This is a genomic window from Streptomyces sp. URMC 127, from assembly GCF_051386535.1.
In the GTDB taxonomy this organism is placed as follows: domain Bacteria; phylum Actinomycetota; class Actinomycetes; order Streptomycetales; family Streptomycetaceae; genus Streptomyces.
Genome location: NZ_JBPQTW010000013.1, coordinates 1 through 57,404, shown reverse-complemented (window position 1 = coordinate 57,404; position 57,404 = coordinate 1). Strand labels below are relative to the sequence as shown.

At 73.6% G+C, this 57,404-nt stretch carries 47 protein-coding genes (1 of these 47 running past the window's edge); 33 read left to right on the top strand and 14 right to left on the bottom strand.

The window, feature by feature from the left end; genetic code table 11:
• A protein-coding gene (locus ACSNOH_RS05600) for an SDR family NAD(P)-dependent oxidoreductase (RefSeq protein WP_436720066.1) crosses the window boundary here: on the bottom strand, positions 1-4,725 show its 5' portion. 2,868 nt of this gene lie to the left of the window's left edge; only the first 4,725 of its 7,593 coding nucleotides appear in the window; it begins with the start codon at positions 4,723-4,725; its stop codon lies off the left edge, out of view.
• 321 nt (positions 4,726-5,046) lie between these two features.
• On the opposite strand from ACSNOH_RS05600, the gene panD reads away from it, so the two are divergent.
• The 4 genes from panD (at position 5,047) to ACSNOH_RS05580 (ending at position 8,944) form a co-directional block, all read left to right on the top strand.
• Positions 5,047-5,418 carry an aspartate 1-decarboxylase gene (panD, locus tag ACSNOH_RS05595; RefSeq protein ID WP_436720065.1) on the top strand — a complete coding sequence of 124 codons (372 nt, stop codon included), beginning with the start codon at positions 5,047-5,049 and terminating at the stop codon, positions 5,416-5,418.
• Between the two features lie 182 nt (positions 5,419-5,600).
• On the top strand, positions 5,601-6,785 hold the full coding sequence (locus ACSNOH_RS05590) for an Ig-like domain-containing protein (RefSeq protein ID WP_436720064.1): 1,185 nt from the start codon (positions 5,601-5,603) through the stop codon (positions 6,783-6,785).
• Positions 6,786-7,207: 422 nt separating this feature from the next.
• Complete coding sequence (locus ACSNOH_RS05585; protein WP_436720063.1) at positions 7,208-8,230, top strand: terpene synthase family protein; 1,023 nt, start codon at positions 7,208-7,210, stop codon at positions 8,228-8,230.
• Positions 8,231-8,329: 99 nt separating this feature from the next.
• Positions 8,330-8,944: a trimeric intracellular cation channel family protein gene (locus ACSNOH_RS05580; RefSeq protein ID WP_436720062.1), complete on the top strand. Its 615-nt coding sequence runs from the start codon at positions 8,330-8,332 to the stop codon at positions 8,942-8,944.
• 26 nt (positions 8,945-8,970) lie between these two features.
• Here the strand turns inward: ACSNOH_RS05580 and mtnB are convergent, their stop codons facing one another.
• The 4 genes from mtnB to ACSNOH_RS05560 all read right to left on the bottom strand — a co-directional run bounded on the left by mtnB (position 8,971) and on the right by ACSNOH_RS05560 (position 12,225).
• Positions 8,971-9,597 (bottom strand): methylthioribulose 1-phosphate dehydratase, encoded by a 627-nt coding sequence (gene mtnB / locus ACSNOH_RS05575; protein WP_436720061.1) that lies wholly within the window; start codon positions 9,595-9,597, stop codon positions 8,971-8,973.
• Positions 9,594-10,319, bottom strand: a complete 726-nt coding sequence (gene mtnC / locus ACSNOH_RS05570; RefSeq protein WP_436720060.1) for an acireductone synthase — start codon at positions 10,317-10,319, stop codon at positions 9,594-9,596. The genes mtnB and mtnC overlap by 4 nt, the downstream gene beginning before the upstream one ends.
• A gap of 61 nt (positions 10,320-10,380) precedes the next feature.
• Positions 10,381-11,082, bottom strand: coding sequence for a 2OG-Fe dioxygenase family protein (locus tag ACSNOH_RS05565; protein WP_436720059.1), 702 nt, complete (start codon positions 11,080-11,082; stop codon positions 10,381-10,383).
• A gap of 144 nt (positions 11,083-11,226) precedes the next feature.
• The gene (locus ACSNOH_RS05560; protein ID WP_436720058.1) at positions 11,227-12,225 is read right to left on the bottom strand and encodes a beta-ketoacyl-ACP synthase 3; all 999 of its coding nucleotides are present in this window, start codon (positions 12,223-12,225) and stop codon (positions 11,227-11,229) included.
• Between the two features lie 306 nt (positions 12,226-12,531).
• Here ACSNOH_RS05560 and ACSNOH_RS05555 point away from each other — a divergent pair, with 306 nt between their 5' ends.
• The 14 genes from ACSNOH_RS05555 (at position 12,532) to ACSNOH_RS05490 (ending at position 28,747) form a co-directional block, all read left to right on the top strand.
• Entirely contained in the window at positions 12,532-13,341 is an 810-nt protein-coding gene (locus ACSNOH_RS05555; RefSeq protein ID WP_436720057.1) for a thioesterase family protein, read from the top strand.
• A 191-nt stretch (positions 13,342-13,532) separates the two neighbouring features.
• The gene (locus tag ACSNOH_RS05550) at positions 13,533-15,224 is read left to right on the top strand and encodes a fatty acyl-AMP ligase (RefSeq protein ID WP_436720056.1); all 1,692 of its coding nucleotides are present in this window, start codon (positions 13,533-13,535) and stop codon (positions 15,222-15,224) included.
• 13 nt (positions 15,225-15,237) lie between these two features.
• Positions 15,238-16,236 carry an acyl-CoA desaturase gene (locus ACSNOH_RS05545; RefSeq protein WP_436720055.1) on the top strand — a complete coding sequence of 333 codons (999 nt, stop codon included), beginning with the start codon at positions 15,238-15,240 and terminating at the stop codon, positions 16,234-16,236.
• A gap of 8 nt (positions 16,237-16,244) precedes the next feature.
• Positions 16,245-17,192, top strand: coding sequence for an acyl-CoA desaturase (locus ACSNOH_RS05540; RefSeq protein WP_436720054.1), 948 nt, complete (start codon positions 16,245-16,247; stop codon positions 17,190-17,192).
• 70 nt (positions 17,193-17,262) lie between these two features.
• Positions 17,263-17,562, top strand: coding sequence for an acyl carrier protein (locus tag ACSNOH_RS05535; protein WP_436720053.1), 300 nt, complete (start codon positions 17,263-17,265; stop codon positions 17,560-17,562).
• Positions 17,563-17,589: 27 nt separating this feature from the next.
• A complete protein-coding gene (locus ACSNOH_RS05530) occupies positions 17,590-18,693 on the top strand; it encodes a fatty acid desaturase (RefSeq protein ID WP_436720052.1) in 1,104 nt (367 codons plus the stop codon).
• Positions 18,690-19,553 carry an alpha/beta fold hydrolase gene (locus ACSNOH_RS05525; protein WP_436720051.1) on the top strand — a complete coding sequence of 288 codons (864 nt, stop codon included), beginning with the start codon at positions 18,690-18,692 and terminating at the stop codon, positions 19,551-19,553. The genes ACSNOH_RS05530 and ACSNOH_RS05525 overlap by 4 nt, the downstream gene beginning before the upstream one ends.
• Positions 19,550-19,732 carry a rubredoxin gene (locus tag ACSNOH_RS05520; protein WP_373300557.1) on the top strand — a complete coding sequence of 61 codons (183 nt, stop codon included), beginning with the start codon at positions 19,550-19,552 and terminating at the stop codon, positions 19,730-19,732. Before ACSNOH_RS05525 ends, ACSNOH_RS05520 begins: the two co-directional genes overlap by 4 nt.
• Positions 19,733-19,758: 26 nt before the next feature.
• Complete coding sequence (locus ACSNOH_RS05515; RefSeq protein ID WP_436720050.1) at positions 19,759-20,985, top strand: cytochrome P450; 1,227 nt, start codon at positions 19,759-19,761, stop codon at positions 20,983-20,985.
• Positions 20,986-21,524: 539 nt separating this feature from the next.
• A complete protein-coding gene (locus ACSNOH_RS05510; protein ID WP_436720049.1) occupies positions 21,525-22,124 on the top strand; it encodes a hypothetical protein in 600 nt (199 codons plus the stop codon).
• 140 nt (positions 22,125-22,264) lie between these two features.
• Positions 22,265-23,671, top strand: coding sequence for an MFS transporter (locus tag ACSNOH_RS05505; protein WP_436720048.1), 1,407 nt, complete (start codon positions 22,265-22,267; stop codon positions 23,669-23,671).
• Positions 23,672-24,225: 554 nt separating this feature from the next.
• Positions 24,226-25,296, top strand: a complete 1,071-nt coding sequence (locus ACSNOH_RS05500) for a hypothetical protein (RefSeq protein ID WP_436720047.1) — start codon at positions 24,226-24,228, stop codon at positions 25,294-25,296.
• A 448-nt stretch (positions 25,297-25,744) separates the two neighbouring features.
• Positions 25,745-26,815: a hypothetical protein gene (locus ACSNOH_RS05495; RefSeq protein WP_436720046.1), complete on the top strand. Its 1,071-nt coding sequence runs from the start codon at positions 25,745-25,747 to the stop codon at positions 26,813-26,815.
• 135 nt (positions 26,816-26,950) lie between these two features.
• Positions 26,951-28,747 (top strand): prolyl oligopeptidase family serine peptidase, encoded by a 1,797-nt coding sequence (locus tag ACSNOH_RS05490; protein WP_436720045.1) that lies wholly within the window; start codon positions 26,951-26,953, stop codon positions 28,745-28,747.
• Positions 28,748-29,027: 280 nt separating this feature from the next.
• Here the strand turns inward: ACSNOH_RS05490 and ACSNOH_RS05485 are convergent, their stop codons facing one another.
• The 3 genes from ACSNOH_RS05485 to ACSNOH_RS05475 all read right to left on the bottom strand — a co-directional run bounded on the left by ACSNOH_RS05485 (position 29,028) and on the right by ACSNOH_RS05475 (position 30,726).
• Positions 29,028-29,726 (bottom strand): RraA family protein, encoded by a 699-nt coding sequence (locus ACSNOH_RS05485; RefSeq protein WP_436720044.1) that lies wholly within the window; start codon positions 29,724-29,726, stop codon positions 29,028-29,030.
• Positions 29,727-29,803: 77 nt separating this feature from the next.
• Positions 29,804-30,115 (bottom strand): AzlD domain-containing protein, encoded by a 312-nt coding sequence (locus ACSNOH_RS05480; protein ID WP_436720043.1) that lies wholly within the window; start codon positions 30,113-30,115, stop codon positions 29,804-29,806.
• Positions 30,112-30,726, bottom strand: a complete 615-nt coding sequence (locus tag ACSNOH_RS05475) for an AzlC family ABC transporter permease (RefSeq protein ID WP_436720041.1) — start codon at positions 30,724-30,726, stop codon at positions 30,112-30,114. The genes ACSNOH_RS05480 and ACSNOH_RS05475 overlap by 4 nt, the downstream gene beginning before the upstream one ends.
• A 229-nt stretch (positions 30,727-30,955) precedes the next feature.
• Between ACSNOH_RS05475 and ACSNOH_RS05470 the strand changes: the two genes are divergently transcribed.
• The 5 genes from ACSNOH_RS05470 to ACSNOH_RS05450 all read left to right on the top strand — a co-directional run bounded on the left by ACSNOH_RS05470 (position 30,956) and on the right by ACSNOH_RS05450 (position 35,269).
• Positions 30,956-31,486 carry a CGNR zinc finger domain-containing protein gene (locus ACSNOH_RS05470; RefSeq protein ID WP_436720040.1) on the top strand — a complete coding sequence of 177 codons (531 nt, stop codon included), beginning with the start codon at positions 30,956-30,958 and terminating at the stop codon, positions 31,484-31,486.
• A gap of 115 nt (positions 31,487-31,601) precedes the next feature.
• On the top strand, positions 31,602-32,555 hold the full coding sequence (locus ACSNOH_RS05465; protein WP_436720039.1) for an ABC transporter ATP-binding protein: 954 nt from the start codon (positions 31,602-31,604) through the stop codon (positions 32,553-32,555).
• Complete coding sequence (locus ACSNOH_RS05460) at positions 32,552-33,532, top strand: ABC transporter permease (protein WP_436720038.1); 981 nt, start codon at positions 32,552-32,554, stop codon at positions 33,530-33,532. Before ACSNOH_RS05465 ends, ACSNOH_RS05460 begins: the two co-directional genes overlap by 4 nt.
• A gap of 51 nt (positions 33,533-33,583) precedes the next feature.
• Positions 33,584-33,970, top strand: a complete 387-nt coding sequence (locus ACSNOH_RS05455; protein WP_223267433.1) for a GntR family transcriptional regulator — start codon at positions 33,584-33,586, stop codon at positions 33,968-33,970.
• 90 nt (positions 33,971-34,060) lie between these two features.
• Positions 34,061-35,269 (top strand): hypothetical protein, encoded by a 1,209-nt coding sequence (locus ACSNOH_RS05450; RefSeq protein ID WP_436720037.1) that lies wholly within the window; start codon positions 34,061-34,063, stop codon positions 35,267-35,269.
• A 34-nt stretch (positions 35,270-35,303) separates the two neighbouring features.
• Here the strand turns inward: ACSNOH_RS05450 and ACSNOH_RS05445 are convergent, their stop codons facing one another.
• Positions 35,304-36,155, bottom strand: a complete 852-nt coding sequence (locus ACSNOH_RS05445; RefSeq protein ID WP_436720036.1) for an SAM-dependent methyltransferase — start codon at positions 36,153-36,155, stop codon at positions 35,304-35,306.
• Positions 36,156-36,323: 168 nt separating this feature from the next.
• Here ACSNOH_RS05445 and ACSNOH_RS05440 point away from each other — a divergent pair, with 168 nt between their 5' ends.
• From ACSNOH_RS05440 to ACSNOH_RS05430, 3 genes are all read left to right on the top strand, one after another.
• On the top strand, positions 36,324-36,908 hold the full coding sequence (locus ACSNOH_RS05440) for a sigma-70 family RNA polymerase sigma factor (RefSeq protein WP_436720035.1): 585 nt from the start codon (positions 36,324-36,326) through the stop codon (positions 36,906-36,908).
• Complete coding sequence (locus ACSNOH_RS05435) at positions 36,908-37,585, top strand: hypothetical protein (protein WP_436720034.1); 678 nt, start codon at positions 36,908-36,910, stop codon at positions 37,583-37,585. Before ACSNOH_RS05440 ends, ACSNOH_RS05435 begins: the two co-directional genes overlap by 1 nt.
• Positions 37,586-37,695: 110 nt before the next feature.
• The gene (locus ACSNOH_RS05430; protein ID WP_436720033.1) at positions 37,696-38,244 is read left to right on the top strand and encodes a cupin domain-containing protein; all 549 of its coding nucleotides are present in this window, start codon (positions 37,696-37,698) and stop codon (positions 38,242-38,244) included.
• A 22-nt stretch (positions 38,245-38,266) separates the two neighbouring features.
• Here the strand turns inward: ACSNOH_RS05430 and ACSNOH_RS05425 are convergent, their stop codons facing one another.
• The gene (locus ACSNOH_RS05425) at positions 38,267-39,064 is read right to left on the bottom strand and encodes an ABC transporter ATP-binding protein (protein ID WP_436720032.1); all 798 of its coding nucleotides are present in this window, start codon (positions 39,062-39,064) and stop codon (positions 38,267-38,269) included.
• 190 nt (positions 39,065-39,254) lie between these two features.
• On the opposite strand from ACSNOH_RS05425, the gene ACSNOH_RS05420 reads away from it, so the two are divergent.
• The gene (locus ACSNOH_RS05420; protein WP_436720031.1) at positions 39,255-40,247 is read left to right on the top strand and encodes an ABC transporter substrate-binding protein; all 993 of its coding nucleotides are present in this window, start codon (positions 39,255-39,257) and stop codon (positions 40,245-40,247) included.
• Between the two features lie 49 nt (positions 40,248-40,296).
• On the opposite strand, the gene ACSNOH_RS05415 is transcribed toward ACSNOH_RS05420, so the two are convergent.
• Positions 40,297-41,427, bottom strand: coding sequence for a M20 family metallopeptidase (locus ACSNOH_RS05415; RefSeq protein WP_436720030.1), 1,131 nt, complete (start codon positions 41,425-41,427; stop codon positions 40,297-40,299).
• A 142-nt stretch (positions 41,428-41,569) separates the two neighbouring features.
• Here ACSNOH_RS05415 and ACSNOH_RS05410 point away from each other — a divergent pair, with 142 nt between their 5' ends.
• From ACSNOH_RS05410 to ACSNOH_RS05400, 3 genes are read left to right on the top strand one after another with little or no spacing between them, the layout of a single operon-like run.
• Entirely contained in the window at positions 41,570-48,790 is a 7,221-nt protein-coding gene (locus tag ACSNOH_RS05410; RefSeq protein WP_436720029.1) for an amino acid adenylation domain-containing protein, read from the top strand.
• Between the two features lie 4 nt (positions 48,791-48,794).
• Positions 48,795-48,998: an MbtH family protein gene (locus tag ACSNOH_RS05405; RefSeq protein ID WP_030364989.1), complete on the top strand. Its 204-nt coding sequence runs from the start codon at positions 48,795-48,797 to the stop codon at positions 48,996-48,998.
• 5 nt (positions 48,999-49,003) lie between these two features.
• The gene (locus ACSNOH_RS05400; protein ID WP_436720028.1) at positions 49,004-50,368 is read left to right on the top strand and encodes a DHA2 family efflux MFS transporter permease subunit; all 1,365 of its coding nucleotides are present in this window, start codon (positions 49,004-49,006) and stop codon (positions 50,366-50,368) included.
• Here the strand turns inward: ACSNOH_RS05400 and fes are convergent.
• The 3 genes from fes to ACSNOH_RS05385 form a co-directional block, all read right to left on the bottom strand.
• Positions 50,292-51,521, bottom strand: a complete 1,230-nt coding sequence (gene fes, locus ACSNOH_RS05395) for an enterochelin esterase (RefSeq protein ID WP_436720027.1) — start codon at positions 51,519-51,521, stop codon at positions 50,292-50,294. The two genes, ACSNOH_RS05400 and fes, sit on opposite strands and share 77 nt — an antisense overlap.
• A gap of 152 nt (positions 51,522-51,673) precedes the next feature.
• Positions 51,674-53,857, bottom strand: coding sequence for a Fe(3+)-hydroxamate ABC transporter permease FhuB (fhuB, locus tag ACSNOH_RS05390; protein WP_436720025.1), 2,184 nt, complete (start codon positions 53,855-53,857; stop codon positions 51,674-51,676).
• 14 nt (positions 53,858-53,871) lie between these two features.
• Entirely contained in the window at positions 53,872-54,516 is a 645-nt protein-coding gene (locus ACSNOH_RS05385; RefSeq protein WP_436720024.1) for a histidine phosphatase family protein, read from the bottom strand.
• Positions 54,517-54,816: 300 nt separating this feature from the next.
• On the opposite strand from ACSNOH_RS05385, the gene ACSNOH_RS05380 reads away from it, so the two are divergent.
• The 3 genes from ACSNOH_RS05380 to ACSNOH_RS05370 all read left to right on the top strand — a co-directional run bounded on the left by ACSNOH_RS05380 (position 54,817) and on the right by ACSNOH_RS05370 (position 56,985).
• A complete protein-coding gene (locus ACSNOH_RS05380; protein WP_436720023.1) occupies positions 54,817-55,044 on the top strand; it encodes a CbtB domain-containing protein in 228 nt (75 codons plus the stop codon).
• A gap of 20 nt (positions 55,045-55,064) precedes the next feature.
• A complete protein-coding gene (locus tag ACSNOH_RS05375; RefSeq protein WP_436720021.1) occupies positions 55,065-55,829 on the top strand; it encodes a CbtA family protein in 765 nt (254 codons plus the stop codon).
• A 217-nt stretch (positions 55,830-56,046) separates the two neighbouring features.
• A complete protein-coding gene (locus ACSNOH_RS05370) occupies positions 56,047-56,985 on the top strand; it encodes a D-alanyl-D-alanine carboxypeptidase family protein (protein ID WP_436720020.1) in 939 nt (312 codons plus the stop codon).
• The last annotated feature ends 419 nt before the right edge of the window (positions 56,986-57,404 follow it).

The window sequence follows — 57,404 nt, the reverse complement described above, 5'->3', positions numbered from 1 at the left end:
CAGGACGACCGAGAAGTGCTCGCTCAGGGGCGCCTGCGCGGCGCCCAGCTGGATCACGTCCTCGTAGCCGCTCCCGGTCAGCACGCCCGGCCACTGCTCGCGGGGCAGCAGGATGTTGTCCGGGCGCAGAGCGGGGTCACGGACCTCCCAGAACTCCTCCAGCGTGGCGAACGTCAGCGCCGCGGCCTCCGGGTCGTGCCACTCCAGCGCCAGCAGGTGGCCGCCCGGAGCGGTGACCCTCGCCAGCCTCCGCAGTGCCGCCCGCAGATCGGCGGCCGTGTGCAGGACGAACCCGGCGACGACGACGTCGAACGAGCCCCCGGCGAAGCCCTGGTCCTCCGGCTCGGCGTCCATGTCGAAGACGCGGTACGTCACGCAGGGGTGGTCACCGAACCGCGCCTGGGCCGGGGGGAAGAACGCGGCGGAGACGTCGCTGAACACGTACCGGCAGCGGTCGTCCAGCAGCGGGATCAGGTGCGCGGCCAGCCCACCGGTGCCCGCGCCGACCTCCAGGATCCGCAGCGGCCTGCCGGCGGGCCAGGTGCGGATCAGCTCGCCCAGCAGCTCGGCAGCCATGCGGTTGTGGAACGCGACCGGGGGGTTCACGTCGTAGTACTGCTGGATCAGCTCCGGGCCGCTGTCCTGGAACAGCAGCTCCAGAGGGGCGCGCCGACCGCGCAAGAGGTCCGGCAGGTGCATGGCGAAGCGCATGTTGAGGGCCTGGGTCGGGAGATAGTCGGAGAACCCGGCCACCTCGCGCCCGCTGGGCACCTCGCCGGTCCCCAGCAACCGCCAGCCCTCCCCGGCGGGCTCCAGCAGCCCCTCCTTCACCGCCGTGCTCGCCAGCATCCGCACCAGCTTCTCGTGCCGCGGCAGGACTCCCGCCGCGCAGAGATCGCCGAAGGCGAAGGACTCCTGTCCCGGCAGCAGTTCCATGAACGTCCTGACCGCGGCGGCCCCCGTGAGCAGCCGCAGGAAGGTGCGCGCCTCCCCGTACCGCTCGATCGACGGCCACTTCCGCAGCCTTTCCAGCCCTTCCTCCGCCGCCGCGGCCAGCTCCCCCGGCGACGGCGGCACCCACGCCGGCACCGGCTGCCCAGGCAGCGGCGCGGCGCGCAGCACCGTGACGTACTCCTCGCCGCGGTCCCCGGCCGGCAGGGCCAGCCGCTGCAGCCGGCAGCCGGTCAGCTCCACCGCCACCGCGCCGTCCTCCCCGGCGACCGTGATGTCCCACACGACCTCGCGCGAGCTGCGCGAGCGCTGCCGCACGTGCACCAGCCCCTCCGCGGGCGGCCGCTCCCACACGCGGACGCCGTCGACCGCCGACGGCAGGAAGCCGCTCTCCGCGTCCGCCAGCAGCGGCGCTCCCGCCTGCAACGCTCCGTCGAGCAGCGCCGGATGCGCCACGTACCCGCCGTAGCCGTCGTCCGGCGGGTCGCAGCGGTACGCGGCGAGGACCTCTCCCGGGCCGGTGTGCAGCTCGTGCAGCACCCGGAACGCCGGGCCGTACTCCAGGCCCGCCGCAGCGACGGCGGCGTAGTGCTCCTCGCCGGTGACCCGGCCGGTCATCCGCCCGCGCACGTCCGCCAGGTCCACCGGGCCGGGCCGGGCGGCCGCCAGGCGCCGGACCCGGCCGCGGGCGTGCAGCCGCCAGCCGCCCGTGTCGCCCGTGCGGCTGGCCACGCGCACGATGCCGTCCTCGTCGGACAGCGACGTCTGCAGGCGCACGTCCATCGCCGCGTCCCAGGTCAGCGGCAGCGCGCGGGTGATCTCCAGATCACCGGCCTCGGCCGGGCCGCCGAACGCCTCCCGCCCGGCGGCCAGCGCCAGCTCCACGAAGCCCGTCGCCGGCATCACCACGGCCCCGGCGACGCGGTGGTCGGCCAGCCACGGCGTGCGGGTGCGCTCGACCGGGGCGTGCCACGACGGCTCCAGGACGGGGGCGCGCTCGCCCAGCAGCGGGTGCACCAGGACGCCGTCGCCGCTGGTGCGGATCCAGTGCTCCGGCGTGCCGTGCCAGTACGGCTCGCGCTGCCACGGATAGGCCGGCAGGCCGGTGACCTCACCGGGCTGCGGGAACCAGCGGTCCGTGCCGCTCGCGTCCCCCGCGGCCAGCAGCCGCAGGGCGGCCCCGCGCACGGCCGCGCCGTCGCACCGGTCCCGGGTCACGGGGGAGACGACGGGGAACGGGCCGCCCGGCGCGTCGGCGGCGATACGGTTCAGCGCGCCGGCCAGGGCCGGGTGCGGGGCGATCTCGACCACCGCCGCGGCCCCCGCCGCGGCCGCCTGCCCCACCGCGTCCGCGAACCGCACCGGCCGGCGGGCGTTGTGCCACCAGTAGGCGGCGTCCAGCTGCCCCGCGCTCACCGGGCCGCCCGTCACCGTCGAATACATCGGAAGCCGGGGCTCGCGCGAGACGAGACCGGCCAGGCCCTCGCGCAGCGGCTCCTCCACCGGGTCCATCGCGGCGCTGTGGAAGCCGTGGTCCACGGCGAGCTCGCGGAACGGCACCTCCCGCGCGGCCAGTTCCCGGCCGAGGGCCCGCAGCGCCTGCGGCTCGCCGGACACCGTCACGTCCCGGGCGCTGTTCACCGCCGCGATCTCCAGCCGCCCGTCGTACCCGGCGACCGCCTCCGCCGCCTCCTGCTCGCTCAGGCCGACCGCGGCCATCCGCCCCGTCCCGGCCGTCGCGGCCTGCGCACGGCTGCGCTCGGCGATCACGCGCGCCGCGTCCGGCAGGTCCAGCGCCCCGCAGGCGTAGGCCGCCGCGACCTCGCCGACGCTGTGCCCCAGCACGGCGGCCGGCACGGCCCCGCACTCAGCGAGCAGCGCCACGAGCCCCACCTGGAAGGCGAACAGCGCGGGTTGCGCGTACGCGGTGCCGGCCATGCGCGCGGCGGGGCCGGCCTCGTGGCGGGAGTCCGAGCCGGGGGCGTCCCCCTCCCGCGGGCCCTCCGCCAGCAGTTCCGCCACCGACCAGCCCAGCAGCGGCTCCAGATGGCGGTCCGCCTCCTCCACCGCCGCGCGGAACACCGGCTCCTGCGCCATCAGGGCCGCGCCCATGCCCGCCCACTGCGTGCCGTTGCCGCAGAAGACGAACACCGCACCGCCCCCCGCCGGGCGCTCGGCGTGCACCGAGGCGGCCGCCAGCGCGTCCTCGTCCGCCGCGAGGGCCGTCAGCCGGGCCGCCGCGTCGGCCGGGCCGCTCGCCAGGACGGCCGCGCGGTGCGGGTGCCGCGTGCGCCTGCGGGAGGCCGTCCAGCACACGTCGTAGAACTCCGCGTCCCCGCCGCGCTCCAGGCGCTCCGCGACCGCGCGGGCCGTCTCCGCCAGCGCCGTGCGCGTACGGGCGGACACCACCAGCGGCAGGGGCCCCTCCGGAACCGGCCGCGCGGTGCGCTGCCGCGGCGGTGCGCCGCCGAGCACCACGTGTGCGTTGGCGCCGCCGAAGCCGAAGCTGTTCACCCCCACCACGCCGCCGTCGACGCCGGCCGCCACGGGCCGCATGCTGCTGACCGGGCAGAGGTTCAGCCCGTCGAAGTCGATCTGCGGGTTGCGGGGTTCGCCGTGCAGGGAGGCCGGGATCCGGCCGTGCCGCAGCACCAGCATCCCCTTGAACAGGCCGGCCATCCCCGAAGCCGGCTCCGCGTGCCCCACGTTGGTCTTCACCGAGCCGATGGGCAGCGGCCCGTTCGCCCGCCGCAGGCCCAGCGCCTCGCCGACGGCCCGGCACTCCAGGGGGTCGCCCACGGGCGTGCCCGTGCCGTGCGCCTCGAAGTAGAGCAGCCGGTCGGGCGCGGCCCCGGCCTCCTCGTACACCTGGCACAGCAGCCGCCGCTGCATCTCCGTGCTCGGCACGGTCATCCCCGAGGTGTTGCCGTCGCAGTTGGCGCCGCTGGCCTCGATCACCGCGTGCACCCGGTCGCCATCGGCCAGGGCGTCGGAGAGCCGTTTCAGCACCACCATGCCGCCGCCCTCGGCCCGCACGTAGCCGTCGGCTCCGGCGGAGAACGTCGCGCAGCGCCCGCGCGGCGAGAGCATCAGGGCGCGGGAGAAGCCGACGAAGTGGTACGGGCTCAGGAGCAGGTTCGCGCCGCCCGCGAGGGCCACCCGGCTGCGGCCCGAGCGCAGCGTCTCGCAGGCCTGGTGGACGGCGACGAGCGAGGAGGAACAGGCGGTGTCCACCGCGATGCTGGGGCCGCGCAGGTCGAAGACGTAACTGAGCCGGTTGGCCGCGATGGACAGGGCGGAACCGCTCATCGAGTACGCGGTGATCTCCTCGACGCGGGCCATCTGCAGGCCGCCGTAGGACATGTCGCTGATCCCGACGAACACGGCCGTGTCCGACCCCGCCAGGGCCGCCGCGTCGACGGCCGCGTCGTCCAGGGCCTCCGCCGTCAGCTCCAGCAGCATCCGCTGCTGCGGGTCCATGTGGGCGGCCTCGCGCGGCGAGATGCCGAAGTACTCCGGGTCGAAGCCGGAGACGTCCCCGAGGTAGCCGCCCGCCATCGTGTACGCCTTGCCGGGGCGCTCCGGGTCCGGGTCCGTGAAGCGGCCCGGGTCCACCCGGCCGGCCGGCGGGGCCGCGGTGATCAGGTCTCTCTCCTCGGCGAGGGCCGCCCACAGGCCGGCGAGGTCGGTGATGCCGCCGGGCAGGCGGCAGGCGGCGCCCACGACGGCGACGGGTTCGTGCCGGACGGCGGGCGACGGGGCGAAAGGCTCCATGATCACTCCTGCACGGTGCCGGGAGGACGTCTCCGGCCCTCGGTGACCCGGGCCGGACCGGGACATGAGGCATTTCCGGCCCCCGGGCGGATAGTGAACTCCCCGTGTTTTTCACCCTTTTGATACGTGGCGCGGCGCCCCAAGCCGGGGCAGGGGAGCACCCGCCGCCCGGCCGTCGCGCCCCCGCGCGCCCGCGCCCGGAACCGGGGGTTTCCCCGGGGACGCCGGGGGACGCCGCCCCGCGCCCGCCCCGTTGTACAGTGCGGAGACAGCCCTTGACCTGCAGGAGCAGGCAGGGAGCCGACGAATCAGGAGTTCACCGTGTACCGCACCATGCTCAAGTCCAAGATCCACCGCGCGACCGTCACCGGGGCCGACCTCAACTACATAGGCTCGCTGACCCTCGACCCGGTCCTCATGGAGCAGGCCGACCTGCTGCCCGGCGAGCAGGTCCACATCGTCGACGTGAACAACGGATCCCGGCTGGAGACCTACGTCATCGAGGGCGAGCGCGGCTCCGGCGTGGTCTGCATCAACGGCGCCGCGGCCCGTCTCGTGGCCCCCGGCGACATCGTGATCATCATCGCCTACGCGTCGGTCACGGACGAGGAGGCCCGCGCCCTCAAGCCGCGCGTCGTCTTCGTCGACGGCGAGAACAAGGCGGTCAGCATCGGCGACGACCCGTCCGTCTGATCCACGGCCCCTCCGAGCCCGACCTGCCGCGCCCGGGGCCCGCGTTGTCCGTGAGGGCAATGGGGGCGCCCGGGCGTTCCGATGCACAAACGTTTCTTTTCTCCCTGCAACCGTACAAGCGTGTGGATCATCTGTACGGGCGTAGGAAGAAACGTACAGAAACCCAGAAAGGTCGTCTCACCGTGCACCTCGGACCGGGTCGTCGCTCCGCCCTGTGGGCATCCGCCGCTCTCGTGGGCTCGCTGGTGCTCAGCGCCTGTTCGGGCGGATCGGGCGGGGCCAGTACCGATGCGGGTCCCGAGCCGAAGATCACCGTCACGCCCGGGGACGGCAAGGACGTGAAGTTCGGCTCTCCGATATCCGTCCGGGCCGAGGGCGGCCGGCTGACGGAGGTGGAGGTCAAGGACGGCAAGGGCAACAAGGTGCCGGGCCGGCTCGCCGAGGACGGGGCCACCTGGACCTCCGACGGCAAGGCCGGGCCGCAGACGACCTACACCGTGCGCTCCAAGGCCAAGGGCGGCAAGGAGGGCAAGGGCAAGGAGGCCGCCGCGAGCGCGACCTTCACCACGCAGGCGGCGGCGAGCGTCAACAAGCTCGCCAACACCCCCTCCAACGGCCAGACCGTGGGCACGGGCATGCCCGTCTCGATCCTCTTCGACCACCCCGTGGACAAGAGCAAGCGCGCCGAGATCGAGAAGTCCCTGACCGTCACCTCGGAGCCGAAGGTCGAGGGCGCGTGGGGCTGGGTGAAGGACTGGTCCGGCCAGGACCGCATCGACTGGCGGCCGAAGACCTTCTGGCCGAGCGGCACCAAGGTCTCCGTCAAGGGCCTGCTGGCCGGCGTCGACTCCGGCGAGGGCCGCGTGTTCGCCCGCAACTACGACTTCGGCTTCACCATAGGCGCCGACCACAGGGCCGTCATCGACGTGCCCTCGCACACGCTCACCATGTACGAGGACGGCAAGGCCGTCGGCACCATCAAGGGCTCCGCCGGCTCCCCGGTGGACCCGACCCGCGGCGGCATCCACACCGTCCGCAGCAAGAACGCCGACGAGGTCATGGACTCCTCCACCATCGGCCACGGCAACGAGTGGATGCTGGACGCGAAGTGGGTCACGCACCTCACCGCCTCCGGCACCTTCCTGCACTCCGCGCCCTGGAACAACTCCATCGGCGTGGAGAACAACAGCCACGGCTGCTTCGGCATGACCACCGCCGACGCCAAGCGGGCCTACGACTTCCTGCCCATCGGCTCCACCGTCGAGGTCAAGAACACCACCAGCACCAAGGTCACCGACCCCGGCAACGGCCTGGAGGTCTGGCAGGAGAGCTGGGAGCAGTGGCAGAAGCGCAGCGCCCTCAAGTGAGACGGCTCCGCAGCGCCCTCACGTGACGGCCCCGCAGTGCCCTCAAGTGACGCCCCCGCAGCGGCGTCCCGCAGTACCATCCCCGGGATGACGGCGCCGCTTTCCGGCCACCCGTAAAGCCGTCCGGCCCGCTTTCCCCGCCCGTTCACGTCGCGCCCCGCGAAGCCCTGCCCCGGGCTCGCGGGGCGCTTGGCGTGCAGAATTAGTCCCGTGGCCTATGCAGTGGGCGGTGAATGCGCCCGGCGGCCCCAACGCAACCACGGACGATATGGTTGTCGTTTTAATGGCTGTGTGAGGAGGGCAGCACTCTGCCGTGCCCGGGCCGGGAACGCAGGGACGCAACAGCCGTTCCGTGCAGGCCGGGGCAGGACCGAGGAAGGATCGAGATCGGCTCAGCACGGCCCTGAAGGAGGCTGGCCTCGATGCCACAGGACATCGCCCTGGACATTCCTTTTCCCAAGCGGCTGAACCCCTACGTGGAGGTGGCGCGGGCACGCAACGAACACTGGCTGGTGTCCACCGGTCTGCTCAGCAGTGAGCACAATGTCGAGCGGTACCGGACCTGGCGGATCGAGCGGCTCGCCGCCGGCTTCCTGCCCGGCGTGAGCGTCAACGACCTGACGTTCGGGCTCGCCGTGCAGAGCTTCTTCTTCTTTTTCGACGATCTCTTCGACAGCGGACTGGGCGAGGACCCCGCCGCCGCCTACGAGATCTGCCACGAGATGGCCGCCCTCGCCCGCCAGGAGCCCGGCGCCGCGGAGGTCACCCCGTCCTTCCCGCTCGCCCGCGTCTGGACCGAGCTCTGGGAGCAGTCGCAGCTGGGCATGTCCGCCGCCTGGCGCGCCCGCTCCGTACGGCACTGGGAGGAGTACTTCCTCACCTACGTCTCGGAGGCCGTCAACCGCCGCAGCGGCACCGTCCTCAGCATGGACTCGTACATGAAGCTGCGGCGCCTCGGCATCGGCAGCGAAGTCGTCGTGGACGTCTCCGAGCGCTGCGGCCACTTCGAGGCGCCCCCCGAGATCCACCAGAGCATGGCCGTCCTGGAGGCCCGCGCCATCACGGCCGAGGTCGTCACCCTCACCAACGACCTGCACTCCCTGGAGAAGGACCTGGCCAACGGCGAGCTGAACAACGCCGTGCTGCTCCTCGGCATGGAGCACGGGTGCTCGCGTGCGGAGGCCATCAGCCACGTCCAGCAGATGATCCGCCGCCGCACCGACCGCTTCCTGCAGCTGGAGGCCGAGGCAGACCGGCTCTGCGACGTCTTCGGCCTGACCCCCGAACAGCGCGAGAACACCCGGCTCTTCCTCGACACCAACCGCGCCTGCATGCGCGGCAATCTGGACTGGAGCAACGACACCGGCCGCTACAGCGAGGTCGGCGTCCTGCACGTCAACCGCTCGCCCCGGATAGAAGACGTGGTCGCCCGCACCGCCGAGTGACCGCCGACGCGCACCGGCCGGAGGCTCGTCCCTTCGGCCGATGCGGCTCCGGCCGATCGGCCGAGGCGGCGGGGGAGCCGCGGCTGATGGGATGGACCGATGCTCCACGTGCTCTACCTGACCGGGGTCGCCGCCTTCGCGGCCAGCGGCGTGCTGGCCGCGCACCGCGCCCGGCTCGACCCCTTCGGCGGGCTGGTCCTGGCCTTCGCCGCCGCCGTCTCGGGCGGCACCCTGCGCGACCTGATCCTCGGCCGCCACCCCCTGTACTGGACCCACGACCTGGTCCTGCTGACGGTCATCGCGGCCACCGCCGTGGCGACGATGGTCTTCCTCCGCTACCGCGAGCTTCCGCACCGCTCCCTGATGACCGCCGACGCCGTCGGCCTCGCCGTCGTCACCGTGATCGGCGCACGGGCCGCCGTCGACGCCGGGGTCACCCCCTTCGCCGCCGTCATCCTCGCCGTGCTCACGGGCGTGACCGGAGAGGTGATCCGCGACGTGCTCTGCGGGGAGCTCCCGCCGCTCCTGCTCCGCGAGGAGGTCTACGCCACCGCGGCGTTCCTCGGCGCGGTCTGCTACCTGCTCCTGGACCGCCTCGGCGCCGGGCCCACGGCCGCGGCCGCCGTCGCCGCGTCGCTCGTCTTCGCGGTGCGCATGGGAGCCCTGCACTTCGGCCTCCACCTGCCCCGGCCCGCACAGCGCCCGCCCGCCTAGGGCCGCGCGGGCACCCGTTCGCGAGGTCAGCGGGTACAGCCCCCGGGGTCGGTGAGCTCCAGCTCCAGCAGCCACTCCACGATCTCGGTGCGGTGCCGGGCCTCGCGCGGGCCGCCGCCCCACACGTACAGGCCGTGCCCCGCCACGACCACCGCCGGCATCCGCGGCTCGCGGCCGGCCACCAGCCGGTCGCCCAGCACCTTCATGTCCTGGCTGTTGGCGATCACCGGCAGTACCACGGGCGGGCCGTCGGCCGGCTGCCCCAGGCCCTTGAGCATCTCCAGGTCCCGCAGGACGATGCCCGCCGGCCGGCGCCGGCCCATCGCCACCGAGGCGACCGTGTGCACGTGGACGACCGCGCCCGCCCCCGTCAGCCGGGCCACCCGGGCGTGCAGCGCCGCCTCCGCCGACGGCCGGCCGCCCCGCACGGCCCTGCCGTCGCCGTCGACCAGCACCACGTCGGCCGCCGTCAGCTCGCCCTTGTCGAGCCCGCTCGCCGTCACCGCGAGCCTCAGCGGCTCCCGGGAGGTGACCACCGACAGGTTCCCCGAGGTGCCGCGCATCCAGCCGAACGACGCGAAGCGCGCCGCCTCCGCGGCCAGCACCGCGCCCGCCTCCGTGAGGTCCGGGACGTTCCGGCCCGGCCCGGTCACGGACCGCTCGCCGCCCTCGCGACCTCGATGCCCGCGAACGACCCGGCCTCCGGGTGTCCGCCCGTGCCCTGGGCGTAGTACGGCTCGCCCGGGCGCCGGACCCCGGCCGTGAGCCAGCCCGCCGCCCGCGCCGCGTCCAGCTCCGCGGGCCGGTCCGACAGGAACAGCGTGCGGCCCGGCGGCACACCGGTGGCCCGGCTGATCGCCTCGTACGAGCGCGGGGACTGCTTCGGCCCGGCGTTCTCCGTGTCGTACAACCCCTCGACCAGCGGCAGCAGATCGCCCTGCGCGCTGTGCCCGAACCACGCGCGCTGCGCCGCCACCGAACCGGACGAGTACACGTGCAGCCGCACCCCGCGCGCGTGCCACCGCCGCAGCGCGGGCACCACGTCCTCGTAGAAGTGCGAGACAAGCTCGCCGCGGGCGAAGCCCTCCGACCACACGATGCCCTGCAGCGTCTTCAGCGGCGTGGCCTTGCGGTCCTCGTCGAGCCACGCGCCCAGGACCTGCTCGATGCGCGGGGCGTCCGCCGCCGGCTCGCCGAGGAGCGCGCGCACCTGCTCGGTGGCCCGCCGGACCGCGGGCTCGCCGGCCCGCTCGGTCAGCAGCCGCCCGAACCGGCGGCGTGCGTACGGATAGAGGACGCCCACGACGAACTCCGTGGCGCTCGTCGTGCCTTCGATGTCGAGGACGACGCTGTCCGCGTCGAACCGCAGGCCCACCCCTGGATCGTAGCCCGCGGCGGCGGGGCCCCCAAGGTGGCGCGCCCCCGCGCCCGGGCGGTCATGGCGACGCCGGGGAGCCGCCCCCGCCCGGGAAGAAGTCGACCAGCATCATGTCCCGCACGCCGGCCACCGCGCCCGGCGCCGGCCGCACCGGCGAGACGCCGTGCAGCAGGCGGCGGTCGTCGAGCACGATCGTCTCCAGCGGGGCCGTGAGCAGGGCCCGGTGCACCGGGCGGCGCCGCAGGTCGTACAGGCAGGACTCCGCGCCCCGGACGTCCTCGCGCCGGATCAGCACCTGGGCCACGTAGCAGTGCCCGTCGCGGTGGATGCCCTCCGGCGCCGGGTGGCCCTCGGCACGGGGCGTGGCCGTGACGCGTATCTGGTGCACCCCGCAGGCGTCCATGCCGGCCCGCGGGCCGGGCAGGTGGCGGTGCAGGGTGTGCACGACCGTCCGCAGCACCTCGCCGCCGGCGACGGCCCCGGCGAGCGGGGCGAAGAGCCGCTCCACGCCGCCGTGCACCTTGTTGACCGACTTGTCCTGGAAGAACGCGGTGTGCGGCAGCCGCTCCAGCCGGTCCGGGTGGATCCGGAACCGGCCGTAGCGGCGGAAGCGGTACGGCGTGTCGGTGCCGAGGTGCGCATCCGCCGGCAGGTCGTCCCACGAACCCCTGAACTCCTCGACGGCGCGCGCGGGGAGCGCGCCCAGGGCGGCCTGCAGCACTTCGGGGCCGAAGTGCGCGAACGGCGGGCTGGAGGTCATGGTGGTGTCCTGCCTTCGTACGGGGAACGCGCCTGGTCTCGACAGTAGGCCGATTACCGGTTCAGCTGGCCGGAATGCATCGTTCGGCCGGGCATCCGCAAGGGTGTTCGCGTACGGACGGGCCGGGCGCGGCCGTGCGGCGGCTCAGGGCAGCCGCACGACCTGGGCGCCCCAGGTCAGCCCCGCGCCGAAGCCGAGGAGGAGGGCGAGGCCGCCGCTGCGGACCGCGCCCAGCTCCTTCAGGCGCGCTACGGCGAGCGGCACCGAGGCGGCGGAGGTGTTGCCGCTGTGCGCGACGTCGCGGGCCACGGTCACGTGCCCGGGCAGGCCGAGCCGCTGGGTGACGGTCTCGATCATGCGCAGGTTCGCCTGGTGCGGAACGAAGGCGTCCAGCTCGTCGGCCGTGACTCCCGCCGCCCGCAGGGCCTCCAGGGCGACCGGGGGCATCTCCTCGATGGCCCACCGGAACACCTCGGGCCCGGCCATCCGCATGACCGGCCACGGCCGCCCGGGGTCGTCCCGGAAGGCGTCCCAGGAGGCGTCGTGCGCGATGAGGCGGGAGCGGCTGCCGTCGGACCCCCAGACGACCGGGCCGATCCCGTCGTCCTCCCGCGGGCCCACGACCACGGCGCCCGCCCCGTCGGCGAAGAGGATCGCCGCGGAGGGATCGTCGGGCGCGACGATGTCCGTCATCTTGTCGGAACCGACCACCAGGACGTAGGGGGCGGTGCCGTCGCGCACCATGGCCGCGGCGACGGCCAGGCCGTAACAGAATCCCGCGCAGGCGGCGTTGAGATCAAAAGCGGCGGCGCGGATTCCGAGCCGGCCGGCGATCTCCGCGGCACCGCCCGGGCTCTGCTGCAGATACGACATCGAGGCCAGCACGACCGCCCCGATCCGTCCCGGGGCGATGCCCGCGTCGGCCGCGGCCTTCCGCGCGGCCTCCACCGCCATATCGATCACGGATTCGTCCGCGGCGGCATATCGGCGCTCGGTGATGCCCGTCCGGCGCTCAATCCACTCGGCGGCGCGGCCGGTGCGGGCGGCGACTTCGGCATTGCCCACCACCCGGTGCGGGCGGTACGCGCCGATCCCCAGAATTCCCGCGCCGTGCACAGCGGTTCGCGGCGTCAATGCGCGCATACCGGCCCCCCCAAGCCTCATCCGAACGTGTCGGCGGCGAGACTATCTCCGGGTGGGTTGGATCACGCAACCCACTACGGCGCACAGTGTCAGTGTTGAACGTCACCCCGCACGATGATCCGAATCCATGGTGATGCGGGTCACAAAATTTTTCGCTTGCTTGGTGACACACAGCCCTTCTACGGTCACCCATGTGATCCAACTCGGAACATTGAATGGCGTGTTGCCAGGAACCGAGCTCCACCTCACTAATCCGCCCCTCATCCGCAGCGATGCCGCCCTGCCGGCCATCGGGTCGGAGGGGCCATGACCAGCACCGCTTCACCGCTTTCCCCGGCGACGCTCCTGGACCGGCCGACAGCCGCCGGGATCGCCGCGGGAAGTCATCTGCACGGCTTCGGCGGCTTTCACGGCGGCCTGACGCTCGCGCTCATGGCTTCCGCCATGCAGGATGCCGCACAGAAGGTGTCACCGGACCTGAAGCTGCAGAGCGCAACGGCGCGTTTTCTGCGGCCGATCGGCGATGATTTCCGCCTGGAGACCTCGCTGATCCGCGCCGGGCGCACGCTCACTACGGTCGGTGCCGACGCGGTCACCGAGAAGGGCATTCACGTAGCGGGATCGGCCGTCTTCGGAAATCCGCAGCCGGCCGAATGGCAGACATTCGCACCCATTGCTCCGCAGGCCCCGGCCCCGGAGGACTGCGAGGTCTTCGTCATTCCGCCCGAGTTCGTCGCGATCTCCGCCTACCTGGAGATCCGCCCGGTCGGCCCCAGCAGGCCGTACGCGGGCGGCGCCGAGCCCGAACTCGTCGCGTGGATCAGGATCCTGGAGGACGAACGGCCTCCGGACCCGCTGCGATTCGTGTTCCTGATGGATTCCCTCGCTCCGTCCTACGCGGCGGTACTGTCGACGCTAGCGTTGGTGCCGACGGTGGAACTCACCGTGCGGCCCGGCGCGAACCTCGCGCAGGCGGCCTCACCGTGGATCCTGCTGCGCGCACGGACCCGCTCCGCCACCGCCGAGGGCTGGGTCGACGAGGAGATCGACGCCTGGGGCAGGGACGGTGCCCACCTGGGCTCCGCACAGCAACTCCGCATCGTCCGTACCGGCTGACAAGGGCGACAGCCGCAGGGTACGGGGCACATCACTTCGCGCACCGCGCACCGGTCACCGCACCGTGCGCGGGCCGCCGCACACAGAACTGAACTCACGGGGGCGTTGTGGACCACATAGCGGGGCGGGCCCATCCCGCATTGCCAGGGTTGCCCGGCATTCTCCAGGAGCGGGCCGCCGGACCCCGGCGCTTGGCATTCCGCTTTCTGGCCGACGGCACCAGCGACGAGGCCGTCGACTGGACGTACCACGATGTGCACGAACACGCCGGCCGCATTGCCGCGGACCTGCTGGGCCGCGAACTCACCGGCCGCCGCGTGGTGCTGGCCCTGGATCCCGGACTGCACTACATCGCGGCCCTGTTCGGGATATTCCGCGCCGGCGCCACCGCCGTGCCGTCCTTCCCGCCCACCGGGAAACGCGCGGTGGCCCGCTTCGCCTCCATCGTCGTGGACAGCACGCCGGACGTGATCATTGCCGACCGCCGGCTGGAGAGCCGCGTCGCGCAATTCGCGGCGGAACTCCCCGCCGGCGTACGGGCGCCGGAATGGCTGTTCGTCGACGACGCCTACTTCCTCGCGCCCGCATCCGGCGAAGCGATACCCGACGCCGTTTCCGACCCCGCCCTGCTGCAGTACACCTCCGGTTCGACCGGTGATCCCAAGGGAATCGTGCTCACCCACGAAAACCTGGTGAGCAACTGCCGCGCCCTGGAACACAACATGGGGTACGAGGCCGACCGCGTCGGCTGCACCTGGCTGCCGCCGTACCACGACATGGGCCTCATGGGCACGATCATGCTCGCGGTGCACGGCGGATGGCCGCTGGTGCTGATGTCACCCGCGCACTTCGTGCAGCAGCCGTACCGCTGGCTCAAGGCGATCACCGACCACAAGGTCACCATTTCCGTCGGGCCCAACTTCGCCTTCGACCTGTGCACTTCGAACATCACCGACGACGAGCTGGAAACGCTCGACCTGAGCACCCTGCGCCAGGTCTTCTGCGGCTCCGAGCCCGTCTCCAAGGTGACCCTGGACAAGTTCCGCGAGCGATTCGGGCCCCGCGGCTACGACGAGGTCTCCCTCATTCCCTGCTACGGCCTGGCCGAGGCGACCCTCTACGTATCGGGAAAGCCCGCCGGCACCCCGCTGCGCACCGAGCGCCTCGACAAGGAAGCCCTGGAGAACGGCATCGTGCGCCGCGCCGGGGAAGCCGCGGAGACACCGGAGCGGGTCGCGCACATCGTCAGCTGCGGCACCGTCGCCGACGGCCACGAGGTCCTCGTCGTGGATCCGGAGACCCTGCATCCGGTCCCGGCCGGCCGGGTCGGCGAGATCTGGGTCGGCGGGCCCAACGTCGCCCAGGGCTACCTCGGCCGGCCGGACCTCACGGCCGCCACGTTCGCCGCGCGCACCGCCGGCGACGACGGCCGCACCCGCCTGCGCACCGGCGACCTCGGCTTCCTGCTCGACGGCGAGCTGTTCGTCACCGGCCGCCTGAAGGACCTCGTCGTCATCGCCGGCCGCAACCTCTACCCGCAGGACATCGAGCTCAGCGTCCGCCGCGCCCACGAGCAGATCCGCGGCTGCGCCGCCTTCTCCGTCCCCGGCGAGGCGGGCGAGCAGCTCGTGGTGGCCGCCGAGTACCGGGGCACCGCCCGCCGGCTGGCCGCGGAGGGGGCGGCCGTGCTGGACGCGGTGATCGCCGCGGTGACGGCCGAGCACGGCGTGCGGCCCGCCGCCGTGCACTTCGGGCCCGTCGGCGCGATCCCCATGACCACCAGCGGCAAGGTCCGCCGCGACGCGACCCGGAAGGCCTACCTCCAGGGGACGCTCAAGAAGCTGTCCCCGGTCGCCGACGACACGCCGCAGGCCGTGCGGTGACGGGAGCCCACCAATGACCATTTCGCCTTCGCCCGAGCCGGCCGGGGCCGCCGCGTCCGGCGCCCCGCGCGCGGCCCGCCCCGCCGCGGCGGCCCAGCAGGGCGCGACCGACACCGACGCCTCGGCCCGCCGGCTCGCCTACCTCACGGTCGGCGTGCCCACCCTGGGCTTCGCCGGAGCGCTGGTCTTCGCGTACCACTACGGCTTCACCGGCACCGACCTCGGACTGCTCCTCGGGATGTACCTGCTGACCTCCCTGGGCGTCGAGGGCGGCTTCCACCGCTTCTTCTCGCACCTGTCCTTCGCGGCCAGGCCCGGGGTGACGGCCTTCTGGGGCATCGCCGGCAGCATGGCGGCCCAGGGCCCCGTCGTCTTCTGGGTGGCGACCCACCGCCAGCACCACGCGTTCACCGACCGCGACGGCGACCCGCACTCGCCCCGGCCGATCGAGGACGGGCGCCGCTTCCCGCGGCTGCGCGGCCTGTGGCACGGCCACGTCGGCTGGCTGTTCACCGTCCGCCGGCAGAACTGGAGCAAATACGTTCCGGACCTGATGAAGAACCGGCTCGTGATGAAGATCAACGAGTACTACTTCGTCTGGGTCCTGGCCGGGCTCGCGCTCCCCGCCCTGCTGGGCTGGGCGCTCACCGGCGGCAGCCTCCGCGGCGCGGCCGGCGGCCTGCTCTGGGGCGGCCTCGCCCGGATCTTCCTGCTCGACCACGTGACCTGGAGCGTCAACTCCATCGGCCACACGCTGGGCAGCAGGCCTCACCGCACCCGGGACAACAGCCGCAACGTCGCGACGCTCGCGCCCTTCTCGGTCGGCGGCTCGTGGCACAACAACCACCACGCCCAGCCCGCCCTGGCCCACAACCGCCACACCTTCTGGCAGATCGACATCGCCGGCGGCTTCATCCGGCTGCTGGACGTCCTGGGCCTGGTCACCAACGTGCGCTACCCCAAGCGCGAACGGCCCGCGCAGCAGCTCCCAGCAGATCCGAAGAGAAAGTGAGCGGCCCCGTGTCTTCCGCAACCGCCGACCCGCTCGCGTCGGCGATCGTCAAGCTCGACCCCGCCAGCCGCCGCATCAAGCGCTTCTCCGCGCTCACCACGATGACCCTGCCCCTGATCGGCACCGCCGTCGCGGCCTGGTTCCTGTGGACCGGCAACTACACCACCACCGACCTCGTCCTGTTCGCCGTCATGTACTTCGTGCACATGGGCGGCATCACCATCGGCTTCCACCGCTACCTCTCGCACAAGGCGTTCAAGACCTCGCCCGCGTTCGAGGCCGTCATGATGATCACCGGGTCCATGGGGGCCCAGGGCCCGCTGATGTTCTGGGTCACCACCCACCGCCGGCACCACCGCTTCAGCGACCGCGAGGGCGACCCGCACTCGCCCAACCTGCACGGCTGGAGCCTGAAGGCCCGGCTGCGCGGCCTGTGGTACGCCCACATGCCCTGGATGCTCAGCGACGAGACCTCGAAGTGGAGCGTCTTCGCCCCCGACGTCCTGCGCGACCGCCGGCTGATGTGGTACCACCGCACCTACCCGGCCTGGGTCCTCACCGGCCTGCTGATCCCGGCCGTCGTCGGCTTCGCCGTCGAGCAGACCCCGATGTCCCTGCTGACCGGCCTGGTCTTCGGCGGACTCGCCCGCATCTTCGTGGCCAACCAGGCCGCCTGGTGCGTCGGCTCCATCTGCCACGCCATCGGCAGCCGCCCCTTCGACAACAAGGACCGCAGCGCCAACAACTGGCCAGTCGCCGCCTTCACCTTCGGCGAGGGCCTGCAGAACAACCACCACGCCTTCCCGGGCTCCTACCGCCACGGCGTGACCTGGTGGGAGCCGGATCTGAGCGGCTGGCTCCTCTTCGGCCTGGGCAAGGCCGGCGTCGTCTGGGACCTCAGGGAACCGGACAAGGCCACCATCGAGCGGAAGCGCGCCATGAAGCAGGCCGCGTAACCGCCGCCCCCGCAGCAGTGCCCCACCCGCACGACCTTTCACCCTCGCACACCAGCAGGAGCGTAACCACATGTTCGGACGCAAGAAGGACGCCCAGCAGATCCAGGGCCCGCTCACGGAGGACTCCCTGCGCCAGTGGCTCATCGAGCACCTGGCCGGGCGGATCGAGGTCCCGCCCGCCGACATCGACACGCAGAAGTCCTTCGAGTCCTACGGGCTCGACTCGCGCGTCGCCGTCCAGGTCTCCGGCGCCCTGGAGAAGGTCGTCGAGCGCCGCCTGTCGCCGGGCCTGCTCTACGAGCACCAGACCATCGACGACCTGAGCGGCTACCTGGCCCAGGAACTCCGGCTGACCCGCCGGACCGGCTGAGCCCGGCCGAGAGAGGACACCACGACGATGGGGGCATACAACTTTCCGTCCGCTCCGGACCAGGCGTTCGAGGAATTCCTGCGCAAGTCGGAGCAGATCGAGGGCGAACGGCTCGCGGGGGCCATCCCGAGGGAGTACTTCGAACCACGGGTGGGCCGCGGCCTGCTCGGCTTCGCCGTCAGCTGGGCGCTGTACATCGGCGCCCTCGTCGGCATCGCGTTCTCACCGCACTGGCTGCTGTGGATCCCGCTGTGGATCGTCGCCGGCCTGGGCGGCTGGGGCCTGCACTGCATCGCCCACGACTGCGGGCACGGCTCCTTCTCCCGCTCGCGAAAGTTCAACTTCGCGATCGGGCACGTCTCGCTGCTGCCGCTGATCTACCCGTTCCACGCCTGGCGGCACGTGCACAACCTGCACCACAGCCACACCAACAACCTGGAGCTGGACACCGACTGGCGTCCCGTCCCGGCGGCGCTCTACGACCGGATGCCGCTGCACGAGAAGATCATCTACCACGGGACGCGCACCTGGGCGTTCTGGGGCGGCACCATCAACTACTGGCGCGAGTCCGGCTTCCGGCCGAGCTACTTCCCCAAGCGCGAGGCGCGCCGCGACGTCCGCCGCTCGATGCTCTTCGTCCTGGCCGTCATGGCCGTCTACTTCGTGCCGCTGATCTGGTTCACCGGCTTCACGGGCTTCCTCGTCTACTTCGTCGCCCCGTGGCTCGCGACCCACGCCTGGTTCAGCGCCACCACGCTGATGCACCACAGCTCCAGCGACATCCCGTACCTGACCAACGAGCACTGGACGCGCAACGCCAGCCGCCTGCTGGTCACCACCGACTTCGTCTACCCGAAGTGGCTGCTGTTCCTCACGCACAACATCTCCATCCACACCGCCCACCACGTCGCCCCCGTCGTGCCCTTCTACAACCTGCAGAAGGCGCAGCGGGCCCTGAAGGACGCCTACCCGGGCATGGTGCGCGAGGAGCGCGTGAAGCTCCGGCAGCTCAGCACCATCATCCGGCGACTGCACTTCTACGACACCGAGTCGGGCTTCTACACCGACTTCAACCGCACCCGGATCGCCCCGGCGGACGCCAAGCCGGTGACGGTGAAGACGACCTCATGATCCCCCTCGTTCTGAGAAGGCTCGCCCACGCGGCCGCCGGCGCCCTCGCACCGGGACCCGGCGGCCGCTGGGCCACCGACGTCTTCAGCCGGACCCGCGCCCTCGGCACGCAGCCCGACAACGTGCTGCCGCTCGGGGCCCGCGGCTTTGACATCCTCGGCAACCCCGACGTGCACGGCGGATACCTGTGGGGCGACGACGACCGGCCCACCGCCCTCCTCGTGCACGGCTGGGGCGCCGACAGCAGCAGCATGTACTCGCTGATCGCCCCCCTGCGGGACCTCGGCTACCGCGTCGCGGCCTTCGACGCTCCCGCCCACGGCGTGAACCGGGGCACGCAGGCCACCATGACGCAGTACACCGCCGCCGTCCGCGCCGCGCTCGACTCGCTCGGCGGGGCGAGGGTGATCGTCGCCCACTCGCTGGGCTCCATCGCCGCCGTCGGGGCGGTGGCCATGGAGGAGCGGCCGGACGTCGACTGCATCGCGCTGGTCGCCCCCACCTGCACCCTCACCGCCGTGCTGGAGCGCTGGTCCAAGGGCGAGCTGATGCTCTCCCGCGCGATCGTCGACCGCATCTACCGCGAACTGCACCGCCGCAACGGCGTGCCCGTCAGCCACTGGGACGTCGTCGGCCTCGGCCGCGACCTCGACGTTCCCGTGCTGGCCCTCCACGACCCCGGGGACCCCGTCGTCCCGTACTGCGAGGCCGAGGCGATCGCCGCCGGTCTCAAGGACGTCCGGCTCCAGGCGGCCCCGGGCCGCGGCCACATGGGGATCCTCATGTCCCCCGAAGTGAAAAGCGCCATCTCCGCGTTCGTCGCCGAACACGGAACGAGAACTGGGGAGACCATCCCGTGAGCGAAGACGCCGGCAAGAGGGCATGGATGTGCCTCGTCTGCGGCTGGGTCTACTACGAATCCCTCGGACTGCCCGAGGAGGGGATCGCCCCCGGCACGCCCTGGGAGGAGATCCCCGACGACTGGGAGTGCCCGGACTGCGGCACCACCAAGGCCGACTTCGTCATGGCACCGCTGTAGCTGAACCGCTGTAGGTGAGGAGAGACATGAGCACACCGGTGATGGACCCCGGCACGGCGATGATGACGCTGCTGAGCCCGGCCGGCAAGCGGGACCCGTACCCGCTCTACGAGGCGCTGCGCTCCTACGGGCCGCTGCTGCCGCTCGGCCCCGGCCAGCTGGTGGTCACCGGGCACGCCGAGTGCGCCCGGGCGCTGCGCGAGCCCGCCCTCCTGTCGACCGACGGGACCGTGCAGGACTCGATGATGCCCGGCTGGCGCGAGCACTCCTCCTGGGTGTGGCTCACCAAGAACATGCTGTTCAGCAACAACCCCGACCACGACCGCTACCGGCGCTTCTTCAGCGTCGGCTTCACCCCGCGCCGGATCGCCGACCTGAGGCCGGCCGTGGAGCGCCTCATCACGGGCCTGGTGGACCGGCTGGGCACGCTCGGCGAGGGAGGCGCCCCGGTCGACTTCATGGCCGAGTTCGCCTTCCGCGTGCCGATGGCGATCATGGGCGAGCTGCTGGGCATACCCGAGGAGGAGCAGGCCGGCTTCCGGGGCCACATCGGCGCCATCACCACCGCCCTGGAGCCCATCCAGGACCTCGCCCAGCTCCTGCCGGGCGACGCCGCCATGGAGGAACTCGCCGTCTACTTCCGGGACCTCGTCGCCCGGCGGCGGGCCGAGCCCGGCGACGACCTCGTCAGCGAGATGGTGCGGCAACTCGACACCACGGGCGGCATCAGCGAGGAGGAGCTCGTCGCCAACTTCATGCTGCTGCTCGTCGCCGGCACCGAGGCCCCCATGGACCTCATCGGCAACGCCCTGCGGCTCGCCGTCGAGCACCCGGAGGACGCCGCCAAGCTGCGCGAGGACGACTCCCTCGCCCCGGGGTGGGTCGAGGAGGTGCTGCGCTTCGACCCCGCGGCGCAGGCGCTCAACCGCATGGCGGTCAAGGACATCGACTTCTTCGGAGTGCCCGTGACCGCGGGCACGAAGGTCACGCTCCTGATCGCCGCGGGCAACCGCGATCCGCGGCAGTACGCCGACCCCGGCACGTTCAACCCGTACCGCAAGGGCAACCACGCGCTGACCCTCAGCGGCGGGGCGCACTACTGCCTCGGCGCGGGCCTCGCCCGGATGCAGGCGGAGATCGCGCTGCCGGCGGTGCTGCGGCGCTTCCCGGGCATCGCGCTCGCGGCGGAGCCGACGTTCCGCGACCAGCTGGTCCAACGCGGCTTCGCCACGCTCCCGGTAAGCCTGGGCTGACCGGGGCCCCCGCTCGGTGCGGGGCCCCGCGGCTCCTCCCGCCGCGGTGGTTTTCGGCGGTCCGTGCTCACCTCGGGTGGGTTTGGCACCGCCGGTGGCGTTTCCGGGGGCCGGGCGCCGTTGCGGCGGGAAGAGGGGGGCGCGGCACCGGGATCCGCCGGGGCGGCCGCGGTGGCCGGGGGCCGTGCCCGGATGCGCCATCCGCACCCGCGCCCGATGCGTCCGGTGCCCCGGTCTTTCTCCGCCGCGGCGGTGCTCAGCCACCACGGTGGTTTCCGGCGGTGCCGTGCTCACCTTGGGTGGGTGCGGCACCGCCGGTGGCGTTTCCGGGGGCCGGGCGCCGTTGCGGCGGGAAGAGGGGCGCGCGGCACTGGGATCCGCGGAGGCGGCGGGGGCCGTGCCGGGGTGCGCCATACGCCCCCGCGCCCGGTGTGTCCGGTGCCCCGGTCTTTTCTCCGCCGCGGCGGAGGGGAAGGGAGTGCGGCACCAGTAGCCGCCCCCCGCCCCCGCGCGGTGAGCGCCTCCGCATTATGTTGCTCATGAAGCAACAAACCGCACGTCGTAGCCTCTGGACGCCCTCGACGTTTCTCACTGCCACCGGCGCCCTCGTCGCGGAGGCGGTCGCCGGGGCCGTCGTCCTGATCCTCTGGGCCGCGGCGCAGCCGGCGACGCCCGCGGCGGACAAGCTCTCGCCGTCCGAGGACGACAGCGGCGCGCTCGGCATCCTGTTCCTCCCCTTCTTCCTCGTCGCCCTGACCCTCGCGGCCGCCGTCCTGGCCGCCGCCCTGGTCGTCCCCACCGCCGCGCTGGCCCGCCGCACGGCGCCCCGGTGGCTGCCCGCTCTGGCCCTGCCGGCCCTCGCGCTGCCCGTCGCCGCGGCCGCCGTCCTGGCCGTACTGCTGATGTCCGGTCACCCCGGCGCCCTGGCCGGGCACCCCGTGGCCTGCCTGTCCTGGTGGCTGGGCACGGCGGCCGCCATCGTCCCGGCCGGACTGCTGACCCTGGTCGCCGACCGCCGCGGCGCCACGGCGCGCAACCCCTGGCGGCTGCCGCTGTGGCTGCTGGGAGGCAGCTGTCTCGGCCCGGTCGCGGGCCTGGTCGCCGTGTTCGCGGGGGTCCTGGTCTGGCAGGCCGTATGACACGCCGGCTGCATGACAGACCGGCCGCATGACAGCCCGTCAGGCGACCTGATGTGACGCCTACATCACACCGACAACCCCCGGGGGAACGCTGTATGCTCACGTGAGTTGGAAAAGCCAACTCACTAGCGAGGAGAGCGATGACTCAGACTGCCGCCGGACAGGCGGTCAGCGCGACGAAGCCCGCCTTCGGCCCCGTGTTCGCCGTCGTCGTGGCCGGGGTTGCGATGTCCAACCTCGACATGTTCATCGTCAACGTCGCACTGCCGGACATCGGCACCCAGTTCTCCGGGTCCTCGCTGGCCTCGCTGTCGTGGATCCTCAACGCCTACGCGGTGATCTTCGCCGCCCTGCTCGTCCCCGCGGGCAGCCTCGCCGACCGCACCAGCCCCCGCAGCGCGTACCTGCTGGGCATCGCGGTCTTCACCGTCGCCTCCGCACTGTGCGCCGTCGCCCCGGGCGTGTGGCTGCTGGTCGCGGCCCGCGTCGTCCAGGCCGTCGGCGCGGCGATGCTCATCCCCTCCTCGCTGGGCCTGCTGCTCGCCGCGGCGCCGCCGGAGAAGAGGATCCCCGCCGTCCGCGGCTGGACCGCGATCAGCGGCCTGGCCGCCGCGCTCGGCCCCGTGATCGGCGGCCTGCTCACGCAGCTCGACTGGCGCTGGGTCTTCCTCGTCAACCTGCCGATCGGCGTCTTCGCCCTGCTCCTGGGCGCCCGGGTGCTGCCGCGCGGCGCCGCCCGCCCGGCCGCGGCGCGGCTGGACCTGGCGGGCGCCGTACTGCTCACCCTGGGCATCGCGGTCCTCGCGCTCGGCCTGGTCAAGAGCGAGGACTGGGGCTGGACTTCGGGCAAGGTGCTCGGCTCCCTGCTGGCCGCCGTCGTCCTCCTCGGCGCCTTCGTGGCCAGCTCGGCCCGGCACCCCTCGCCGGTGCTGCCGCTGGGCCTGCTGAAGATCCCCGGGGTCGGCCCGGCCACCTTCGCGAACCTCCTGTTCGCGGTGTCCTTCGGCGCCATGCTGCTCTCCGCCGTGCTCTGGTGCCAGAACGTGTGGCACTGGTCGCCGCTGAAGACGGGCCTGGCCATCGCCCCCGGCCCGGTCCTCGTGCCCGCCTTCGCGATGGGCGTGGGCCCCGTCATCAAGAGGTTCGGCGCGGCGGCGGTCTCCGCGGTCGGCAGCGTGCTCTTCGGCGCCGGCATCGGCTGGTGGGTCTACCGGCTCGACACGGCCCACGAGTACGCCGCCGGCCTGCTCCCGGGCATGCTGCTCACCGGCATCGGGGTCGGCATGGTCGTCCCGACCCTGGTCGGCGCCGCGGTGTCCGCGCTGCCCCCGCAGAGCTTCTCCACGGGCTCGGCCGTCGTCACGATGGCCCGTCAGGTCGGCTCCGTGCTCGGCGTGGCGCTGCTGGTCGCCTTCATCGGCGCGCCGAAGGGCGCGGACGAGGCCGTGACGGCCTTCGACCACGGCTGGGACTTCGTCCTCGTCGCCACGGCCCTGGCGGCCGTCGCCTGCCTCTTCATCCCCCGCCCCAAGAAGCCAGCCGCGTAATGCCCTGACGCTCACAGGACAGCCCGCGGCACACGAGCCGGGCGGTCCGCGCAGACACCCCCGACTGCGCGCGACCGCCCGGCATTTCGTTTTCCGGAACCCCTGATCCCGCATCAGGGGTGATTCACATCACATTGGATGGAGCCCGAGATTCCGGCCTACGACGTCCCGCGGCGCGCCGTTCACCCTGTGGATCATGGCCGAAACCGTGCGCCGGCGGCTTTTTCCGTTTGCCGCGGGTTGCCTCGGAGGATCCCGAGCCTCCCCCGGTCGGGGGTGGGCGGCCGGCGGGGGGTGCTGTAGAAGTGAAGGCTGAAGCGGGCATACGGTCGGTTTCCCGGTTCGCGGCCCGGTTCGGACCCATGGTTTCGTGGATATATCTACCGCGAGACGCGTACAGAGCCGGTCAAGTGTCACCAGCAGCGCAAAACGGACAGGTCCGGTTCTCAAACCCGCATATGTTCCGGCCATTACCCACCGGCATATTGCGCGGGGTTCGCCGGGTGCGGTTTTCTTGCGGCCAGGTAATCAGCCACCTGGGGGTATCGCCGATTATGGCAATCAAGATCAACCCGGCGCGATTCAGTCAGTTCGGCCCGGCCGACGGGAGCATCTTCTGCCTGATCACCAATCAGGAGATGGTGCAGGAATTCGAAATCGTCAAGGATGCCCCCTACGCGGAGTACCGGACGATCATCCTGAAGCCCGGTGACGACTTCGAGAAGATGCTCGCCGATGAAACGGTTCCGCAGAATTCGCACTCGCTGGTGATCTCGCCTTACCGGTTCTTCGAGTCCCCGTCCGAGGAGGCACTCGGCCCGCGCCGCAAGCTGATGGGCATGGCGTGCAACTCGACGCCGACGGACCTCGGCATCATCAAGCACTTCCTGGGCGTCATCGAGCGCACCTCCGCCCAGGAGCAGGCGGAGTTCAGCGACCGTTTCTTCGAGCTCGCGGAATCCACCGACCACCTGGTGTACGTCGACGAGCGGCACGGCACCCGCGCGGTCCTCGACCACCTCGCCGACGACCTGGTCTGGAACCAGCAGGCCGGCCCCCTCGAATGGGGCGAGCAGCAGATCGTGCCCTCGGGCGAGATCAGCGTCCTGCCCATGCAGATCGTCGAGTTCGACGAATCGCTGCACCTCCCGCTCGAAGGCACCATCGCCTTCAGGGGCTTCCCGATCCTGCACAACGGCACGCCCTCGTTCCTGCGCAAGGACCAGGCCCGCCTCCAGGGCAAGCTGGCCGGGCTGGAGCACGAGGCCGTCGTGGCCGAGGTGCGCAAGGGCGCGATCACCTCGCTCCGCCCGCACCGGCCCGCCGGGGCCCCGGTCGCCGGCGTCTTCGAGGCGATGTTCGAGATCGACTCCCGCTACACCCTGGTCTGGGAGATCGGTCACGCCCTCAACACCAGCCTGGACATCGTCCGGGGCAACCACGCGATGAACGAGGTCTACGGCGGCGACCGCGGCTGCCTGCACTGGGGACTCGGGCTCACGCCCTTCACCCAGTACCACCTCGACATCATCTCGCCCGACACCACCGTCTACACCGAGAGCGGTGAAGTGGTGCTCGGCAACAAAGGCGGCGCCCCGAGCGTCCGCATCGCACCGGCCGCCTGAGCGGCCCGCGGCGGACGCGGCGGGAGCGCGAATTCCATGAAGACGGGAGGTGATTCCCCATGAAGAAGACCATCAAGGTGCGCAAGAACAGCAACTACCTCGGGACCCTGCTGGGCTAATTGCCCGGTACCCGGCCGGATCCGAGCCAATGGAGGGTGGTGAGTTCCCGTGAAGAAGACCATCAAGGTGCGCAAGAACAGCAACTACCTGGGGACCCTGCTGGGCTGAAACGCCCCGCATCCCATCCGGAAAACATGGCCATTGGCGGGAGGTGAGTTCCCATGAAGAAGACCATCAAGGTCCGCAAGAACAGCAACTACCTCGGGACCCTGCTGGGCTGAACCCGGGTGACGGGCTGAAGTGATCAGCCCTGGTGCGAGGCGGGTCGAGGTGCTGACTCGACCCGCCTCGCCGACACGCAACACGCATATCTGGGAGTGGTGTCGCGATGATTATGGTCCGCCCCGAGGCCTACCGGCAGTACCCGGCCGGCCGCACACGTTTCGTACTGGTCCTGGAAGAGGCGCTCGCCGGGTCCTTCCGCCTCGAGGGCGGCAGCCGGTACGAGCAGAGCGCCGTCGTGACCGCCGCCCCCGGCCGCACCCTGGGCGACATCCTGCGCACCGAGGTGCCGGACGACTGCGACGTCCTCGTGATCGCCGGCGCCGACGCCCTGCTGACCGCCCCGTCCGCGGACATCGGCCCCGGCCGCACCGTCGCGGCGATCCGCGCCGGCCAGGGCCCGCTCGCCCTCGACCAGGCCGGCACCGTCCTCACGGCCCTGGAGCAGACCGACCCCGCCGATGTGCAGGCCCGCGCCGACCGGCTCACCGCCGCCCTCGCCGCCTCCGGCGGCCTGCAGCTCACCGAGGCGCTCACCGGCTCCGTCGCCGGACTCACCTACACCGCGCCCACCTGGTCGCGGACCGACGCCGGCCACTTCCAGCCGGGCGCGGTGCGCACCGCACCCACCGGTCGGCTGCGCCTGGCCACCGACGTCACCGGGACGGCGCTTTCCGGCCAGATCACCGTCAAGGGCTGGCCCGTCGTCCGCGCCCGCAGCGCGAGCGCCGACCGCCGCCACGAGATCTACGAGCAGCTGACCGGCCTCTCGCACTACCCGCTCGTGCTCACCGTGGACAACGGCGCGGTCACCGACCTCAAGGCCGCCGCCACCGGCTCCGGCACGGCCGCCGCCGAGCTGGAGCGGCTCTTCGCCGAGCACCCGGACCACGCGCTGGTCTCCGGGATCGAGTTCGGCCTGAGCAGCGGGACGCAGCCCCTGCCCTTCAACACCGAGGCCAACTCGGCGGCCGCGGGCAAGGCCGCCGTCTCCGTCCACATCGTGCTCGGCGCCCTGCCGCAGACCCCGTACCAGCTCACCCTGGCCTGCTCCACCAGCACGGTCACGGCCCCCGGCAGCGGCGAAGCGCTCGCCGGCGCGGGCACCGAGACCGGCGGCGAGCGGCCCAGGCGCCGGATGAACCGGGTCACCTCGGCGAGCTGCGGCTGCCACTGAGACACGGGCAACCACCCCGCGCGGCCATCCGTCCACGCCGCGCGCAGGCCGCCCCGGCCCCCCGCCGGAGGCGGCCGATCGCTGCCCGCGGGGCGGCGGCGCACACCTCAGGGAGCCACGGGAGGAAACCCCTCGATGACCACGACCGCACCCGGCCGGCCCCTCGCCGACGGGCCCGTGTGGGAACGGCGCTTCCGCGCCCCCCGCCACACCCTCCCGGCCTGGGCCAAGAGCGCGCCCGACCGCTGCGTCTTCGTCAGCGACCTCTCCGGCATCGCCCAGGTCTACGCCTGGGACCGCGCGGCCGGCACGCTCCGCCGCGTGACCGACAGGGCCGCCGGCACCCAGCAGTGCGCCATCGAGGCCTCCGGCGAAGCGGTGTGGTGGTTCGACGACGGCGACGGCGACGAGTACGGCTGCTGGATGCGCCAGCCCTTCACCGGCGGCCCCGACACCCCGGCCGTGCCCGCCACCGGGCGGTACTGGCCCTCGGGCCTGGCCGTCGGCCTCGACGGGCACGCCCTGCTCGGCTGCTCGACCGAAGAGGGCGCCGCCGTCCACCTCGTCCTGCCCGGCGGCGCGGCCCGCCCCCTCTACCGGCACGACGAACCGGCCTACGCCGTCGACCTCTCCCGCTCCCTCGACCTCGCCGTCATCGCACACAGCGAGCGCGGCGACCTCTGGGACCTGGGCGTGCGCGTCCTCGCCACGGACGACGGCACCACCGTCGCCGACCTCGCCGACGACGAGGGCGGCCTGGAGGCCGTCGGCTTCTCGCCCCTGCGCGGCGACCCGCGGCTGCTGCTCACGCACCAGCGCGACGACCGCTGGGAGCCCGTCCTCTTCGACCCGCGCACCGGAGAGCGCACCGAGCTGCGCCTCGGCCTGCCCGGCGACGTGTCCGTGCAGTGGTTCCAGGACGCCGGCTCGCTGCTCGTCGTCCACGACCACGAGGCACGCTCCACCCTCCACCGCTACGACCTGGGCAGCGGGCGGCTGGAGCGGATCGGCACCCCGGCCGGCGTCATCGCCCACGCCCGGACCCGGCCCGGCGGCGACGCCTGGCTGCTGTGGTCGAGCTCGGCCCGCCCGCCGGAGTTCCGCGGCCTGCTGGAGGCGCCGCGACTGCCCCTGCCGGAGCAGCCGCCGCCCCCGGCCGCCGACGCCCGCGACCTGTGGGTGGACGGCCCCGGCGGCCGCATCCACGCCCTGCTGAACACGCCCGCGGGCCCGGGCCCGTACCCCACCGTCTTCCTGCTGCACGGCGGCCCCGACGAGCAGGACGAGGACGCCTTCGACCCGGCCGTCGCCGCCTGGACCGACCACGGCTTCGCCGTCGTGCGCGTCAACTACCGCGGCTCCACCGGCTACGGGCGCGAGTGGACCGAAGCGCTGCGGCGCCGCGTCGGCCTCACCGAGCTGGAGGACGTCTCCGCGGTGCGGCAGTGGACGGTCGACCACGGCGTGGCCGACCCGCGCCGCCTCGTCGTGGCGGGCTGGTCGTGGGGCGGCTACCTCACGCTGCTCGCGCTCGGCACCCGGCCGGGGGAGTGGGCGCTGGGGCTGGCCGGCGCGCCCGTCGCCGACTGCGCGGCGGCCCACCACGGCGCGATGGAGGAGATCAAGGCCCTTGACCGCAGCCTCTTCGGAGGCACGCCGGAGGAGGTGCCCGAGCGCTACCGGGAGTCCTCGCCGCTGACCTACGTCGACGCCGTCCGCGCGCCGGTGCTCATCCTCGCCGGCGCCAACGACGCCCGCTGCCCCGTCGCGCAGGTGAGGGACTACGCCGAGCGGCTCGCGCGGCGCGGCGTCCCGTACGGCCTGCACGTGCACGACGGGGGCCACAGCGTGACCGGCGTCGAGGAGCGCGTGGCGCTGTTCCGCCGGCAGCTGGAGTTCGCGCGGGCCCATCTGCCGCCGGCCGGCCCGTAGGCCGTGCCGTGAGCCGCCCCCGGCCGGGCCTGGGGCGCGGCGCAGCGGGCCCTGGTCCGGTCCCCGGCGGCGGGGGTCCACCGGGAACCGGGCCGGAGCCCGCTGTGCCTCGACCGACCTCGGCATGAGGAGAGGAGACCTCCTTGAACGGTTTCGTGAACGGACTCGCCGTGCTCGCGTTCTCGTCGCGCCTCCGGGACGGGATTCCGGAGCCCCATCCCTGGTCCCGCCGGCACCTGCTGCTGCGGCGGGGCCTGCCCTCCTACGCCCCCGGGCCCGCCTACTCCAGTGCTCCGCCCGCCTGGGCCAGATGGGAGCGGAACGCATAGCCGGGGTCGGTGCGCCGCCGCTCCAGGAAACGCTCCCAGCCGAGCTGCTTGCGCAGGCTGACCCCGCTCAGCGCCCGTTCGGCCTGGGCCCGTTCGGCCTGGACGATCCGCCCGGCGAGGGCCGCGACCTCCTCGTGGACCGCGCCGGGGAGGAGCACGACGCCGTCGCTGTCGGCCGCGAGGCGGTCCCCGTCCCTGCCCGGGAACGGCGGGAGGGGCGGGGGCGCGGTCCGGTCGGCACCCAGCCGCGGGGAGGCGGGGCAGGGGCCGAGGCTGAAGACCGGCAGGCCGATCGCGGCGAGTTCGTCGGTGTCGCGGTGACAGCCCCAGATCACGATGCCGGCGACGCCGGCCTGCCGGGCCTCGATGGCGACGAGGTCGCCCACGCAGGCCTCGTCCGTGCGGCCGGAGTTGTCGACGAGGAGGACGTCGCCTTCGGCGGCCGCGTCGATGCCGGCGAGGATCGAGACCACCCCCTCGGTGTGCGCGACGCGCCGCAGCGGTCCGGAGCAGCGCATGCCCGCGGCGGCGGGGAGCAGCGGCAGCGGCGGCAGGGACACCGCGGCGGCCAGCCGTACCCCCGCGTCCCACAGGGCCGCGGTGGACAGCGCCGCGCCCTGCGGCGCGATCGTGGTGACTGCGCTGTCCACGGAGGTCTCCCGGGGGTGAGGGGGCTGCGGCTGGGAAGAAGGGGACACGCGGGCGCGGGGGACACCCGCGGTCCCGGTCATGGGGCCACCAGCCGGGTGAGGGCCGTGGCCGCGGCGCCGAGCACCACCACGAGCAGGGTGGGCCACTTGCGCCAGACGCCGAACGCGCCGACGACGAGCCCGACGGCGCGGGCGTCGATGACGAGCGACTTGCCCTGGCCGAACATCTGGGTGGCGATCAGCGCGGCCAGCAGGGTGGGGGCCATGAGCGTGACGACGCGCTGCATGGCCGCGGGCAGTTCCTCGCCGCCGAGCAGGACGGGCCCGGTGGCCTTGAGCGCCATGGAGACGGCGCCGACCAGGAGCACGGCGAGCCACAGTCCGGTCATTTCCTCAGTCCCAACAGGCAGGCGGCGGTGGCGGCGATGAGCGGGACGCCCGGGGAGGCGAAGGGGACCAGCACCAGCGCGATGGCGACGCCCAGGATCGAGGCGGCGAGCGCCTTGCGGCTGGTGATCTGGCCCTTCAGCAGGGCGATGAACAGTACGGGCGAGACGACGTCGAGCCCGAAGCGCTCGGGATCGCCGAGATAGTGGGCGCCGAGCAGGCCGACGGCGGTGCCGCCGACCCAGGCGGCGTAGACGAGGACGCCGGCGCCGAGGAGCCGCCCGCGCGAATAGCGGCCGTTGCCTATGTGGCCGACGGCCCAGGACTCGTCCACCACGAGCTGGGCGGACAGGAAACGCTTGACGACGCCGCCGGTCATGGCGGGGGCGACGCTGATCCCGATGGGCAGGTAGCGGGAGTTGAGCAGCACGGCCGCGACGATCGCCGCGGCGACCCCGCCTCCGGTGCCGAGCACCGAGGCCGCGGCGAACTGCGCGGACCCGGCGAACGTGGTCAGCGACATCACCACGGGGGCCAGCACGCCCATGCCCGCCGCGCGGGCCACGATGCCGAAGGAGACCGCGAATCCGAAGACCGCGACGGCCAGGGGCACGGCGGCCCGGAGACCGTAGAGTGCCTCCTCCCGGAATCCGGCGGCCGGGGCGGGCGTTTCCAGCGATGGCGCCGGTCCCTCGGCGGGTAATGCCTCTTGAGAGTCCATCGACGTCCTCCGCGGACATGCGGGCAACAGGAAACAGCGCCGCCGTACGTGATGCGGTGGCGACCACGAGCAGCAATAGTACGGAGTCATGGTGAGGTTTACTAGTTACTCAGACGGTTCGGTGACCCTGGCTGAGGACCTGGTCAATACCTACAACATCGTGCGCAATGTGGAGAAGATGCCCGATGTTGCGGCGTTGTCCGCCCTGCTCGACGCCCATGGCATCCGGCCCTCCGCCGCCCCGACCGAGGCGGACCTGGCCGCCGCGCGCGAGCTGCGGCCCGTGCTGCGCGAGGTCTTCGGCGCCCCCGATGCCGCGACCGCCGTCGCGCTGCTCAACGGCGTCCTCGCCGACCGCGGCGCCGTCCCGCACTACACCGACCACGACGGGTCCTGGCACCTGCACGTCGCCGCGCCCGGCGCCCCCGTCGTCGACCAGTACGCGGTCAACGCCGCCATGGGCCTGCTCACCGTGGTCACCACGAGCGGCATGGAGCGGCTCCACGTGTGCGTGGGCCACCGCTGCGCCGAGGTCTTCGTGGACACCTCCCGCAACCTGTCGCGGCGCTTCTGCTCGCCGCAGATCTGCGGCAACCGTGCGACGGCGGCCGCCCACCGGGCCCGCCGGAAGGCCGCGAACGCGACCTCCTGAGTCCGTAATCGCCCTTTTATCCCCTTCTGAACCGGATATTGACAGCCCGGGGGCGATCTATATGCTCATTCCACTAGCTGACTAGTTAATTAGCAGGCGGAGCAGGTGGGGTGGGATGACGTCAGCCGACGGGGCGAGCCGCTGGGCCGTCGAGGCGCGCGGGCTCGGCAAGACCTTCCGGCGGCGCCGGGCCGTCCAGGACTTCTCGGTGCGGATCCCGGCCGGCGCGGTGTGCGGCCTCGTCGGTCCCAACGGCGCGGGCAAGAGCACCCTGCTGGGCATGGCCGCACGGATCCTCCGGCCGACCGAGGGCAGCCTGCACGTCTTCGGCTCGCCGGTCACCGACCCCGCGGGCCTCGCCGACACCGCCTTCCTCGCCCAGGACAAACCGCTCTTCCCGCACTTCACCGTCGAGGAGACCCTGCGCCTGGGCCGTGAGCTGAACCCGCGCTGGGACCAGGCGGCGGCCGAGCGGATCGCCGGATCCGGGAAGCTGCCTCCCGGCGCCCGCGTCGGCAGCCTCTCCGGCGGGCAGCGCTCCCGCGTGGCGCTCGCCCTGGCCTTCGGCAAGCGCCCCCGCCTGCTGCTCCTCGACGAGCCGATGGCGGACCTCGACCCGCTCGCCGCCCACGAGCTCGGCGGCCTCCTGCTGGCCGAGGCGGCCGAACAGGGCACCACCGTCGTGATGTCCTCCCACCGGCTGGCCGACGTGGCGACCATGTGCGACCACCTCCTCGCCGTCGACCGCGGCCGGGTCCGCCTCGCCGGCGAGACGGAGGAACTGCTCGCCGCCCACCGGCTGGTGACCGGCGTGCACCTCACCGACGGCGTCCCCGCGGAGATCGCCCGGCACACGGTCGTCGAATCCCGCACCACCGGCCGCCAGTTCACCGCCCTCATCCGGCCCCGCGGCCCGGTCGAGGGCGACTGGAAGATTGCCGAACCCGGCTTGGAGGAGGTGCTGCTGAGCTACATGCGCTCGCCCGCCGCGCCCCCCTTGCTCACCGCCGCGGCCCGCGTCGACGGCCGTGACGACCAGGAACAGGAAGACCAAGAGGTGACGGCATGAGCACCGCCGTACGGGAACTCCACGGCGCGCAGGCCGGGAAGCAGCCGCCCCGCATCCTGCGCGGCCTGCCGTGGCTGGTGTGGCGCCAGCACCGCGTCGCCTTCGTGGCGTGCCTGCTGCTGACCGCGGCCGGCTGCGTGCACATGCTCTGGCAGCGCCACGTGACGCTGGGCTGGCTCGGCCCCGCCCGCACCCACGGCCCCCTGTCGCTCGTGGAGGCCTCCGGAGAGGCGTACAGCGAGTCGTTCCAGAGCGCCGCGGGGCTGATGTCGCTGGTGCCCCTCGTCGCCGGCGTCCTCCTCGGCGCACCGCTGATCGCCGGGGACCGCGAGCGCGGCACCGTGCACCTGGTCACCACCCAGTCGGTCACCCGCGGCCGCTGGCTCGCCGCCAAGCTCGGCACGGCCGCGCTGGTCACCGTCGTGTGCTCCGCGGCGCTCTCGGCCGCCTTCACCTCGTGGTGGGAACCCGCGCACGAACTCTTCTACGGCGGCGAGTGGGCCGCGGACCACGTCTTCCTCAACACCGGCCCCGTGCCCGTGGCGCTGGCCCTGCTGCACTTCGCCGCGGGTGCGGCCTGCGGTCTGTTCGTCCGCCGCACCCTGATCGCCATGGGCATGGCCTTCGGCTTCAGCTTCGCCTGGAGCCTCGCCCTCTCCGGCTACGTCCCGCTCGGCGCCAAGCCCCGCGTGCTCGTCAACCCCGTCGAGGAGGGACAGCCCGCGCTGCCCGCAGGCGCCGTGCGTCACGACAACTGGACCGTCGACGCGCACGGCGGGCTCCACGGCTTCGGCACGTGCTTCAACGAGCGCACCCCGGCGGACTGCAGGGCCAAGGGCATCGTCGCCGAGCGCCTGGAATACTTCGGGTACGACCAGATGCCCGGCATGCAGTGGACCTACACGGCGTTCGTGCTGGCAGCGGCCCTCGCGATCCTCGCCCTCACCCTGTGGTGGGGCCGGCGGCGCCCGCTGTGACCCGCGCCGCACGGTCGCCGCACGCCGGGACGGGATGAGGGGGGCCGCACCATGGTCGAGTTCAGGATCGACCGGCAGAGCGGCATGGCCGCCTACCTGCAGATCGTCCAGCAGGTCCAGGAGGCGCTGCGCCTCGGCATCCTCACCGCCGGGGACCAGCTGCCCACCGCCGCCCGCGTCGCCGCCGTCACCAAGCTGAACCCGAACACCACGCTCAAGGCCTACCGGGAGCTCGAACACCTCGGGCTCGTCGAGGCCCGGCCCGGCGTCGGCACCTTCGTGAGCGCCGCCCCCGCACGGCCCCGTGCCCTCGCCGACTCCCCGCTGCGCGGGGAGCTCGCGGACTGGATGGGCCGGGCCCGCCGCGAGGGCCTCGACTGGACCGACGTCTCCGCGCTGATCACGGCCGCCCGCGCGGAGCACTATCCCGCCGTGTGACGGCACCGCGCTGGCTCCCCGCGGCGTGACGGCCTCCGCAGCCCCCACCGCGTACTCCCGTACGTCCCCGACGAAATGGCATGACCGCCCATGACGGCACTCGCACCCGACCCCGCACCCGCCGGCCCCGGCGCGATACCGGCCCTGCCGGAGGCGTCCGCCCCGTCCGCGCGGCAGCGAGGGAAACGTATCTTCCGCTTCGTGCTGCCCGCGCTCGCCGCGTACGCGGTCACCACCGCCGTCCACCTGCTGATCCTGGCCGCCATGAGCGACCCCGGCGGCCCCGCCCTCCGCGAGCGCCTCCTCGCCTGGGACGGCAACCTCTACGTGAGCATCGCCGAACACGGCTACCCGCACGGCTACACCTACGACGAGGACGGCGCCCTCACCGGCAACACCCTCGCCTTCTTCCCGCTGTTCCCCCTGCTCATCCGCGCCGTCCACGCCGCGACCGGCCTCGGCTTCGGCACCGCCGGCATCGTCGCGGCCCACCTCGCGCTGCTCGCCGCACTGATCACCGTGCACCGCCTGGTCACCGCGCTCCACGGGGCCCGCACCGCCCTCATCGCGATCGTGCTGCTCGCCGGGGCGCAGCCGATGGCCCTGTCCTTCCTGATGTCCTACAGCGAGTCGCTCTTCCTCGCCCTGGCCGCCGGCACGCTCCTCGCCGCCCACCGCAAGGCCTGGCTCACCGCGGGCGCCCTGGCCCTGCTCACCGGGCTCACCCGGCCCGCCGCCGCGGCCGTGGTCGCCGCGCTCGCCGTCGCCGCCGGACTCCACCTGCTCCGCGAACGCCGCATCAGCGCGCGGCCGGTGGCGGCCGTCGCCCTCGGCTGCCTCGGCACGCCCCTGTACCTGTGGTGGGTCGGGCAGCGCGTCGGCGACCCGGGCGCCTGGTTCCGCATCCAGGAGGCCGGCTGGGGCACCCACTGGGACAACGGGGCGGCCTTCCTCGCCTTCCTCGGCGAGACGCTGCGCCGCGGCGAGGACTGGGTCGCGGTGAGCACCGCCGTGCTCCTCCTCGCCCTCGTGTGCGCCACCTTCCTCACCTGGCACCGCGGCACCTGGCCGCCGCTGGCCGTCTACGGCACGGGCATCGTGGTCCTCACCCTGGCCCAGAGCAACTACTCGCACTCCAAGCTGCGGCTGCTCATACCCGCCGTCCTCTTCCTCCTCCCCGCCGCCCGCGCACTGGCGGCCGCCCGCACCCGCACGGCCGTGACCGTGCTCTGCGCGGCCACGCTCTTCGGCTGCTGGTACGGGGCGTTCATGCTCACCGTGTGGAAGTACGCCATATGAGGCGGCGGCATCCGCGGGCGCACCGGCCGGCGCGTCAGGGCTTGCGGGCGATCCCCGCGTAGCAGACGGCCTCCGCGGCCGTCGGCCGGTCCTCCTCCCCGGGCGGCCCGGGGGCGTCGGGGCGCCAGCGGTGGGCGAGCGTGATGCCCGGCTCCACCAGCTCCCAGCCGTCGAAGAAGCGCGTGAACTCGGCCTTGCTGCGCAGCTGGAGCGGCGTCCCGGCCCGCGCGTAGATGTCCATGATCCGGTCCGCCGCCGGCGGGGAGAAGTCGGAGGTGCCGTGCGTGACGACGAGCGCGCTGCCGCTGGGCAGCGCGGCCTTGAGCCGCTCGACGACCGCGTGGGCCCGGCCTCGCCCGTCGTCGGTGATGAAGTGCAGCAGGGCGTTGAGGGTCAGGGCCACCGGCCGGCGCAGGTCGAGCGTGCCGAGCAGCTCCGGCGCGCGCAGGATGCTGCCGGGATCGGTGGCGTCCGCCTGCACGTACGCCGTGCGCCCCTCCGGGCCGCCGCGCAGCAGGGCCGCGGCGTGGGCGAGGACGATCGGGTCGTTGTCGGTGTAGACGACGCGGGCCGCGGGGAGGACCTCCTGCACGGTCTCGTGGAGGTTGGGCGAGGTGGGGATGCCCGTGCCGATGTCGAGGAACTGGTCCAGCCCCTCGCGCGCGAGGTGGCGCGCGGCCCGGTGCACGAACGCCCGGTTCATCCTGGCCGCCTCCCCGGCCGACGGGAAGACGGCCAGGACCTGGGCGCCGGCCTCGCGGTCCGCGGCGAAGTTCGTCCGCCCGCCCAGGAACCAGTCGTAGATGCGGGCCGAGTGGGCCCGGTCCAGCCGGAGGTCGACCACGGAGTCCTCGCGGGCCTCGCCCATCTTCTCTCCCTTCCCCATGCGTTACGGCTGCCCCATACCTGTCCCCGGTCACGGGCGGGTAACCGCGCCGGTACGGAGATCCGGATTATTTGCGGGGTTGTGGCACGGCGGCCCCTCCTTTTCCGGTTCATTGGAAGCACACAGAAGAAGCGGAAGAGCCAGAGGGACACACGACGAGAGGCGCCCATGACGGACAGCTGCCGGACGCCCGTGCCGGCCGGGACCGCGGTCCCGGCGGAGCGCCGGATGGAGATCGCCTTCACGGCCTTCCGCGAGCTGCACGAGCACCGGTGGGGCGCCTACGCGTTCATGCACACCGGGGACGCCGAGGCGGCCGCGGACATCACGGAGGCGGCCCTCGACCGGCTGTGCGTCCAGTGGCCGCACGCCCTGCGCCAGCCCTGCGCCGACTCCTACGCCTGGACGCTGCTCAAGGAGCACGTCGCCGGCTGGCTGGCCCGCCACCGGCGCGGCACGGCGCTGGCGACGGCCGCCTTCCACCGCGCGGCGCACGACGCGGGCCCGGACCGCGCCGAGCGCTTCCGGCTCCTGGAGAGCCGCATCGCGCTGTACGCGGCGATCGCCCGGCTGCCCGAGCGGCAGTGCGACGCACTCGTCCTCCACCTGGTCATCGGCTACAGCCTGGGCCAGGTCGCGGACCTGCTCGGCGTGGACCGGGCGGCCGTGCGCTCCCTCGTCGGCCACGCGAAACGCAAGGTTTCCGCGGCCTTGTCCGCATTAGAGGTCCAGCACTCCGGCAGGGGGACGTAATGCCGCGCAGTCACGACACCGAGGGTGACGTCATCGAAGCCATGCTCACCTCGGACGCCCGCGCCATCGCCGTGGCGTTCGAGAGCCGGCGCCGGCCGCGCCGCCGCGGGCCGGAGCGGGCCGCCCCGGCCGGTGCGCCCAGCGCCCGCGACGAGGCGGGCAACGAGCTCGACCTCGCCTGCGTCCTGGTGATCAACGCCGCCGAGGCGGCGGCCAGCCTCGAACGGTTCGCGGACGACCGGGGCATCGACCCCGAGGGCGCCCTCGTCTTCGCCTGCCTGCTGCACGTGACGGGCCACACCGGCGCGGCCGACTTCTGGTGGCAGTTCGCCGCCGGCGGCGGCAGCCGGACCGCCGCGTACTGCCTGTATCTCTCCCACCGCCGCAACGGCGAGTTCCGCGACGCCGCCTTCTGGCGCGCGCAGGCCGCGCACGACCCGCAGGAGCCGCCGCGGGCGCCGTCCAGGGCGCCCCGGCCCGGCGGCCGCCGCAAGCTGCTGTCCGACGCCGCCCGCCACGAACTCCTCGTGCAGTGGCACAGCGGCCTGACGCCCCATCTGCCCGCCGCGCTGGAAAGCGTCATCAACCGCCTCACGGTCGACTGCGACGACGCGGACTTCGGCGAGGTGCCGCAGCCGGGCACCGGGCTCGTGGAGCGGCTGTCCGGCGAGGCCTGACCCGTACGGGTGAGGGCACGGATGTCCGCGGGCGCGGCCGGGCACCCTCCGGAATAACGGACGGCGTGGTTCCGTCACGCCGTGGAACGCCGCCGGGAAGGACCGCCGCGATGACCCTCATCTCCGCCCAGGACGGTCTCGTCGTGCCGCCCGGCGGCGGGCGCACCCTCGTCAGCCCGGCCCAGCAGGTCACCTTCAAGGTCACCGGGGAGCACTCGCGCGCGGCCTCCAGCTTCGAGGTCGTCGTCCCGCCCGGCTTCGACGTCGGCGCGCACCTGCACACCCGCAGCGAGGAGCTCTTCTACGTCCTGGAGGGCGAGCTGGACGTGCTCGCCTTCGAGCCGCTGGTCCGCACGCGCGACAACTGGCGGGAGTGGCGCTCCGCGGCCGGGCAGCGGTACGCGCGGGCCACCCCGGGCACGGTGATCCTCGTCCCGCCGGGCTGCCCGCACGCCTTCGCCAATCCGACGCCGGATCCGGTGCGGATGTTCTTCCAGGCCTCGCCGCCGCCCGACCACGAGCGCTACTTCGAGGAGCTCTTCGAGATCCTGGAGGCGGGCCCGCCGGTCGACCAGGAGGCCATCGCCGCGCTGCGCGTCCGCTACGACATCGAGCAGATCACCCCGCTCCGCACGGCCGGGCCCCCGGCAGGGCCGTGACGGGCGCTCCGGCGGGCGCGGTCTAGGAGACGGCGGCGGCCACCGGCGCCCGGCGGGCCGGGACGACGACGGGGGAGCCGTCGGCGGGGGCCTCCAGGATGTCGGCGTCGATGCCGTAGAGCTCGCGCACGAGGGCGGTGTCGACGACGTCGCGCGGGGCGCCGTGGGCGACGACGCGGCCGTCCTTCATGGCGACGATGGAGTCGGCGTAGCGGGCGGCGCTCGCGAGGTCGTGCAGGACCATCACGACCGTGCGGCCGGCGAGGGCCACCTCGCGGACGAGGTCGAGCACCTCGACGGCGTGGCCGATGTCGAGGGCGCTGGTCGGCTCGTCGAGGAGGACGACGGGGGTTTCCTGGGCGAGGACCATCGCGAGCCAGCAGCGCTGGCGCTGGCCGCCGGAGAGCTGGTCGAGGCGGCGGTCGGCGAGCGCGGCGACGCCGGTGGCGCGCAGCGCCTCGGCCACGGCCCGCTCGTCGTCGCGCGACCACTGGCGGAAGAGGCCCTGGTGCGGGTGGCGGCCGTAGCGCACGAGCCCGGCGACGGTGACGGCCTCGGGGGCCAGCGGCGACTGGGGGAGGAGGGCGATGCGGTGCGCGGCCTGGCGCTGCTTCAGCTGCCAGATGTCGGCGTCGCCCGCGTACACCCGGCCCGACTCGGGCTGGTGGAGCCGGGCGACCGAGCGCAGCAGCGTGGACTTGCCGCAGCCGTTGGGCCCGACGATCGCGACGACCCGGCCGGAGGGGATGGTCAGGTCGACCCCTGCCACGGCGCGGTGGCCGGGGTAACCGGCGACGAGCTGTTCGACGCGGAGCTCCACGGGCGGGCCTTTCCAGAAGATCGCCGGTTACTTGTGGACCCTCCCGGAGGAGAGCTTTAAGGTAAGGCTAACCTAATGTCTATTGCGGGTCGGTGCGAGGGGTTTCCTCGTGCTTCCCGCCGCCCTTTGTCCTTTCTTTTCCCTACTCTGTCACCCTCCCTCACCCTTCTCGTCACGTCCGGAGCTTTCCATGACCACACCCACCCGCCTCCTCCCCTTCGCCCCGCGCCGTGCGGTGCAGGTGCTCGCCGCTGTGGGGGCGGCCGCGCTGCTGGTCACCGGATGCGGCTCCGACTCGGACAAGGACGCGAAGAAGTCCGACAGCGCCTCCGAGGCGAGCGGCGGCACCCGCACGGTCAAGGACGCCACCGGCACCGCGGTGAAGGTCCCGGCCAACCCCAAGCGCATCGTGACGCTCACCCAGGAGGACCTGGACGCGGTGCTGGCCCTCGGCGTCAAGCCGGTCGGCATCACCAACGGCCAGGGCCTGAACAAGCCGCCGGCCTACCTCGCCGACAAGGTCAAGGACATCAACGTCGTCGGCAACCTGCTGCAGCCGGTGATGGACAAGGTCGTGGCCGCCAAGCCCGACCTCATCCTGGCCGGTGACATGCAGGACGAGCAGATGCTGAAGCAGCTGCGCGAGATCACGCCGGCCACGCTGGTCACCATGGCCCCGACCGATGACTGGAAGCTCTCCTTCCGGGGCATCGGCAACGCCCTCAACAAGATCAACGAGGCCAACAAGGTCATCGGCGACTACGAGGCCAAGGCCAAGAAGGCCGGCGAGGGCCTGGGCGGCAACAAGGGTGCCGAGGTCAGCATCGTCCGCTGGAACCCGGACGGCCCGAGCTGGATGGAGAAGAAGCAGTTCGCCAGCGGCGTCGCCCTGGACATGGGCCTCAAGCGGCCCAAGAACCAGGACAAGGACGGCAACGCCCACACCCCGCCGCTCAGCCTGGAGAAGATCAACGAGATCGACGGCGACTGGCTGTTCCTGTCGACCCTCACCTCCGACGGTGAGAAGGCGCTGAAGGACGTCCAGGAGAAGCCCGCGTACAAGGACCTGAACGCGGTCAAGAAGAACCACGCCGTGACGGTGGACGGCTCGGTCTGGTCGACCCGCGGCGGCCCGATCGCGAGCGGCGTCGTCGTGGACGACATCGCGAAGGCGCTGAAGTAACGACGCGGCGTGCCGGGCGGTCCGCAAGGGCCGCCCGGCACGCGTGCGTTCAGCGCCGGCTCGTCGCGAAGTCGGCCGCCGTCCAGGCCATCCCGACCGCCCCGTCGAGCAGCGCCTGCTCGCCGCGGGGCGAGACCGCCGCGTCGGCGAACTCCGCCTCGTGCGGCCCGCACGTGCCCCCGGTGATGTCGAGCACCGGGTGGATCGACGGCACGGCGTGCGAGACGTTGCCCATGTCGGTGCAGGCGAAGGGCTCCCGCTGCAGCGGCTCCGGCCGGCCCAGCGCGCGGGCGTTGTCCTTCCAGAGCGCCACGAGCTCCGCGTCGGTGCGGAAGTCGAGGTAGTCCGGCTCGGGCCGGGTGAGCTCGACCTCGCAGCCCGTGGCGAGGGCGCCCGCACGGAAGCAGGCCTCGACGCGCTCGCGCAGCTCCCGCAGGTCCTCCGCGGCGGAGGCGCGGATCTCGTACTCGGCCGTGGCCCGGTCGGGTATCAGGTTCGGCGCGGTGCCCGCGCCCGTGGTCACCCCGTGCACCTTCCAGTGCGGCGGCAGCTGCTGGCGCAGCAGCCCGAGGGCGACCTGGGCGACGGTGAGCGCGTCCGCGGCGTTGCGGCCCTCGTGCGGGTTGAGGCTCGGGTGGGCGGCCTTGCCGGTGTACGCGACGGAGAGCGTGCCGAGCGCGAAGGAGCGGAACTCGGCGACCTCGAACGGGCACGGGTGCACCATCATCGCGGCGTCGACCCCGTCGAAGGCGCCCGCGTCCAGCATGAGCGCCTTGCCCGCGCCGCGCTCCTCGGCGGGCGTGCCGAGGACCCGTACGGTCAGGCCCAGTTCGTCCGCGTGCGGGGCGAGGGCGAGGGCCGCGCCGAGGCCGGCCGCGGCGATCAGGTTGTGGCCGCAGGCGTGCCCGAGGCCGGGCAGGGCGTCGTACTCGCAGACGACGGCCACCGTGACCGGGCCCGAGCCCGTCGTCGCGGCGAAGGCCGTGCCGAGGCCGTACGCGGGCGCGGTCACCTCGAAGCCGTGCTCGCGCAGGAATCCGGCGCACCAGTCCGCCGCACGGTGCTCGGCGAAGGCCGTCTCGGGGTGCGCGTGGATGCGCCGGCTCAGCGACAGGAGGTCGTCGCGGTGGGCGAGCACGCGCTCGCGCAGGGCGGATTTGAGGCCGTCGGCCGCGGTCATGTTCGGTGCTCCTGTTCCGTCCGCACACTGTGGTGGGAGACTCTCACGGATAGGCCGAAAATAGCTTAGGCTTACCTAAGCTGACATACCGGGGGGTACCGGTGTGGCCAGATCGCTGTCCTACAACGGGAGTCCCCACGCCATGCGTCACCACGAGGCCGAGACCGCTCAGGCCGAGCTTCCCCTGCTCGCCGCCCAGGCCGGAATCCTGTACGCCCAGGAGCTCGCCCCTGACAACCCCGTCTACAACACGGGCGATTGCGTGGAGATCCGCGGACCCCTGGACGAGGAGCTCTTCGAGCGCGCGCTGCTGCGCACCGCCGCCGAGGCGGAGACCCTCTCCCTCCTCGCCGTCCCGGCGGACCCCGCCGACGAGGACGCCGTCCCCGCCCAGCGCCCCGCCGCCGCGCAGGAACCGGCGCTCCACCGCATCGACCTGACCGCCGCCGGGGACCCGCGCGCCGAGGCCGAAGCCTGGATGCGCGCCGACCTCGGCCGCCCCGTCGCCCTCGACCGCGGCCCCCTCGTCACCCAGGCCCTCTTCCGCATCGGCGACGAGACGCACTGGTGGTACCAGCGCGTCCACCACTTCGCCGTCGACGCCTACGCCCTGACCCTCATCGGCCGCCGCGTCGCCGAGGTCTACACCGCCCTCGCCGCGGGCGAGGAGCCCCCGGCCGCGGGCTTCGCCCCGCTGCGCGAACTCACCGACGAGGAAGCCGCGTACCGCGCGAGCGAGCAGTACGCCGCCGACCGCGACCACTGGGGCGCCCTCCTCGCCGACCGGCCCGAGCCCGCCTCGCTCTCCTCCCGCCCCGCCGCGCCCGCGACGACGGTCCTGCGCCGCACCGCCGTCCTCCCCGCGGGCACCCGCGCCCGCCTGGAGCGGGCCGCGGCCGCCGCCAAGGGCAGCACCTGGGCCGAGCTCGTCATGGCCGCCACCGCCGGCTACGTGCACCGCATATCCGGCGCCCAGGACGTCCTCCTGGGCCTGCCGCTGAAGAACCGGCGCAGCCGCGCCGCCCTGCGCACCCCCGCCATGACCGTCAACGTCATGCCGCTGCGCCTCGCCGTCCGGCCCCACGACACCGGCGCGGAGCTCGTGCGCCGCGTCGTCCTCGCCGTGCGCGCCGCCGGCCGGCACCAGCGCTACCGCCTGGAGGACCTGCGCCGCGACCTCGGCCTCGCCGGCAGCGACCGGCCGCTCTTCGGCCCCATGGTCAACATCAAGCCCTTCGAGGACGGCGGCCTGGACTTCGCGGGCCTGCCCGGCACCGTCCGCAACCTCGCCGCCGGCCCCGTCGACGACCTCGCCGTCACCGTCACCCCCGGAGCCGGCGACTCCCTCGTCGTCGGCCTCGACGCCAACCCGGGCCGCTACACCCCCGAGGAGCTCGCCGCCCACGAACGGGCCTTCCTGCGCTACCTCGACGCGCTGACCACCCTCCTCCTGGAGACCCCGGACCGGCCCGTCGGCTCCCTCGACCTCCTGGACGCCGACGAGATCCGCAGGGCCACCGCGGGCCGCGGCGAGCCGCCCGCCGAGCACACCCTGCCCGAGCTCTTCACCGCGCAGGCCGCCCGCACCCCGGACGCCACGGCCGTCCGCAGCGGCGGCGAGAGCCTCACGTTCGCCGAACTGGAGGCCGCCGCCAACCGCCTGGCGCACGAACTCGCCGCCGCCGGCGTCACGCCCGGCACCGCGGTGGCCCTCGCCCTGCCCCGCAGCGCGTCCACCGTCGTCGCCCTGCTGGCCGTCCTCAAGGCCGGCGGCGTGTGCCAGCCCCTCGACCTCGGCCACCCCGCCCAGCGCATCACCGCCGTCCTCGACGACGCCCGCCCCGGCTGCCTCGTCGGCACCGCAGACGCCGTCGGCGGACTGCCCCCGCACGACGTGCCCGTGCTGCTGCTCGACGACCCGGCGACCCGCGCCCGCATCGGCGCCCGCCCGGCCACCGCACCGGCCGCACCCAAGCTCCGTCAGGACGCGTACATCATCCACACCTCCGGCTCCACCGGCCGCCCCAAGGGCGTCGTCGTCACCCACGCCTCGCTGGCCAACCTCCACGCCGGGCACGGCAGCGACCACATCGCCCGCGCCGTCGCCCGCACCGGCCGCGACCGCCTGCGCATCGGCCACAGCGCCTCCTTCGCCTTCGACGCCTCCTGGGACCCGCTGATCTGGCTCGTGCACGGCCACGAGCTGCACCTGCTGGACGACGCCGCCTACCGCGACCCCGCCGCCCTCGCCGCCTACGTCCACGACGAGCGCCTCGACTACCTCGACGTCACCCCCTCCTACGCCGAAGCCCTCCTGGCCGAGGGCCTGCTGGACGAAGGACGGCACCGCCCGGCCGTCGTCGTCGTGGGCGGCGAGACCGTGCCCGACCCGCTCTGGCACCGCCTCGCCGGCACCGAGGGCCTCAGCCCCGTCAACCTCTACGGCCCCACCGAGACCACCGTCGACGCCTACTACTGGCTGCCCGGCGAGGACGGCACCCCGCAGGGCAGCCCCGTCCGCGGCTCGCGCGCCTACGTCCTCGACAACTCGCTGCGCCCCGCGCCCGACGGCGTCACCGGCGAGCTGTACATCGCCGGCGCCTGCCTGGCCCGCGGCTACCTCGGCCGCCCCGACCTGACCGCCGAGCGCTTCACCGCCGACCCCTTCGGCGCCCTCCACGGCGACCCCGGCGCCGCCATGTACCGCACCGGCGACCTGGTGCGCCGCCGCCCCGACGGCACCCTCGAATTCCTCGGCCGCGCCGACGACCAGGTCAAGATCCGCGGCTTCCGCATCGAACTCGGCGAGATCCAGGCCGCGCTGGCCGCCCACCCGGCGGTCGGCCAGGCCGCGGTCATCGCCCGCGACACCGCCCACGGCAAGCGCCTCCTCGGCTACGCCGTCCCCGCCGAGGGCACGGCCGCCGCGGACCTCGACACCGAGCCCCTGCGCGCGCACCTCGCCGGGCAGCTGCCCGCCCACATGGTGCCGTCCGCGATCCTCGCCCTCGACGCCCTGCCCCGCACCGCCAACGACAAGCTCGACCACCGCGCCCTGCCCGACCCGGAGCCCACCGCGGGCCCGGCCGCCCGCGCGCCGCGCACCCCGCGGGAAGCCGCGCTCTGCGGCCTCTTCCAGGACGTCCTCGCACTGGACGCCCCGCCGTCACCCGACGCCGACTTCTTCGCCCTCGGCGGTCACTCCCTGCTCGCCGGGCGCCTCGCCGCCCGTATCCGCGAGAGCGCGGGAGAGGGCTTCGGCCTCGCCGACGTCTTCCGCAACCCCACCCCGGCCGCCCTCGCCGCCCTCCTGGACGGCACCCCCGGGGCCCCCGCGGCCGCCGGCGAGCGCCCCGCCCTCCTGCCCGTGCCCCGCACCGCGCGGATGCCGCTCTCCCCGGCCCAGAAGCGGCTGTGGTTCATGCACCGGCTCGAAGGCCCCAGCCCCACGTACAACATCCCCCTGCTCCTCACCCTCACCGGCCCGCTCGACCAGGACGCACTCCGCCTGGCCCTGCGCGACCTCACCGAGCGTCACGAAACACTCCGGACCGTATACCCGGCCACTGACAACGACCCCTACCAGCGGATCCTGCCGCCCGCCGAGGCGTACCCCGAGCTGCACACCGCGCCGCTGGGCGCCGATGTCACCGCCGCCGTCCGGCACTGCTTCGACCTCGCGGCCGAACCCCCGCTGCGCGTGACCCTGTTCACCGACGGAGGGACCGAGCACACCCTGCTCCTCCTCCTGCACCACATCGCCGGCGACGGCGCCTCCACCACGCCCCTCGCCCGCGACCTCGCCGCCGCCTACACCGCACGCGCGCAGGGCCGCGCCCCCGAACTCGCGCCCCTGCCCGTCCAGTACGCCGACCACACCGCCTGGCAGCAGCGGCTCCTCGGCACCGCCGACGCCCCCACCCCGCTCGCCGCCCGCCAGCTGGAGCACTGGAAGCAGGCCCTCGCCGGCCTGCCCGACCAGCTCGAACTCCCCACCGACCGGCCGCGCCCCGCCGTCGCCTCCTACGCGGGCGACACCGTCCCCTTCCACCTCGGCGCCGAGGCGCACGCCGCCGTCGGGACGCTCGCCCGCACCACCGGCACCAGCGTCTTCATGGTCGTCCAGGCCGCCCTCGCGGCCCTGCTGACCCGCTACGGCTGCGGCACCGACATCCCCCTCGGCACCCCCGTCGCCGGGCGCGACGACGACGCGACCGCCGGCCTCGTCGGCTTCTTCGTCAACACGCTCGTGCTGCGCGCCGACACCTCCGGCGACCCGGACTTCCGCACCCTCCTCGGCCGCGTCCGCACCGCCACCCTCGGCGCGTACGAGAACGGCGACCTGCCCTTCGACCGGCTCGTCGAGGAGCTCAACCCGCCGCGCTCGCTCGCCCGGCACCCGCTCTTCCAGGTGATGCTCGCCTGGCAGTCCCTGCCCGATACCGCCTTCGCCATGGGCCCGGACCTGACCGCCGCAATGGCGGCCACCCCGTCCGGCACCGCCAAGTTCGACCTCACCCTGAACGCGGGCGAGCAGCCCGGCGGCGGCATCGCCGGCTTCCTGGAGTTCCGCACCGACCTCTTCGACCGCGCCACCGCCGAGCGCCTCTCGGCCCACCTCGCCCGCCTGCTGGCCGCGGCCGCCGCCGACCCGGGCACGCCCATCGGCCGGCTGCCGCTGCTCGGCGACGACGAGCGCCACCGCCTGCTGGTCGAGTGGAACACGGGCACCGCGGCCCCCGAGCCCTCGAAGCAGACCCTCGTGGAGCTCTACGAGGACGCCGCCCGCCGCCACCCGGACCGCACGGCCGTCACCTGCGACGGCGCCTCGCTCGACTACGCGGAGCTGTCCGCCCGCGCCAACCGCCTCGCCCGGCTGCTGGCCGCCCGCGGCATCGGCCCCGGCTCCATCGTCGCCCTCGCGCTGCCCCGCTCCCTGGAGCTGGTCACCGGCCTGCTGGCCGTCGCCAAGGCCGGCGCCGCCTACCTGCCGATGGACCCCGACTACCCGGCCGACCGCCTGGCGTACATGCTGAAGGACGCCGCCCCCGCCGCCGTCGTCACCGACAGCGCGACCGCGGCCCGCATCCCGGCGCACGACCTGCCGGTCGTCCTCGTCGACGGCACCGGCGCCGAGGCGTACGCGAGCACCGACCTCGCCCCGGACGAGCGCGTCCGGCCCGTGCGCCCCGACGACGTCGCCTACGTCATCTACACCTCCGGCTCCACCGGCCGCCCCAAGGGCGTCCCCGTCACCCACCACAACGTCGTCCGGCTCTTCACCGCCACCGACCAGTGGTTCGGCTTCGGCCACACCGACGTGTGGACGCTCTTCCACTCCTACGCCTTCGACTTCTCCGTGTGGGAGATGTGGGGCGCCCTGCTGCACGGCGGCCGCCTCGTCGTCGTCCCCCACCTGGTCAGCCGCGACCCGGCCGCCTTCCTGCGCCTGCTCGCCGCCGAATCCGTCACGGTCCTCAACCAGACGCCGTCGGCCTTCTACCAGCTCATGGCCGCGGACAGACAAAGGGGCGCGAACCCCGGCAGCGACCTGGCCCTGCGCTACGTCGTCTTCGGCGGCGAAGCGCTCGAACTCGCCCGCCTCGCGGACTGGTACGAGCGCCACGACGAGAACGCGCCCACCCTCGTCAACATGTACGGCATCACCGAGACGACCGTGCACGTCTCCTACATCGCCCTCGACCGGGAGAAGGCCGCCGCCGGCGCCTCCAGCACCATCGGCGTCAACATCCCCGACCTGCGCGTCTACGTCCTCGACCCGTACCTGCAGCCCGTGCCGCCCGGCGTCACCGGCGAGATGTACGTCGCCGGCGAGGGCCTGGCCCGCGGCTACCTCGGCCGCCACGCCCTCACGGCGGAACGTTTCGTCGCAGACCCGTACGCCGCCCTCTTCGGCGAGAGCGGCACCCGCATGTACCGCTCCGGCGACCTCGCCCGCCGCCGCCCCGACGGCAACCTCGACTACTTCGGCCGCGCCGACCACCAGGTCAAGATCCGCGGCTTCCGCATCGAGCTCGGCGAGATCGAGGGCGTCCTCGCCGACCACCCCGACGTCGCCGACGCGGCCGTCGTCGTCCGCGAGGACACCCCCGGCGACAAGCGCCTCGTCGCCTACGCCGTCCCCGCCCGCGAGACCACCCCGGCCGCCCTGCGCGAGCACGCCGCCGCAGGACTCCCCGTCCACATGGTCCCGTCCGCGGTCGTCCTCCTCGACCGGCTGCCCCTGACCGCCAACGGCAAGCTCGACCGCAAGGCCCTGCCCGCCCCCGACCTCGCCTCCGCCGTCACCGAGGGCCGCGCCCCCCGCGGTCCCCGCGAGGAACAGCTCTGCGCGATCTTCGCCGACGTCCTGGGCCTGCCCCGCGTCGGCGTCGACGACAACTTCTTCGACCTCGGCGGCCACTCCCTGCTCGCCGTGCGCCTCGCCGGACGCGTCAAGGACGCCCTCGGCGCGGACGTCGGCATCGGCACGATCTTCCAGGCGCCCACCGTCGCCGCCCTCGACGCGGCGATCGAGGCCTCCCGGCAGACGGACGCCCTCGACGTCCTGCTGCCGCTGCGCCCCGCCGGCGAAGGAGACAAGGCGCCGCTGTACTGCGTGCACCCCGCGGGCGGCCTCAGCTGGTGCTACGCGGGCCTCATCCGCCACCTCCCGGCCGACGTGCCCATCTACGGCCTGCAGGCCCAGGGCGTCGGCCCGGCCACCGCCGCGCAGCCGCTGCCGCGGACCCTGGAGGAGCTGGCCGCGCACTACGTCGACCGGCTCCGCGAGGTCCAGCCGGAAGGCCCGTACCGCCTCCTCGGCTGGTCCACCGGCGGCATCATCGCCCAGGCCATGGCCACCCGCCTGCAGGACCTCGGCCACGAGGTCGCCCTGCTCGCCATCCTCGACGCCTACCCCGCCGAGGGCTTCCGCGAGCTGCCCGTCCCCGACCAGGCCGAGGCCCTCGAAGCGCTGCTCGCCATGGGCGGCTACGGACCGGACAGCCTGGAGGGCAAGCCCTTCGAACTCGCCCACGTCACCGAGGTGCTGCGGCGCGAGGGATCCCCGCTGGCCAGCCTCGACGACGCCACCATCGAGGCCCTCAACCGCACCTACCTCAACACCAACCACCTGGTGCGCGCCTTCGACCACCGCGTCTACGACGGCGACGTGCTCTTCTTCCGGGCCACCGTCGACACCATCGACGACGAGCTCACCCCCGACACCTGGACCCCGTACGTGACCGGGCGCATCGACAACACCGACGTCGCCTGCTCCCACAAGGACATGACCCTGCCCGAGCCGATCGCGCACATCGCGAGCGTCATCGCCGACCGCCTGCAGAACCTGGAGAACTGACCCCATGAGCGACGCACCCGCCAACCCCTTCGACGGCGACGGACCCTTCCTCGTCCTCGTCAACGCCGAAGGCCGGCACAGCCTCTGGCCGGGTTTCGCCGCCGTACCGGACGGCTGGACGACCGTCCACGGCCCCTGCGAGCGGCAGCAGGCCCTGGACTGGATCACCGAGCACTGGACCGACCTGACCCCGGCGGCCCAGGGGTGAAGGGCATGAACCCGCGCATCGCCGTCGTGATCGTGTACACGGCGGCGATGTGCATGAACGGCCTCGACTCGACCATCGTCAACCCTGCGCTGCTGACCATCGCCCGGGACTTCGGCGAGCCGGTCTCCGCCGCCAACACCGTCGAGACGGCGTTCCTCGTGGCACTCGCCGTCTCCCTGCCCGTGGCGGGCTGGCTCGGCGACCGCTTCGGCACCAAGCGCGTCTTCCTCGGCGCCCTCGCCGTCTTCACCGCGGCGTCGGCCGCCTGCGGGCTCTCCCAGGGCCTCACAGCGCTGGTCCTCGCGCGCGTCGTGCAGGGCATCGCGGGCGGCCTGCTCACGCCGGTCGGCATGACGCTGCTCTTCCGTGCCTTCCCGCCGCACGAGCGGATGAAGCTGTCGAAGGTGCTCATCGTGCCGACGGCCCTGATGCCCGCCCTCGGCCCGCCGCTCGGCGGCTTCCTGACCGAGCACTTCTCCTGGCACTGGCTGTTCTTCGTCAACGTGCCGATCGGCGCGGCCGCGGTGCTGCTGGGCGTGGTCGGGCTGCGCGAGCACACGGAGGGCACCGAGGGCGGCTTCGACCTCACCGGCTTCCTCCTCGCCACCCCTGCCCTCGGCCTGCTCACCTACGCGCTGGGCTTCGGCCCCGCGCACGGCTGGACCGCGCCGTCCGTCGCCGTGGCCGGTCCGCTCGGCCTGATCCTGCTCGCCGCCGGGTGCGTGCACCAGCTGCGGGCGAAGAACCCGCTGCTGGAGCTGCGGCTGCTCGCCGACAAGGTGTTCGCCTCGGCCACGGTGCTGGCCCTGGTCACCTCGGCCGGCCTCATGGGCGTTCTCTTCGCCTTCCCGCTGCTCTACCAGGCGGCGCTCGGCGCCTCGGCCCTGGACGCGGGCCTGAGCGTCTTCCCCGAGGCGCTCGGCCTCATGCTGGCCTCGCAGGTCGCCGACCGGCTCATGCCGAAGCTGGGCCCGCGCCTGCTCGCCGTGCCCGCTCTGCTGCTGGCCACGGGCGTGTTCGCCGCGCTGGCCGCGCCGGGCGTCGCGGAGAGCGCGTGGGCGGTGCGGGCGCTGATGTTCTGCGTCGGCCTCGTGCTCGGCACGGCCGTGCTGACCGTGCAGATCGCCGGTTTCGCGGACGTCCCGCCGCCGGCCATGGGCCGGGCGATGGGCCTGTTCACCATCGTGCGCACGCTCGGCGGCGCGCTGGGGATCGCCGCGACCGCCGCGGTGATCGCCGCCTCCGGCGGCTCGCACGGGCAGGAGGCGGACCCGGCCCGCCGTGCGTTCTGCGTCAGGAGCCGCCCAGCAGGGCGGCCAGCCCGTCCGCGAGTCCCCCGCGCCAGCAGGCGTAGTCGTGACCGCCGTTGAACTCCTCGTACGCGACGTCGTAACCCCTGGCCTCCAGGACGTTGCGCAGGTGGCGGTTCTGCGGCAGGAGCATCCACTCCTGCAGGCCCACCTCCAGCCGGATGCGCACCGGCCGCTTCCCGGCCACCGCGAACTGCCGGGTCAGCCACTCGCTGCCGCTGTCGAACTCCGTGCCGTCCGGCCACCAGAAGGAGCCCGACTGGGACAGCGCGTTGCCGAACCGCTCCGGCCTGTGGAACGCCGCGAACGCCGCCGTCAGCCCGCCCGCGCTCTGGCCCGCGACGACCGTGCGCGCCGGATCGTCCGCAGCCCCGTAGGCCCGCGCGGCCCACGGCAGCAGGACGTCCGCCAGCCAGTCGACGAACGCCTCGCTGCAGCTGAGGTCCTCCATGCGGCGGGCGCGGCCCATGGTGTCCACCATCAGCGTGACGGCCGGCGGAAGGCGCTTGTCCGCGTACAGGTTGTCGAGCGTGGTGCCGAAGTCCAGCACGGGCCCCCACATCTCGCCGTCCAGGAGCACGACGACGGGGTACGGGCCGCCGTCCGCCCGGTGCCCGGCGGGCAGGTGCACGTGGACGCGCCGCCCGTCGACGACGGCGACGCTCCGCGCTCCGCGCTCCGTCCCGGGGCGCGGGGCGGCCCACTCCTGGACGGGCGCGTCCGGGAGCTCCATCACCGAGGACGGGTTGCGCCCGTCGCGCGAGGGCAGCTGCGGGCGCGTGCTCAGCGGGTCGGGCACGGCCGTGTCCAGGACGCGCAGCCAGGACGCGCGGTCCGCGCGCAGCGTCTCCGCGCGGGGGCCGTGCGCCACGAAGAACTGGTACGAGGCCCGGTGGTCGGCCCGCAGCCGGTGGCTGATGGCCCACACGTCGGTGCCCGGCAGCTTCTCCATCAGATGGGGGGCGAGGTCCCCGGCGTGCCGGTCCTTGTCGGTGACCGTGTGGAGGAGGGCCAGCACGTCCGTGGCGGGGCGCTCCGGGTCGTCGCGCCACAGGAAGGTGACGAGCCGCCAGGCGCTGTTTCCTTCGGGGTCGGGTTCGACGAGGGGCGTGCCCTTGGTGGCGGCGTGCCGCCAGAAGGTGCCGGCGGCGTCGGGCACACCCTGCCGCACAGCGGCGGCGAGCTCGCGGAGGAGGGGACTTCGCAGTTCCATGGGCTTCCTTGTCTCAGGCAGGCGAAACGAGGCTGGGGCCGGGCAACAACCAGCCCGTCCGGCGTTTGAGGACGAGCGCGTCCAGCGCGACACGGGGCCCGGGGCGGAGCCCCGGTTCGGGAAGGGGCGGGGCGGGGAGGAGCCCCGCAGGGCTACACCCGCGTCGCCGCCGACCGCCCCAGCAGCACCCACAGCAGGAACGGCCCGCCGAGGACGGTCGTGACGACGCCGACCGGGATCTCCACCCCGTCGAGCGCGACGCGCCCCACCGTGTCCGCGAGCACCACCAGCGCGGCGCCGACCAGCATCGAGCCGAGCACCGGCACCCGCAGCGGCCCCGCGAGCCGTCCCGCGATCACGGGGGAGGCGAGGGCGACGAACCCGACCGGCCCGCAGATGCCGACCGCGAGGCCCGCGAGGCCGACCGCGAGCAGCATGCACACCAGCCGCACGCGCCCCGGCGCGACGCCGAGCGACGCCGCGGTGGAGTCGTCGAACCGCAGCACGTTGAGGTGGCGGGCCACGACGAGGGCGGCCGGCACGAGCACGGCGAGGCCGATGAGGACGGGCACGGCCACCGCGTAGCTGCGGCCGTTGAGACTGCCGGACGTCCACACGTACAGCGAGCTCGCCGAGTTCAGGGAGCGGCGCGAGAGGACGACCTGGGTGACCGCCGAGGCGAGCGCCGACATGGCCAGGCCCACGACGAGGACGCGGTAGCCGCGCTGCCCGAGCCCGCCGGAGACGGCCGTGACGACGAGGACGGCGGCGAGCGCGCCGAGCGGCCCCGCCCACCACGCCCCGAACGTGCCGCCGAGCGTCGCCGACAGCAGGACGGCGGCGGTGGCGCCGTCGTTGACGCCGAGCAGCTCGGGCGTGGCGAGCCGGTTGCGGGCGAGGGTCTGCGTCAGGCAGCCGGCGAGGCCGAGGGCCGCGCCCGCGGCCAGCCCGGCCACGATCCGGCCGAGCCGGAACTTCTGCACGAGCAGGACGTCGAAGCGGTCGCCCGACCCGAAGACGGCGCTGAACGTACGGCTCAGGCTCATCTCGCTCTGCCCGGCGTACGCGGACAGCACGACCGCGCCGACGAGCAGCGCGGCGAGGGCGAAGGCGGCGACGGCGGCGCGGCGGTGGACGAGCAGCGAGAGGGCGCCGGTGCGCACGACGAGGCTGTCGCTCCGGCCCGGCCGGGGCGGCCGGGAGGCGGCGCCGGCGCGCCCGCCCTTGTGGCCCTCGTCCGCCGCGGGGTCGGTCATGCCCATCGAGGCCATCCGCCGGGAGCGGACGATGCCGATGAGGACGGGCGCGCCGAAGAGGGCGATGATGACGGAGACGGGCGCCTCGAACGGCCGGGAGACCACGCGGGCCAGGACGTCGGAGCCGGTGAGCACGCCCGCGCCGATGAGGCCGGCGAGCACGAGCTGCGCCGTCAGGCGGGGGCCGCTGACGGCCCGTGCGAGGAACCCGGCGAGCAGGCCGAGGAAGGAGATGGGGCCGACGAGCGCCACCGAGGCCGCGGTGAGCAGGGTCACGGCCACGGCCACCACGACGCGGATGGCGCCGGGCCGGTGGCCCAGGCCCTTGGCGAGGTCGTCGCCGAGGGCGAGGGCCGACAGCGGGCGGGCGACGAGCAGCGCGACGACGAAGCCCGCGGCGAGCACGGGCGCGAGGCTCGTCAGCTTCGTGAAGCCCTCGACGCCCGCGAGCGAGCCGAGGACCCAGAAGCGGAAGCGGTCGTAGGTCTCGGCGGAGTTCACGATGAGCACGCTGGTGATGCCGCCGAAGGTGGCTCCCAGCGCGGACCCGGCGAGCACCAGCCGCATCGGGGAGCCGCCGCCGCGGCGGTTGGCGATGAGCAGCACCAGTGCGCTGGCGAGGACGGCGCCGCCGAACGCCCACAGCAGATAGCCGTAGCCGCTGTGCACGCCGAGGAAGGCGATGCCGGCGACGACGCCGAGCGAGGCACCGGCGTTCACGCCGAGCAGGCCCGTCTCGGCGAGGGGATTGCGGGTGACGGCCTGCAGCAGGCAGCCGGCCGTGCCGAGGGCGGCGCCGACGGCGAGCGCGGTGAGCGTCCGGGGCAGGCGCAGGTCGCCGACGACCAGCGACAGGCGGGAGCTGTCCCGGGCCCCGTGCCGCCCGAGGACGTAGTCCAGCACGTCCCCGGCCCCGACCTCGCCCGCGCCGACGGACAGCGACAGGGCGGACAGCACGAGGACCGCCAGCACGAGCGCGGCCGAGGCGGTCAGGACGGCCCGGCTGCCGTGCACGCGCCCCGCCGGGGCCTGTTGGGCGGCGGGCTGCACCTCCGGGGGGCCCACTTGCGAGACAGTCATAAGGTAAGGCTAGCCTAAGAACTTTGCGTTGCCGCAGGCGAGGTGGGGTGACCTCGGTCGCCCGGGTCCCCTTCGTGCCCGCGCGCCAGCGGAACCCCGCAGCGGAGGTTCCAGCGGCCCCCGCGCCCCGTCAGTTCGGTCAGGGACAAGGGCTGTACGTCGAGGCGCCAGAACGACTGCGCGGGCAGCGCCAGTCCGTGCACGACCGCGGCGCGGACCGCTGCCGCAGGGGCGAAGGCCAGGACCCGGCCGTCCCCTCTCTCCTCAAGCCTCTCCTCAAGCCCGTCCAGCCACGCCCCGACCCGGGCGACGGCGTCCCGGACCGACTCGCCGCCGTGCGGAGCCGCGCCCGGGTCCGTCAGCCAGGCGGCGAGGGCTTCCGGTTCGGCGGCGGCGACCTCGTCCAGGCGGAGGCCCCGCCAGCGGCCCGCGTCGAGGTCGCGGAGGGCGGGCTCGGCGCGGGCGCCGGCCGCGCCCAGCGCCGTCGCCGTCTCCCGGTAGCGGGGCGACGGCGCGGTCAGCGCACGGCCCGCCGCGGGGAGCGGGCCCGCCGCCCGCGTACGGCGCAGACCCGCCGCATCGAGCGGGCCGTCGTCCCCGAAGCGGGCCTCGTGTGCGGCGACGGCGGCCGGTGAGATCAGCATCACACGGACGGTCATGGTGGTCCTCGTCCCCTTACTGCGGGCGGGTCGGCGGGCGGGCGGCGCCCGCCGCGAATCAGCAGATCACGGACACGGCCGGGGCCGTGCGCCGGGGTGCGCGCCCGCACGCCGTGGCGCGGGCCACCGGCGCGCGGTACGGTCGCGGGGCAACGACGACGGTGTGACGGAAGTCCGGTGAGAACCCGGCACGGTCGCGCCACTGTGTACCCCGGCGGAAGCCCCGCGGGGAAGTCAGACCCGGCACTGTCGTCCTAGGCCCCGACTATTGGGACGCGTGTTTCCCCAGGAGGTTCTGCCATGGCTCAGTCCGCCGCCCCCGCCCCCGCTGCGTCCGCCGCCATACCCGCGGTAGCGCCCATCTCGCTGAAGCAGATCGCCCCGTGGGCGCTCTTCGGCGGCATCCTCATGCTGGTCCTGCTCTACTTCGTCGGCGCCGAGCAGGGCGCCACCTCCCTCCTCTCCGGCGAGAACGTCCACGAGTGGGTCCACGACGGACGCCACCTTCTCGGATTCCCCTGCCACTGACGGCCCGCAGGGGTACCACCGTGAACTCGATCTCCGTCAGAGCCCTGCTCGCCCGCGGCATGCTCGCGGGCCTCGCCGCCGGCATCCTGGCCCTCGTCGCCGCCTATCTGCTCGGCGAGCCCCACATCGACTCCGCCATCGCCTTCGAGGAGGCGCACAGCCACGACCACGGCGGGGGTGACGAGCCGGTCAGCCGCACCCTGCAGTCCACGGCCGGGCTGGCCACCGGCGTCCTCGTGTACGGCGTCGCCCTGGGCGGCATCGCCGCGCTGGCGTTCTGCGTGGCGCTGGGCCGTATCGGCCGCTTCGGCCCGCGGGCCACGGCCGCACTGGTCTCGCTGGGCGCGCTCGTCGCCGTCTACCTCGTGCCGTTCCTCAAGTACCCGGCCAACCCGCCCTCCGTCGGCGACCCCGACTCGATCGGCAAGCGCACCGCGCTGTACTTCCTGATGATCGCGCTCAGCGTCCTGCTGGCGGTCGGCACGGTCATCTTCGGCAAGCGCCTCGCGCCCCGCCTGGGCAACTGGAACGCCACCGTCGCGGCGGGCGCGGCCTTCGTGGTCGCGGTCGGCCTCGCGTACGCGTTCCTGCCCTCGGTCAACGAGCTGCCGGACGACTTCCCGGCGGGCCTGCTGTGGAAGTTCCGCCTGTCGGCCCTCGCCGTGCAGCTCGTGCTGTGGACGGGCTTCGGCCTGGTCTTCGGGCACTTCGCCGAACGGCTCCTGACCCCGCGGGCCGGGGCGCGGGAGGAGGAGAAGGCGCGGACGGCGGCGCCCGCGAGCTGACCCGCGGCCCGCAGTCGTCACCCCGAAGAGCCCGCCCCGGTCACCCGGGGGGGGCTCTTCCCGTCTGCCTCCTCTTCCTCGTACCACAGCCGCCTCCCCGCGTTCCGTCAGCCTCCGAAGTGCCGTTCACCCGTGAGGGGTTCGGATTTCTTCCCGCGCGCGGGCCGGTGCGACGATGCCGCTCGCCCCGACCCGACACCCGAGGAATGGAGCCTTGATGCAGCGACGTGGGGGAGAGCAGGACCGCCGCCGGGGAGCGTGGGGAGCGCCCCTGGCGGCGACGGTGACGGCCGCGGCGGTCGCCGCCGCCCTTCCGGCGCCGGCCGTGCAGGCCGCGCCCGGCCCTTCGGTCGGCGCGAAGGGCGCCTATCTGATGGACGCCCGCTCCGGGCGGCCCCTGTGGGCCAAGGCGGCGACGGTTCAGCGGCCCATGGCCAGCACCACGAAGATCATGACCGCGGTGGTCGTCCTGGACACCCCGGGGATCGACCTCGACCGGCAGATCCAGATCAAGCAGTCCTACCGCGACTACGTCCAGCGCACCGAGGCGAGCACGGCCGACCTCCGCACCGGCGATAGGCTGACCACGCGTCAGCTGCTCTACGCGCTCATGCTCCCCTCCGGCTGCGACGCGGCCTACGCCCTCGCCGACGCCTACGGCACCGGCCCCGACGAGGCCGCCCGCACGAAGTCCTTCGTCGCGAAGATGAACGCCAAGGCCCGGCAGCTGAAGCTGAACGACACCCACTACGACTCCTTCGACGGCATCTCCTCCGCGGGCCGCAACCTCTCCACCCCCAAGGACCTGGCCGCACTCTCCGTGCACGCCCTGCGCAACGGCACCTTCCGCACGGTCACCGCCGCGCTGAACACCCAGCAGAAGGCCAAGAACGTCAACCGGCTCTACACCTGGTACAACACCAACAAGCTGCTCGGCTCGTACGACGGCGTCACCGGCGTCAAGACCGGGACCACTTCCGCCGCCGGCCCCTGCCTGGTCTTCGCCGCCCGGCACGGCGGCCGGAGCGTCGTCGGCGTCCTGCTCAACGACGCCGCGAACCGCTACCCGGACGCCGCCAGGATGCTCGACTACGCCTTCAAGAAGCACACGCCGCTGAAGCTGCGCCGGCTCCCCTCCGCGGCGCACGAGGACTGACCGCCCACTGCCTCCGGCGCACGAGCCCGGGCCCCTTCGCGGGCCCGGGCTCGCGTTGTACCAACTCCCGGTACCCGGCGATGATTTATACCTGAACGAGTGAACAGTCTGCGGGGAACTGCCGGTTGGCGAACGCGTCCGCCGACCGGGCCGGTTAGAGTCCTACCTGTCCGGAAACGGGCACCGGAAAGCCGCGGACACCCCGACGGCACCGGACGAGCAGCCGTCCGCCGGGACCCGTCCACCACCCTCAGTCCGACCCCCACGGCACGCCGCCGCGTACCGCAGCCCCGGCGTGCCCCTCGGCCATGCCCTTGGCACGGATCGGTTCACCGACGCGTCTCGCCGCCAAGCACCAGCGCCCTCCTGCCCGCACCCGCCGGCCAGCCCCACCGCCCTCAGGAGGCACCATGTCCCGC

Excerpts from the sequence above, each read along its gene's own strand:
- ACSNOH_RS05585 (WP_436720063.1), top strand. The coding sequence starts at position 7,208 with ATGCCACAGGACATCGCCCTGGACATTCCTTTTCCCAAGCGGCTGAAC.
- ACSNOH_RS05580 (WP_436720062.1), top strand. The coding sequence starts at position 8,330 with ATGCTCCACGTGCTCTACCTGACCGGGGTCGCCGCCTTCGCGGCCAGC.
- ACSNOH_RS05565 (WP_436720059.1), bottom strand. The coding sequence starts at position 11,082 with ATGACCTCCAGCCCGCCGTTCGCGCACTTCGGCCCCGAAGTGCTGCAG.
- ACSNOH_RS05560 (WP_436720058.1), bottom strand. The coding sequence starts at position 12,225 with ATGCGCGCATTGACGCCGCGAACCGCTGTGCACGGCGCGGGAATTCTG.
- ACSNOH_RS05555 (WP_436720057.1), top strand. The coding sequence starts at position 12,532 with ATGACCAGCACCGCTTCACCGCTTTCCCCGGCGACGCTCCTGGACCGG.
- ACSNOH_RS05545 (WP_436720055.1), top strand. The coding sequence starts at position 15,238 with ATGACCATTTCGCCTTCGCCCGAGCCGGCCGGGGCCGCCGCGTCCGGC.
- ACSNOH_RS05535 (WP_436720053.1), top strand. The coding sequence starts at position 17,263 with ATGTTCGGACGCAAGAAGGACGCCCAGCAGATCCAGGGCCCGCTCACG.
- ACSNOH_RS05530 (WP_436720052.1), top strand. The coding sequence starts at position 17,590 with ATGGGGGCATACAACTTTCCGTCCGCTCCGGACCAGGCGTTCGAGGAA.
- ACSNOH_RS05525 (WP_436720051.1), top strand. The coding sequence starts at position 18,690 with ATGATCCCCCTCGTTCTGAGAAGGCTCGCCCACGCGGCCGCCGGCGCC.
- ACSNOH_RS05515 (WP_436720050.1), top strand. The coding sequence starts at position 19,759 with ATGAGCACACCGGTGATGGACCCCGGCACGGCGATGATGACGCTGCTG.
- ACSNOH_RS05510 (WP_436720049.1), top strand. The coding sequence starts at position 21,525 with ATGAAGCAACAAACCGCACGTCGTAGCCTCTGGACGCCCTCGACGTTT.
- ACSNOH_RS05505 (WP_436720048.1), top strand. The coding sequence starts at position 22,265 with ATGACTCAGACTGCCGCCGGACAGGCGGTCAGCGCGACGAAGCCCGCC.
- ACSNOH_RS05500 (WP_436720047.1), top strand. The coding sequence starts at position 24,226 with ATGGCAATCAAGATCAACCCGGCGCGATTCAGTCAGTTCGGCCCGGCC.
- ACSNOH_RS05495 (WP_436720046.1), top strand. The coding sequence starts at position 25,745 with ATGATTATGGTCCGCCCCGAGGCCTACCGGCAGTACCCGGCCGGCCGC.
- ACSNOH_RS05490 (WP_436720045.1), top strand. The coding sequence starts at position 26,951 with ATGACCACGACCGCACCCGGCCGGCCCCTCGCCGACGGGCCCGTGTGG.
- ACSNOH_RS05480 (WP_436720043.1), bottom strand. The coding sequence starts at position 30,115 with ATGACCGGACTGTGGCTCGCCGTGCTCCTGGTCGGCGCCGTCTCCATG.
- ACSNOH_RS05465 (WP_436720039.1), top strand. The coding sequence starts at position 31,602 with ATGACGTCAGCCGACGGGGCGAGCCGCTGGGCCGTCGAGGCGCGCGGG.
- ACSNOH_RS05460 (WP_436720038.1), top strand. The coding sequence starts at position 32,552 with ATGAGCACCGCCGTACGGGAACTCCACGGCGCGCAGGCCGGGAAGCAG.
- ACSNOH_RS05455 (WP_223267433.1), top strand. The coding sequence starts at position 33,584 with ATGGTCGAGTTCAGGATCGACCGGCAGAGCGGCATGGCCGCCTACCTG.
- ACSNOH_RS05450 (WP_436720037.1), top strand. The coding sequence starts at position 34,061 with ATGACGGCACTCGCACCCGACCCCGCACCCGCCGGCCCCGGCGCGATA.
- ACSNOH_RS05445 (WP_436720036.1), bottom strand. The coding sequence starts at position 36,155 with ATGGGGAAGGGAGAGAAGATGGGCGAGGCCCGCGAGGACTCCGTGGTC.
- ACSNOH_RS05440 (WP_436720035.1), top strand. The coding sequence starts at position 36,324 with ATGACGGACAGCTGCCGGACGCCCGTGCCGGCCGGGACCGCGGTCCCG.
- ACSNOH_RS05435 (WP_436720034.1), top strand. The coding sequence starts at position 36,908 with ATGCCGCGCAGTCACGACACCGAGGGTGACGTCATCGAAGCCATGCTC.
- ACSNOH_RS05430 (WP_436720033.1), top strand. The coding sequence starts at position 37,696 with ATGACCCTCATCTCCGCCCAGGACGGTCTCGTCGTGCCGCCCGGCGGC.
- ACSNOH_RS05420 (WP_436720031.1), top strand. The coding sequence starts at position 39,255 with ATGACCACACCCACCCGCCTCCTCCCCTTCGCCCCGCGCCGTGCGGTG.
- ACSNOH_RS05415 (WP_436720030.1), bottom strand. The coding sequence starts at position 41,427 with ATGACCGCGGCCGACGGCCTCAAATCCGCCCTGCGCGAGCGCGTGCTC.
- ACSNOH_RS05410 (WP_436720029.1), top strand. The coding sequence starts at position 41,570 with ATGCGTCACCACGAGGCCGAGACCGCTCAGGCCGAGCTTCCCCTGCTC.
- ACSNOH_RS05405 (WP_030364989.1), top strand. The coding sequence starts at position 48,795 with ATGAGCGACGCACCCGCCAACCCCTTCGACGGCGACGGACCCTTCCTC.
- ACSNOH_RS05400 (WP_436720028.1), top strand. The coding sequence starts at position 49,004 with ATGAACCCGCGCATCGCCGTCGTGATCGTGTACACGGCGGCGATGTGC.
- fes (WP_436720027.1), bottom strand. The coding sequence starts at position 51,521 with ATGGAACTGCGAAGTCCCCTCCTCCGCGAGCTCGCCGCCGCTGTGCGG.
- fhuB (WP_436720025.1), bottom strand. The coding sequence starts at position 53,857 with ATGACTGTCTCGCAAGTGGGCCCCCCGGAGGTGCAGCCCGCCGCCCAA.
- ACSNOH_RS05385 (WP_436720024.1), bottom strand. The coding sequence starts at position 54,516 with ATGACCGTCCGTGTGATGCTGATCTCACCGGCCGCCGTCGCCGCACAC.
- ACSNOH_RS05380 (WP_436720023.1), top strand. The coding sequence starts at position 54,817 with ATGGCTCAGTCCGCCGCCCCCGCCCCCGCTGCGTCCGCCGCCATACCC.
- ACSNOH_RS05370 (WP_436720020.1), top strand. The coding sequence starts at position 56,047 with ATGCAGCGACGTGGGGGAGAGCAGGACCGCCGCCGGGGAGCGTGGGGA.